Annotated in this window: 55 protein-coding genes (1 of these 55 running past the window's edge); 3 read left to right on the top strand and 52 right to left on the bottom strand. The window is 38.2% G+C overall.

Features of this window, described 5'->3' with window-relative positions; genetic code table 11:
• The 42 genes from KDU71_RS14065 to KDU71_RS14260 all read right to left on the bottom strand — a co-directional run.
• Positions 1–2024 (bottom strand): LPD1 domain-containing protein (locus tag KDU71_RS14065; protein WP_212191726.1); only part of this gene is annotated, 2024 nt, incomplete at its 3' end.
• Positions 2021–5968, bottom strand: coding sequence for a strawberry notch C-terminal domain-containing protein (locus KDU71_RS14070; protein WP_212191727.1), 3948 nt, complete (start codon positions 5966–5968; stop codon positions 2021–2023). The genes KDU71_RS14070 and KDU71_RS14065, both read right to left, overlap by 4 nt.
• Positions 5952–7076, bottom strand: coding sequence for a class I SAM-dependent methyltransferase (locus KDU71_RS14075; protein ID WP_212191728.1), 1125 nt, complete (start codon positions 7074–7076; stop codon positions 5952–5954). The genes KDU71_RS14070 and KDU71_RS14075 overlap by 17 nt, the downstream gene beginning before the upstream one ends.
• Positions 7077–7082: 6 nt before the next feature.
• Complete coding sequence (locus KDU71_RS14080; protein ID WP_212191729.1) at positions 7083–9584, bottom strand: hypothetical protein; 2502 nt, start codon at positions 9582–9584, stop codon at positions 7083–7085.
• A 21-nt stretch (positions 9585–9605) separates the two neighbouring features.
• A complete protein-coding gene (locus KDU71_RS14085; protein ID WP_212191730.1) occupies positions 9606–10217 on the bottom strand; it encodes a hypothetical protein in 612 nt (203 codons plus the stop codon).
• 15 nt (positions 10218–10232) lie between these two features.
• Positions 10233–10709, bottom strand: coding sequence for a hypothetical protein (locus tag KDU71_RS14090; protein WP_212191731.1), 477 nt, complete (start codon positions 10707–10709; stop codon positions 10233–10235).
• 12 nt (positions 10710–10721) lie between these two features.
• Entirely contained in the window at positions 10722–10898 is a 177-nt protein-coding gene (locus KDU71_RS14095) for a hypothetical protein (RefSeq protein WP_212191732.1), read from the bottom strand.
• Positions 10899–10917: 19 nt separating this feature from the next.
• Positions 10918–12006 carry a hypothetical protein gene (locus tag KDU71_RS14100; protein WP_212191733.1) on the bottom strand — a complete coding sequence of 363 codons (1089 nt, stop codon included), beginning with the start codon at positions 12004–12006 and terminating at the stop codon, positions 10918–10920.
• Positions 12007–12013: 7 nt separating this feature from the next.
• Positions 12014–12364 (bottom strand): hypothetical protein, encoded by a 351-nt coding sequence (locus KDU71_RS14105; protein ID WP_212191734.1) that lies wholly within the window; start codon positions 12362–12364, stop codon positions 12014–12016.
• Entirely contained in the window at positions 12351–13187 is an 837-nt protein-coding gene (locus tag KDU71_RS14110; RefSeq protein WP_212191735.1) for a hypothetical protein, read from the bottom strand. The genes KDU71_RS14105 and KDU71_RS14110 overlap by 14 nt, the downstream gene beginning before the upstream one ends.
• 18 nt (positions 13188–13205) lie before the next feature.
• Positions 13206–13592 carry a hypothetical protein gene (locus tag KDU71_RS14115; protein ID WP_212191736.1) on the bottom strand — a complete coding sequence of 129 codons (387 nt, stop codon included), beginning with the start codon at positions 13590–13592 and terminating at the stop codon, positions 13206–13208.
• Positions 13593–13672: 80 nt separating this feature from the next.
• Positions 13673–14518, bottom strand: a complete 846-nt coding sequence (locus KDU71_RS14120) for a hypothetical protein (RefSeq protein WP_212191737.1) — start codon at positions 14516–14518, stop codon at positions 13673–13675.
• 65 nt (positions 14519–14583) lie between these two features.
• The gene (locus KDU71_RS14125) at positions 14584–15180 is read right to left on the bottom strand and encodes a hypothetical protein (protein ID WP_212191738.1); all 597 of its coding nucleotides are present in this window, start codon (positions 15178–15180) and stop codon (positions 14584–14586) included.
• A 96-nt stretch (positions 15181–15276) separates the two neighbouring features.
• Entirely contained in the window at positions 15277–17832 is a 2556-nt protein-coding gene (locus tag KDU71_RS14130) for a hypothetical protein (RefSeq protein WP_212191739.1), read from the bottom strand.
• A 323-nt stretch (positions 17833–18155) separates the two neighbouring features.
• Complete coding sequence (locus KDU71_RS14135) at positions 18156–18623, bottom strand: DUF302 domain-containing protein (protein WP_212191740.1); 468 nt, start codon at positions 18621–18623, stop codon at positions 18156–18158.
• A 265-nt stretch (positions 18624–18888) separates the two neighbouring features.
• Positions 18889–19458 carry a hypothetical protein gene (locus tag KDU71_RS14140; RefSeq protein WP_212191741.1) on the bottom strand — a complete coding sequence of 190 codons (570 nt, stop codon included), beginning with the start codon at positions 19456–19458 and terminating at the stop codon, positions 18889–18891.
• A 146-nt stretch (positions 19459–19604) separates the two neighbouring features.
• Entirely contained in the window at positions 19605–22037 is a 2433-nt protein-coding gene (locus KDU71_RS14145) for a TonB-dependent receptor (protein WP_212191742.1), read from the bottom strand.
• 107 nt (positions 22038–22144) lie between these two features.
• Complete coding sequence (locus tag KDU71_RS14150; protein ID WP_212191743.1) at positions 22145–22978, bottom strand: FecR family protein; 834 nt, start codon at positions 22976–22978, stop codon at positions 22145–22147.
• A 46-nt stretch (positions 22979–23024) separates the two neighbouring features.
• Positions 23025–23567: an RNA polymerase sigma factor gene (locus KDU71_RS14155; protein WP_212191744.1), complete on the bottom strand. Its 543-nt coding sequence runs from the start codon at positions 23565–23567 to the stop codon at positions 23025–23027.
• 178 nt (positions 23568–23745) lie between these two features.
• Positions 23746–24768, bottom strand: coding sequence for a PP2C family protein-serine/threonine phosphatase (locus tag KDU71_RS14160; protein ID WP_212191745.1), 1023 nt, complete (start codon positions 24766–24768; stop codon positions 23746–23748).
• 10 nt (positions 24769–24778) lie between these two features.
• Entirely contained in the window at positions 24779–25150 is a 372-nt protein-coding gene (locus KDU71_RS14165; protein ID WP_212191746.1) for a heavy-metal-associated domain-containing protein, read from the bottom strand.
• A gap of 31 nt (positions 25151–25181) precedes the next feature.
• On the bottom strand, positions 25182–25604 hold the full coding sequence (locus tag KDU71_RS14170) for a heavy-metal-associated domain-containing protein (RefSeq protein ID WP_212191747.1): 423 nt from the start codon (positions 25602–25604) through the stop codon (positions 25182–25184).
• 2 nt (positions 25605–25606) lie between these two features.
• Positions 25607–26041: a heavy-metal-associated domain-containing protein gene (locus KDU71_RS14175; protein ID WP_212191748.1), complete on the bottom strand. Its 435-nt coding sequence runs from the start codon at positions 26039–26041 to the stop codon at positions 25607–25609.
• A gap of 2 nt (positions 26042–26043) precedes the next feature.
• On the bottom strand, positions 26044–26505 hold the full coding sequence (locus KDU71_RS14180) for a hypothetical protein (RefSeq protein WP_212191749.1): 462 nt from the start codon (positions 26503–26505) through the stop codon (positions 26044–26046).
• Between the two features lie 388 nt (positions 26506–26893).
• Positions 26894–27289: a DUF302 domain-containing protein gene (locus KDU71_RS14185; protein WP_212191750.1), complete on the bottom strand. Its 396-nt coding sequence runs from the start codon at positions 27287–27289 to the stop codon at positions 26894–26896.
• Between the two features lie 39 nt (positions 27290–27328).
• Positions 27329–27847, bottom strand: coding sequence for a hypothetical protein (locus KDU71_RS14190; RefSeq protein WP_212191751.1), 519 nt, complete (start codon positions 27845–27847; stop codon positions 27329–27331).
• 39 nt (positions 27848–27886) lie between these two features.
• Positions 27887–28411 carry a hypothetical protein gene (locus tag KDU71_RS14195; protein WP_212191752.1) on the bottom strand — a complete coding sequence of 175 codons (525 nt, stop codon included), beginning with the start codon at positions 28409–28411 and terminating at the stop codon, positions 27887–27889.
• Positions 28412–28422: 11 nt separating this feature from the next.
• Positions 28423–29226, bottom strand: a complete 804-nt coding sequence (locus KDU71_RS14200; RefSeq protein WP_212191753.1) for an AlbA family DNA-binding domain-containing protein — start codon at positions 29224–29226, stop codon at positions 28423–28425.
• A gap of 49 nt (positions 29227–29275) precedes the next feature.
• Positions 29276–31399, bottom strand: coding sequence for an efflux RND transporter periplasmic adaptor subunit (locus KDU71_RS14205; protein WP_212191754.1), 2124 nt, complete (start codon positions 31397–31399; stop codon positions 29276–29278).
• A gap of 41 nt (positions 31400–31440) precedes the next feature.
• On the bottom strand, positions 31441–32673 hold the full coding sequence (locus tag KDU71_RS14210) for a TolC family protein (RefSeq protein WP_212191755.1): 1233 nt from the start codon (positions 32671–32673) through the stop codon (positions 31441–31443).
• Between the two features lie 3 nt (positions 32674–32676).
• The gene (locus KDU71_RS14215; RefSeq protein WP_212191756.1) at positions 32677–36480 is read right to left on the bottom strand and encodes an efflux RND transporter permease subunit; all 3804 of its coding nucleotides are present in this window, start codon (positions 36478–36480) and stop codon (positions 32677–32679) included.
• A gap of 100 nt (positions 36481–36580) precedes the next feature.
• On the bottom strand, positions 36581–36961 hold the full coding sequence (locus tag KDU71_RS14220) for an HYC_CC_PP family protein (RefSeq protein WP_212191757.1): 381 nt from the start codon (positions 36959–36961) through the stop codon (positions 36581–36583).
• A 110-nt stretch (positions 36962–37071) separates the two neighbouring features.
• Positions 37072–37281 (bottom strand): GDCCVxC domain-containing (seleno)protein, encoded by a 210-nt coding sequence (locus tag KDU71_RS23300; protein ID WP_317195167.1) that lies wholly within the window; start codon positions 37279–37281, stop codon positions 37072–37074.
• 37 nt (positions 37282–37318) lie between these two features.
• The gene (locus tag KDU71_RS14225) at positions 37319–38578 is read right to left on the bottom strand and encodes a permease (RefSeq protein WP_212191758.1); all 1260 of its coding nucleotides are present in this window, start codon (positions 38576–38578) and stop codon (positions 37319–37321) included.
• Positions 38579–38666: 88 nt separating this feature from the next.
• Positions 38667–39239, bottom strand: coding sequence for a helix-turn-helix domain-containing protein (locus KDU71_RS14230; RefSeq protein WP_244828494.1), 573 nt, complete (start codon positions 39237–39239; stop codon positions 38667–38669).
• 15 nt (positions 39240–39254) lie between these two features.
• The gene (locus KDU71_RS23305; RefSeq protein WP_317195168.1) at positions 39255–39464 is read right to left on the bottom strand and encodes a GDCCVxC domain-containing (seleno)protein; all 210 of its coding nucleotides are present in this window, start codon (positions 39462–39464) and stop codon (positions 39255–39257) included.
• Positions 39465–40262, bottom strand: a complete 798-nt coding sequence (locus KDU71_RS14235; RefSeq protein ID WP_212191759.1) for a cation transporter — start codon at positions 40260–40262, stop codon at positions 39465–39467.
• Entirely contained in the window at positions 40259–40852 is a 594-nt protein-coding gene (locus KDU71_RS14240) for a methyltransferase family protein (RefSeq protein ID WP_212191760.1), read from the bottom strand. The genes KDU71_RS14235 and KDU71_RS14240 overlap by 4 nt, the downstream gene beginning before the upstream one ends.
• A gap of 2 nt (positions 40853–40854) precedes the next feature.
• Positions 40855–43026 (bottom strand): TonB-dependent receptor, encoded by a 2172-nt coding sequence (locus tag KDU71_RS14245; RefSeq protein WP_212191761.1) that lies wholly within the window; start codon positions 43024–43026, stop codon positions 40855–40857.
• A gap of 66 nt (positions 43027–43092) precedes the next feature.
• The gene (locus KDU71_RS14250; RefSeq protein WP_244828497.1) at positions 43093–43506 is read right to left on the bottom strand and encodes a Fur family transcriptional regulator; all 414 of its coding nucleotides are present in this window, start codon (positions 43504–43506) and stop codon (positions 43093–43095) included.
• A 269-nt stretch (positions 43507–43775) separates the two neighbouring features.
• Positions 43776–44123 (bottom strand): hypothetical protein, encoded by a 348-nt coding sequence (locus tag KDU71_RS14255; protein WP_212191762.1) that lies wholly within the window; start codon positions 44121–44123, stop codon positions 43776–43778.
• A complete protein-coding gene (locus tag KDU71_RS14260) occupies positions 44120–44581 on the bottom strand; it encodes a DUF4248 domain-containing protein (protein ID WP_212191763.1) in 462 nt (153 codons plus the stop codon). The genes KDU71_RS14255 and KDU71_RS14260 overlap by 4 nt, the downstream gene beginning before the upstream one ends.
• Positions 44582–44945: 364 nt before the next feature.
• On the opposite strand from KDU71_RS14260, the gene KDU71_RS14265 reads away from it, so the two are divergent.
• Positions 44946–45224, top strand: a complete 279-nt coding sequence (locus tag KDU71_RS14265) for a gamma-glutamylcyclotransferase family protein (RefSeq protein WP_212191764.1) — start codon at positions 44946–44948, stop codon at positions 45222–45224.
• A 60-nt stretch (positions 45225–45284) separates the two neighbouring features.
• Here the strand turns inward: KDU71_RS14265 and KDU71_RS14270 are convergent, their stop codons facing one another.
• The 7 genes from KDU71_RS14270 to KDU71_RS14300 all read right to left on the bottom strand — a co-directional run bounded on the left by KDU71_RS14270 (position 45285) and on the right by KDU71_RS14300 (position 52677).
• Positions 45285–46175 (bottom strand): Rpn family recombination-promoting nuclease/putative transposase, encoded by an 891-nt coding sequence (locus tag KDU71_RS14270; RefSeq protein ID WP_212191765.1) that lies wholly within the window; start codon positions 46173–46175, stop codon positions 45285–45287.
• 351 nt (positions 46176–46526) lie between these two features.
• Positions 46527–49748, bottom strand: coding sequence for a DNA primase (gene dnaG, locus KDU71_RS14275; protein ID WP_212191766.1), 3222 nt, complete (start codon positions 49746–49748; stop codon positions 46527–46529).
• Positions 49749–49751: 3 nt separating this feature from the next.
• Positions 49752–50042 (bottom strand): hypothetical protein, encoded by a 291-nt coding sequence (locus KDU71_RS14280; RefSeq protein WP_212191767.1) that lies wholly within the window; start codon positions 50040–50042, stop codon positions 49752–49754.
• A gap of 5 nt (positions 50043–50047) precedes the next feature.
• Positions 50048–50584 (bottom strand): phage antirepressor N-terminal domain-containing protein, encoded by a 537-nt coding sequence (locus tag KDU71_RS14285; protein WP_212191768.1) that lies wholly within the window; start codon positions 50582–50584, stop codon positions 50048–50050.
• Positions 50585–50647: 63 nt separating this feature from the next.
• The gene (locus KDU71_RS14290; protein ID WP_212191769.1) at positions 50648–50983 is read right to left on the bottom strand and encodes a DUF4406 domain-containing protein; all 336 of its coding nucleotides are present in this window, start codon (positions 50981–50983) and stop codon (positions 50648–50650) included.
• A gap of 189 nt (positions 50984–51172) precedes the next feature.
• Complete coding sequence (locus KDU71_RS14295) at positions 51173–51475, bottom strand: helix-turn-helix transcriptional regulator (protein ID WP_212191770.1); 303 nt, start codon at positions 51473–51475, stop codon at positions 51173–51175.
• Between the two features lie 218 nt (positions 51476–51693).
• The gene (locus KDU71_RS14300) at positions 51694–52677 is read right to left on the bottom strand and encodes a hypothetical protein (protein WP_212191771.1); all 984 of its coding nucleotides are present in this window, start codon (positions 52675–52677) and stop codon (positions 51694–51696) included.
• A gap of 777 nt (positions 52678–53454) precedes the next feature.
• On the opposite strand from KDU71_RS14300, the gene KDU71_RS14305 reads away from it, so the two are divergent.
• A complete protein-coding gene (locus KDU71_RS14305) occupies positions 53455–54510 on the top strand; it encodes a WD40/YVTN/BNR-like repeat-containing protein (RefSeq protein WP_212191772.1) in 1056 nt (351 codons plus the stop codon).
• Here the strand turns inward: KDU71_RS14305 and KDU71_RS14310 are convergent, their stop codons facing one another.
• From KDU71_RS14310 to KDU71_RS14320, 3 genes are read right to left on the bottom strand one after another with little or no spacing between them, the layout of a single operon-like run.
• Positions 54511–55986: a hypothetical protein gene (locus KDU71_RS14310; RefSeq protein ID WP_212191773.1), complete on the bottom strand. Its 1476-nt coding sequence runs from the start codon at positions 55984–55986 to the stop codon at positions 54511–54513. It abuts the gene before it with no gap.
• 1 nt (position 55987) lies between these two features.
• Positions 55988–56524 (bottom strand): RNA polymerase sigma factor, encoded by a 537-nt coding sequence (locus KDU71_RS14315; RefSeq protein ID WP_212191774.1) that lies wholly within the window; start codon positions 56522–56524, stop codon positions 55988–55990.
• Positions 56525–56536: 12 nt separating this feature from the next.
• Positions 56537–57274 carry a hypothetical protein gene (locus KDU71_RS14320; protein ID WP_212191775.1) on the bottom strand — a complete coding sequence of 246 codons (738 nt, stop codon included), beginning with the start codon at positions 57272–57274 and terminating at the stop codon, positions 56537–56539.
• A 250-nt stretch (positions 57275–57524) separates the two neighbouring features.
• On the opposite strand from KDU71_RS14320, the gene KDU71_RS14325 reads away from it, so the two are divergent.
• On the top strand, positions 57525–57671 hold the 5' portion of the coding sequence (locus KDU71_RS14325; RefSeq protein ID WP_212191776.1) for a hypothetical protein. Its footprint extends 24 nt past the window's final position; the window shows 147 of its 171 coding nt (coding positions 1–147); the start codon lies at positions 57525–57527; its stop codon lies beyond the right edge, outside the window.

Genomic DNA, 57671 nt, shown 5'->3' on the forward strand with positions numbered 1-57671 from the left:
TTATTTACCCGGTTCTTTTCCTTTAGCTTGTCGTACACATAGCATTCAAAGCTTCGGGCAAACATCTCTGCAATATCTTTCCAATAAGCACCTTGGAGTTTGGAGTAGTGATACAGGTAACTGTCGGTTCTACGTTTCTTTACCTTTTCATAGTCGTGGCTAATAGCTTTGTCATCCAAAGCGTAATAACCAAAGCGAAGCATTACTATTAACTGGGCAATACTTTGGTGCATTATCGTATCAGGTACAGCCTTTTTAATAGTTTCTTTCAAAATATCTTTAAACCAACCTTTTGATGGCGATGAGTTCCCACCGATAAAATACTTCTTGCGATACCCTAAACTTTCGATAATAGTATTCAGATAACTTTCTGAACGTAGCGGTTTGGTTGATAATTCTAAACCATTTAAAAAGTGGTCAAAGAAATGTCCCCACTCATGGGCTACCGAGCCGTCACCATTTCGCTTGGTCAGGTTGATAAGTTGTCGTGTTGGGTAATAAGTAGCCATTGCTTTACCACCACGACCGAATGCGCCAAAAGCAATAGCCAGGGCTTCGTTTATGGATAGATTGATGTCAAGCACCTCGCATAAATCAATGATGGCTGCAACAAAGTGGCGAATGTGTTCCCTGGCTTCATCATCCTTTACATAGTTTCCTAATGTGAGCGATTTAAAATGAAGCTTTTTGATAACCGTATTTTCATCCGCATCTTCAATCAACAAACCTCCTGTGCGTTTGATATATGATAGCGGTATGGCTTCTATTTTAGGCTTGCTACTACTTTTAGATTTGCTTGTTTTCTTTGTTTCCGCCCAGCTCCAATCGGGTTTAAATTCCTTGTATGGAAATTGCTCTTTTTTCTGGTCATATTCACGTTTGGCATCATTTATAAATCGGGTACAAACCTGAGTGACATACCTTACATAGTCTTCTACAGTTCTAACGCTGCTCAACATTCCACCCCTAAACGTGAGTTCAGTTTGCTTGTGACGTTTCATATCTACTGTTGAAATGATTTGGTGTGCCGAATCAATACAATCGTTCTGACGTTTAATTTTGCTATCCCGAATCATTTTCAGTTTTGTAGCATGTGGTTCTGCCTGCTCTTTTGTTACTCCTGAATATTGATGGGCTTTCATGTAAGTTTCCTTAACCGCATTGGTTGTGCGGTAGCCCTTAATGGTAAAGACGATATTGCGCAGAGCCTTGCCGAATATCAATCCAAAATCATACTTACCAACAATTTCACCATTATTGGCAATGGTTTCAAGTTGTTGTAAATCCGTAATTGTAATGGCATTATTCAGAATACTCACAAAAGTCTCCGCCATTTTCACATATTGCTCTCTGGCTTCTTTGGTAGCTTTATGTGGTTTGGGTGGGAATGCCTGACGAATCTTTACTTTCAGGAAGGCACACCCTGCATCTGTACCATTTTCTTTTTCTGCCTGTGGGTCAATTTTTGGAAATACCTTATCCTTTTTAACCAATTCAATAGCGGTAGCTTCATCCTGTTCGATGCTGTTTAAATCGCTACTGCTAATAAGCTTGTTGTACATGGCTTGTTCCTTTCTGGAACCATGAACACGCTTCCCTGCATCTTTAAACTTTCGTTTTTTTTGCTTCTCCTGTAAAGCCTTTTCAACCTCGGTATCAATATCCCCAAGGTCATCATTGGGTGTTGCTAAGTTGGCACAATAATTCTCATATAAAGACCAATCATCGCTGATAATGAAGAATCCATCATTAGAATCTGGTTTGTAGCCTTGCTTTGTTTTGTAGCCGTTTCGCCCTTCAATGAATCCTTGTTTGGGTAGAATCCAAACGAAGTCACCTTTTCTTGGTTTATATTGGGTAGCAATAATATCGGTTGCTTTCTCAAAACCTTTATAGATGGGCAAAGCATTTACATTAACGCCCTCTCTAAAACCATTAGCTAATATGGCAGCCTTTGATTTTCCTTTAGTGCGAATATCCTTGTGGATGGCTTTGTATTTTTTATAAAACTCCTTTTCTGTCATAGTATGGTCTTGATTTTAGGATGAGTACCAAGCCCGGCAACTGCCCGAAGCTGTTTCTGCTTAATTAGGATTGCCTTTGCACGGAGCTTCACAAGCTTCAATTGCTTGCCTGTGTCTATGCTTACCTTTTTACCTTTAGGTGCGGATTGCTTTTGTTTGGCCAGTCGTTTGGGAAATTCCTTTTTGTCTTGCTCAAACATCTTCATCGCCTCATTGGTAAGGCTATCGGTGGAGTTGCTTCGCTTTGTTCCCTTATCCAAAAACTCATCGTAGTAATGGCGAGGAATTTTAACCGATAAACTGAACCGTTCACCAAGTAGATTAAGAAGTTTAGGCATCTTGCTTTCTTCAACCGAAGCCCTCATATTACCCGAAACCATTTCAAAACCATCGCGATTATTAACCAGGAGCTTCACTACATTTCTATCGGTATAAATGGGAATATGAGTTTTGGTTTTCGGCATAATGACCTTAAAAGTGCCATCATAATGTCTGGCTATTGTAATCCTATTTTCGGTGGCAATGGTAGCTCCATTGCGAAGGCTCATAATGTGCTTTTGCAGTTTGGCAATTGGAGCTATAACATAATTATCTGCTTTATTATCGTTATTATCTGGCGACCATGCCTCGCTCATTAAAATACCTTTCTGAACACCCCTGCCTTTGGTGGTGAAGCTTACCAACTTGCCCGGAAAGTCCGCAGAGCCTTGTAGGATATTGCCTGTTACGATGTATCGGATTTGGCGGTCTGCTGTGAAGTCTTTAATGGCTTCATCCCAACGCTCAATCAAACTTTCTTTTTGACCTGTTGTAAGCTGCATACTACGGCTCATTACACGCTCAATTTCTTTGGCGGTATCACCCGATGCCGGGAGAATGATGTATTTACGACTGTCCGATATGGCAAAACGAAGCTTTACCGATGACGGAGCATAAGGATTCTTGCGTTTGGGGTTAATATCAAAACCAAGAAACACGCAGTATGAATTATCGCTGCTATCGGTTTCAAAGCTTACTGCTGGATAGAAATAGCCATGACCGACTTTAAAGAACTTGAAAAAGTTGTTCAGGTAACGTTTACGGTTTTCGCTTTGTGTTTGCGTTTTGGTAATATCAAGACCTTTAGCTGCTACAATTTCATCCTCACGCTCCGTGATATATTGGATTCGTTGCTGCTTTTCATATACAGGAATTTTTTGATAACCTTTTTCATCGGTAATGCCATCAAGCAAATCTTTGTATTTATCGTCCAACGCCTTTAAATCCTCAGATAACTTATTCTGGACGAATTTCTCGTGAGCCGAAACTATTTCTTCAGAAATGCTGTCAGGGTGTTTGTTGCTTAGTTGTTTTTGAATCAGCTTTTCAAGTTCAGCCTTGCCATACGGCTTTTTCAGAACGTTGCATTCGCACTTTTTCAAATAAGTATCGTTACCAAATACCGAACGTCCACCTTTCCCGGCAATTACCACACGCTTTTCAAGGGATTCTGCTTTTAGGTTAAGAATTTCAACCTCTAAGTCGTACTCATCAGCTTGCTTGAGGTATTCTATGTAATCGTTGTATCGCTCAATGACTTCCTGATAGAATTTCTCTTGTTCTTTAACTGATAGAACAGCCACACGCCCTGTTACTTTTGAAGCATCACCTTCGGATGGTGTCTCATCGCTGTCTTTTCCCTCAAATTTTAGTGGATTATCCAGGGCTTTGTTTAGTTCTTCATTTTCCAACATGTATTGGCGAACCACTTTGTCACCGTACTTATTCAGAAAGTCATCGGATTCCAATTGTGATTTGCTGCTTTTTTGGTTGGAAGTGGTATTGGCATCCAATGATTTCAGCTTCTTTTTGAGCATCATCATAAACCGCTTTTGTGCAGGGATGGATGAAATAATGTAATCGTAAATTGGTTTCATTATCTGCCCTGTACGGTTGATACGTCCACGCTTTTGAATTTCTGTATTGATGTTCAGTTCAGGTTGGAGTATCACCATCACACGCTGCTTCACCTTTTCTACTGGAACTTTATCGGTAACAATAGCATGTGCCGAAGCTCCTGTTGAACCACTTTGATTGATAAGCAAACAATCAATTTCATTGTCATTGAATTGACGAAACAAATCTGCCGTATTTTCCTTTTTTCGGCTCATCACCAAAGCGGTTGTATTCTTTGCTTTGGTGGAATTGTACTGTACACAAAGCTTTCGCCCTGTAACTTCACCAACTGAATAACCGGCTTCTTTTATCTTTTGGATAATAAGGTCCAGAGGACTGATAGTAATACCTGTTGAAGCCTGTTCGATTCGCCTGATAATATCATAGTAAGCCAATTGAGCATCTTCTGATAGGTCTGCAATATTGAATTGCTTACCCTGTGATTCTCCATCAATATCTTTCTCGGTATAGCGGAGAACAGAATCCAATCCCTTTTCTAAAACGGTTGAGAAGTCACCATTAATTACATCATCAGGTTTTGCCATTCCTTCTAAAAAGCTCCCCATAGTTGAAGCAAAGGCAATGATTGGTTTCTTACCTTCTTTTAGCCTGTTTATGGCATGGTCGGCAACATCAGAGGCATTCAAACTAAAGAGTAATTGATTGATTACGTTGAAGACTTTTGAGAAATACGGAATATTATCAACCCCGGCTTTCTCTGTTCCTTTGCGTGTTTCAACCTCTTTACTTTCGGCTGCTGCAATCTTATCAAGCTCATCAACCTGTTTGTTAATGTACTTCTCCTGAAACCCGATTATATCCCTAATGATTGAAGTTACTTTATCGGCTGTTTCAGCTTGCTCTTTGGCTTTTTCTTTCAGCTCGATGTAGTTTACTTCCACACCTTCAAAAGAACGTTCACGCCTAATCATTTGCCCCTCTGAAACCAATTGGGCTGCTAATACTTCCTGCAATGCAACACCGCCTTTGGTGATGGCTTCCACCAAATCCTCTTTGCTCATATTGGCATCGCTCATTGAAGTCTTTTGAGCATAAATCGGCATATTATCAGGTCGCTTGGCAAAGGTGGCAGACAGGAAGCAAACGCCTTTGGTTTGCCTTAACACACCTTGCATAAATTCACCTGTATTGGAACTGCCTGAAGCATTATGAGCTTCGTCCATGATGATGATATTACCGTTACTTGCAGCATTTAAAAACTCTTGTTTGGCTGGCTTTTTCGGCTGATTGAACTGCGAATAAGTGGCACAAACAAAGTTGTAATTGTTGGGTACTTTCTTTCCCTTTATGATGCGCTCTTGTGTAGGTTTTTCGGGAGCAGTATATATGACTTCACCGCTTTTGTCCTTTACATTGGTTTTGCTCTCTTTGGTATTCACAATGAAAGGAACCAGGGCGGAACTTCCAATATCCGATAAATCCCTATACAGGTCAGTAAATAGGTTGGGCTTTTCTGATAAAAACACAGGTTGCAAGCCACTTTTAACACCATAGCGGATTAAAGCTGCTGCGGTTCTTCCTTTACCGATTCCTGTTTGGTCGCCAACAATAATCCCCTGCCCACGCTTTTCGATATTGTAAATTGCCAATGATACCGCATCAATCTGTTCGCACGAAAGCGACTTGACAAGCTCGTCATTACTGTAATCGAGTTTCTCACAGGCATAATCAAACACAGGCATCCCGATACTTTTCTTTACTTTCCGGATAGCGATATGCATTTCGTGACCCATTGAATCGGGAACAGTTGTATCTAGGATAAAACCCTTTTCGGCTGTGGGAATATATGCCATGCCCAGCCCTTTATGACCGAACATTCCTTGTAAATACTCATGCTCGTTCTGAGCCAGTTTTTTAGTGCGGACAAAGCACTTGTTATCCTTTGAAGAAAAGCCCAGTTCGATTAACCGAGAAACAATATGTCCTTGTGGTTTTCGACTGAACTTTATGGTTAGGCTTTTTTTCTGGAATTTAATTTCGGACTTCATGCTGTTTTTGTTTTATGAGAATTGCCTTTGCTCTTAACCAAGCGATGTTCTGATTGATTTTTTTCAGGGTACCTGGTGACGGTTGAGGTTGTACTCTGTCCCAAAGTTCGTCATGGGTATTGACAACACTGCTGTGCAGTTTATTTTTAAGTGGAGCTGCTCCTTCGGGAACTGCTTTTGCTCCATCAATCAGAATCAATCGGGTATTGATTGAAGTTCCTTGTCTGGAGTAAAGCTTTTTGCCGTTAATAGGGATAATATCTTCAACGTTGTAAAAGTGGTAGAGGTAATTCAGGAAAATGCGGTTAGTTCCTGCCGTAACCCGACCATGTTCGTCCCAAGTGGTATGACCACCAATGATAATGGCTGCCTTACCATCTTCCTTCATGCAACGCAAAGCGTTCAATGCCATTGCATGTTCCAATCGCTTGATTTTAAATTTTCCAAAAAGTTCAGGTTGAGAAAGTGAACCGAAAGGCGGATTAGTAACTATACCATCAAAAGTTCTGTCATAAGCTGCCGGAGGTTTTAAGGCATCCCAAGAACTGACCTTTGCAAAAGGTTGTTCTTTCAGGTTGGCAAGCCTTACATCATCCAACTCGTTAACATGGGTATAGTGATAAGGCAAAGCAATGGTTAAAAGTCCGTTCCCTGCCGATGGTTCTAAATACTTTGGAAAATCGTTTTTATCATTGGTAAGATGAGCATTGCCGACTATTTTACCCTTTGTACTTCCTTTTACGATGTTCTTAAAAGCTTTGTAGCCTGATAAGCTACCCGGTTTTAAAATATAACTCGATGCCAGGAACGAAATGGGTGCCGGAGTCGAATATTGCTGCATCAATACACTCATGCTTGTTCGCATGGATAGGTTGACCTGTGATTGATACAGGGCTACAATATCAAGGTATTTTTCGTAAGTGGTTAGCGAACTGTCGTGTGCAATCTCTCTTGCGTTAAGAATTATTGCCAGTTCGGTAAATTCTTTCACCAAGTTTTTATTGGCGATACCGAAGCTTTTGGCAATGCTTTCAATAGTGGTTTTAGAGTGCTTACGTTCCGCCTTTAAATCCTCACGAATCCTTGATATGTAGCCCTTTTTATCCATTATATATTACTGAAGTACAATCGTTTTATCCGTTTCGTCTTTAAAAGTGAGTTTCAGGTTGTTCCCTGCGACATCAACAGCAAGACTATCCACATCTGCATCCACGAAGTTTTTCATGAAGTTGATTTGGAAGTTTAAGATGTCTGCCAGTTTTGTTTCCCAATCTTCTCCTGAGAAGATTCCTGAATCTGCATATACCTGTAGGAACTTTTTTAGAAAGTCAGGGATATTATGCAAGTTGGTGTCCCAATCTGCCCCGACAGTTGCGTTTTCTTCAATGCCTGAAAGTTTGTCTTCTTCAACTTGTGGATAGCTTCTTTTTTGAGTATTGGCTTCAATAGCAACTGCTTGTTCAGGGGAAATAGTTACAGGTTTATTCTGGACATTCGACTCCCAATCTGCTCCAACAGTTGCATTTTCTTCAATACCAGCCAGCTTATCTGCATCTACTTGTGGGTAACTTACCTTTTGGGTATTGGCTTCAATGGCTGCTGCTTGTTCAGGAGAAATAGTTACAGGTTTATTCTGTACATTCATTTCCCAATCAGCTCCTACTGTGGCATTTTCTTCAATCCCTGCTAACTTATCAGCATCCACCTGTGGATAGCTATTCTTTTGGCTATTGCTTTCAATGGCTGCTGCCTGTTCAGGAGAAATAGTAACAGGTTTGTTTTGTACATTTGATCCCCAGTCTGCTCCAACAGTTGCATTCTCTTCAATTCCTGCCAACTTATCAGCATCAGCTTGAGGATAGCTTACTTTTTGTGCATTAGCTTCAATAGCCTCTGCTTGTTCAGGAGAAATAGTTACTGGCTTGTTCTGAACATTTTGTTCCCAGTCAGCTCCAACAGTAGCGTTTTCTTCAATACCTGATAGCTTGTCTTCATCTTCTTGTGGGTAGCTACGCTTTTCAGTATTGCCTTCAATGGCTTCAGCTTGTTCAGGAGAAATGGTTACAGGTTTATTCTGCACATTTGATTCCCAATCTGCCCCAACAGTTGCATTTTCTTCAATGCCGGATAGTTTGTCTTCATCAGCTTGAGGATAGCTACGTTTTTCAGTATTAGCCTCTATTGCTTCTGCCTGTTCCGGCGAGATTGTTACGGGTTTGTTCTGTATATTTTGCTCCCAATCAGCTCCAACAGTAGCGTTTTCTTCAATTCCGGCAAGTTTATCAGCATCAGCTTGTGGATAGCTTCGTTTATTGTTGTTGGATTCAATATCGGCTGCTTGTTGTGGAGAAATGGTTACTGGTTTATTCTGCACATTTTGCTCCCAGTCAGCTCCAACAGTCGCATTGTCTTCGATACCCGATAGTTTGTCTTCATCGGTTTGAGGATAGCTTCGTTTTTGGTTATTCGCCTCAATTGCTTCTGCCTGTTCCTGGCTAATCGTTACAGGTTTATTTTCTACGTTGCTTTCCCAATCTGCCCCAACAGTAGCATTCTCTTCAATCCCTGCCAACTTCTCTGCATCCTCCTGCGGATAGCTACTTTTTTTGTTGTTGTTTTCAATGGCTGTAGCCTGTTCCGGAGAAATGGTATTGGGTTTGTTTTCCAATTCCTCAAAATTGGAGGTCAGGTTCATATCATTCTCCAATTGTGATAGCTTTGTTGGAATGGCGATATTTAGATTGCCATCCGGGTCAGTAACAAATCCACCGTGTACCTCGATACCGCCATTGGGCATATACACCGGACTTTTCTCTGAAATCAACAAGTCTTCAACGTTCCCTGCGATTATCAGACCTCCTGAAATCTGCTGAACAATGGTTTTTGGTCTAAAGTCCGGAGCTGATTTTGAACGAGCGATATTAATGAATGAGCCAACCGAAGCCCTATCCAGAATCGTATCCTGAACATCACGGTTCATCTTGAAATAGGTATCAGAAAATACAATCTTGTTATAACCTCGGTCAAAAACACAAGACTGGTTAACCTTAGCCTCAAAACAGCAATCGTCTATGTTGGTCGTGCTGTTCAGAAATGCCAATGCACCACTTCCTTCATCACTGTACTCAAATCGAATATCCCTAAAGTTGATGGCACTATTATAAATCTCAATAGCTTTGTCGCTCTGAAAAACAACAGGCTTCACGTAAGTACCGACTGTTCCATCTACCTTATTGCTTAATGAACAGATGTTGATTTGATAGGAAAAATCACGAAGGACCAGGAATGTCCCTAAATCGTTAATGAAAGTACCATCTTCGAACATGATGCTGATACTTGCATTCTCGTTGGTATGGTATTTCAATGCCTTGGGTAATGAATCAAATAAAAGCTGGAGCTTTGAAAACGGTGTTCCCGTTGGAATAATAATTGCTTTTTGGTCAAGGTCGTATTCAAATCCTGCAATCTGCTGGTCCTTACTCATATCAAACACGCCCTGAAATACCTTGTATTGTTCGTGTTCCATACCTAAATAGGCATACTGACCATCAGAAGCCCATTCGCCTTTTTTCAGTAACGGTGGGGTTGTTCCCCTAAACATCTTGATTGTTCCCATATTATGAAGTCTTTTAAATTTCTAAATCATTGAATAAGCCCTGTCGAACAGTTCATTACTGACGTAATTGCCACCATTCTCAACCCTGGCTATTGAAAGCACCAAAAGGCGAAGTGTATTCTTGGTAGGTAGAAGCTTAGCTGTTTTGCTAACTTTTAAATCCTTACAAACGGTTTTGATATAAGCTGCCGTATTGTTCTCAAACTTGGGCGCATATTCCTCGATAAGAGCCGGAACTGTATTCTTGCCTTTTTCAATGTCATGCTTGAGGTCTTTAATCATGGCACGAACTCCGTAAACAGGAGCTTTAAACATTTCAAAACGTCTGTCTTTGTTTTGCTCTTTAGGAAGTTTACCATTCCATTTGATGTTGGTGTAAATCAGGTTTCCCGGATTGTTGTTGCGGATGCCCCTGGGTGCATTGGATAGATAAGTATTGCCACCATTCCAATTTTGAAAATCCGAAGGCAACTCATTCCTATTCGTAGTTAAAATGTTTGAACCACGATGGGGCAATAGCCCTTGCTGTCTTTTCTTATTGCGTCTGCGAATAAGTAAAATGGTGGTCACTATCGCCCCTGTGGTTACTAACCCTCCCGAAATAAATAATATCTTCTTTTGTTTCTTGTCCATAGCTGTAATCGTGTTTTAGAGAGGGATTCCCCAACTGTCGAACTTGGGTTTTATTTTGGCAATCTCTTTATCGCTTAGTTCAAAGCGTAACCAACCAATCAAATTGTAGTCCTGACCAAGAAATGCAGCACGAGTTCCCAATAGGTACATCTTCATACCGAAAGCTTTTATCACCAGAAGCATATCATCTTTGGTCTTTAGCTTATCTATGGTGCTGTAAATCGTTTTTTCGTCTGTTCCGAAATCAAGCATTGCACCGTACAGCGTATTAGCATACAAGGCTGCATCAGATGGGGAAATGGTCAAATTTTCCTTTTGAAGAACCATATCGCTCAATGCAGGAGCAACCCTTGATGAAGTGCCATCAGGATTACGCTTGAACAATAGTTTTTTAACGGCATAAATACCTATGCCTACACCTAATATGGGTAAGCCGTATTTAATTCCATTAGCGACTAATGTTGCCTTATTTACTGGTGGTAACTTTTGCACGGTACTTGAATTTTAGATGTATCTCAATGCGGTCTTTACAATCTTTGGGTTCTTGGCTACTTTGGAGAGCAGCTTAATAATATCCTCCTGTTCAACCTTGTTTACCGCATTTTGTATCAGGTTTCCCATTTGCTGAACCGTCTCCGGTGCTTCAGCTTCAATCGTGATTCCTACTTTAAATTTTCGCATAATCGTTTGTTTTAAATGTTTATTCTTCGCCATCCGTTTGCTCTATTCCTTGTAAAGTTTGGTTCAAGAATGCGAGAGTTTTATTGATGAGTTCCGCTTTGTCAAGGCATAGTCCAACAATGTTGGCAATCTTGGCCACATCTTGCAGTTCCCATGTCATTAGGGCATCAGAAAGGTTCTTGATAATCTCTGCTTTCTTCTTGTCTTCTGGAGAACTTGCCGAACCCATATCGGTAATCTCAACATTGGTATCTGGAATTGGAGCCGATTCTTCAGGGCTGTCATCGACCATACCCAAAGCACCTTTTAGTTCCTCTGCTGTAAGTCCTAATAACTCTGCTGTTTTCGGACTGTTGGTAAGTATGCGTGAACCGATGCCTACCAATGCCCCTGTGGCTACTCTCTTCATTACCTCGTTGGGAGCATACCCGGCAAGACGGTTTTCTAGGTCAGTCTTCTCTGATTTTAATTCCCTATTCTCACTTTGGTAGCGGTCTTTCTCAGCTCGTAGTTCCGCATTTTCATTGCGTAATCGCTCAAACTTCTCTTCCAAAGTATTGTAGCGTGTCTCGAACTTAAAATCATCCAATTGCTTTTGGTAACTGATTCGTTCAACCTCCTTGTTGTTACCCGACAAGGCATTGAACACGCCAAACAAACCTTCCAATTTGTTTTTTGCCTGTTCGTTTTCACCTGAGAACAACCCCAATAGCGTATCCAATTCTCCTAAACCATTGGTATTATTCTGAATCTGCTGCTGTTTAACTTCTTGTTGAATAATGGTTTGAAGTTCTGCTCTCTCAATAGGTTCTTTTGGTGGATTGAGAAGTTTGCTCACATTGATGGTATAGCTGTTCAGGCTTCTTGCATTGGGGCTTTTACCGCCAAACACATCAACCCTGAGTGTACCATGTGATTGTTTTGCTTTTTCAATGGCACTTTCAATATCACGGTTGAACTTTTCAGTTCCGGCAGTTCTCGAAGTGAGTGCCGTTTCATCAACTCCTGTTACCAGGTATATTTCGTATGCGTAAGGGTACTTTTGTTCATCCTCTGAACGTTTTATAAACTCGTATATGCTTTGTATTTGCTCTCTGTAATCTAGCATGGCTGTATTAATTTCGGTGGGGAATAATCTTTACAAACTCCAATCGGTAAGGCTTGAAGCTTTCCGCCTGGGTTTTGATGTCTATGTAATCGGTGAATACCTGGTAGCGGTACTCATCCATAAAGTCATATTCTTCGGGTGTAGCAGTAAACACGTTATCGCTACTAATCATTTCCAATTCATCTATGGAACCGGGAAGACCTTTAGTGTTTAGAATCCACATGTCGTTTTTCAGGTCCAGGGACATATCAGAACTTGTAACTCGAATCACAGTCGGTTTCAACTGGTAACTGTCAATGGTTCGTAGTCCTGCAATGCGGTCTTTGGCAATGGTATGTAATAACTCACTCGTGTTCATTGGTCACTTCCTCCGGATTTGTGTTCGACAATTGCAGTTCTTTTTTGGATGGAGCTTCGTACTCAATGTAAATCCTGATGGTCAGGATATTTTCCTCGCTGTTCTTGTTGCTCTTGAATACCGTGTAGATGTTGCTGTTCACCTCCAAAGGCTCATGGAAAGGGATAATCTCTTTGCTGAGATACTTGATGTTTCTGTTTGCCGTAACCATGTAGTCACGAAGCAAGAAGCTGTTACCGTTTACCAATAAACTGATGTTGCCACACTCGTATGATTCAGGCTGCTTGTAAGCTTTAATGGTTCTTTTGAATAGTTCATCCTTGTGCTGATAGGTAAATACCAATGTTTGTTGGGCGATAAAATCAGAGAACTCAAGGTTGGTCATTCCCTGACCTCTAACAAACAGATTGGATTCGTTATAAACGAAATCAACGAACTGCTCATTGAATACATGAGCAATATGGTCGCTCAATTCCTGTTGCTCATCTTTATCCAGGCACGAATAAACAATACCATTGGTTAGTACCTTGATAATTTCAGGTAAAATGTCCCTTTCAAAGAATGCACGACTATCATGTTCATCTGCTCTTGTGCGTAAATAGGAGTAGAATAAGTCTGTAATCTGCTCATCGTTTAACAGGTCAGTAATCAATGCTTGTGGGAAAGCAAGGCTCTCCACTACATCAATCAACTCTGTTTGCTTTTTAACGGTGGCGATAACAGCAAGACCAGTTATCAACTTGCAGGAAGCAGGGAGCAAATCCTGTGCGTTGATATGGCTATTGTCCTCGGACTTATGCGTAATAACAAAATATCGTTTCATATCGGGAGTATTGGGGAATTATGAATTATCCACTTCGGCAAGCAGATACACACGCACATGGTAACTATCATTAACAGCCAGGTTCTCGCTATCATCCTTATAGATAATTCTGATAGGGCTGTTTTTGGCTTTTTCATTCACAGGGAAAGTCACGTCTTTGATACTCATATCATCATTGTGATGAAGAAGAGCTACCTCGGTATCATCGGGGATGATTTCAGTATCATCAATCCATGCTCGAAGTGTTGAACCCGGTAGGGCTTGTTGATTAGACAGGCGGAGGAACATACCCTTAATGCGGTCATGCTCTGTTTTGGTATTGCCGTTAAACTCGAAGGTTTCTCCTTTTTTAACCTCGAATTTTACAACCTGTAGTTTCTTTATTTTATTGTCTTGTACTTCCATTGGTATAAGTGATTAAGAAAAAAGGGACGGAAGCAAGTATTGCGACCGCCCCTTCTAACGATTATGGCATACCCAAAAAACTAGGCTTTCTCAGTGATTGTACCCAATAAGGTTATTTTAACAGCTGGGTTGAAAACCTTGTCGCTGTTGTTGATAGCCTTTGGCATGTTCAGCTTTGGCGTGATGTCCATTGATGGCTTTAACCACTTTGGATTAGCCAATTTGTACTGGAACTTACGCTTGGTTGTATCGGTATCATCGAATACCGCACATGAGATTTCAGGAAGAATCACCTTGGTTCCCAAAGTCATCTCAAATGTTCCGTTAAGGATTTGTGCAGGAAGCGCAAACTGACCGAATGCAAAATCTGCAGGGTCATTATCTTCTTCCGATGCACCGTGAGCGTACTCAAGAACAATGTCAGTTAGTAAGAAATATTTTCCTGAATCCAACTGTGCACGGTTCAGGTTAGTACGACCAGCCTTCTTATCATCCGATGCTTCCATCAAATCAATATCGGACTTGTCCTTAACTGACTTAATGGTATAGATTGCCGTATCAACGGTCTGCATACGTGCATCTTTCAATGCCTTTTGAATCTCTGCCGGAAGCTGCTGTCTACGTAATTCAAACTGACCTTTTGAAGTCAGTTGAGTTGTCAAACCTGTTTTTACAGCGGTACTTCTGCGACCTGCATTGTACGACCTGCGAACAGCACGTTTGCGGTAACTACGTCTGCGACCTCTACGGCTTCTGCGTCTTCTTCTACGTCTCGAACGTCCGAGTTCACCGATGCCTTCCGTGGCATCATCCTGGTCGTCTTCTTTGTCCAGGGAATCTTCTTCCTTATCGAGAATCGCTTCTTCTAAACCCTCTATATCCTCCATTGAGGGGTACAAATCATTTTGCTCATTAATCTCTGCCATGATAATTTGTTTTTGTGGCTCAATAGCCTGTTATAAATTGAATTGATTACTTAGTTGTGAATGAATCAGGATGCCATCATATCGCCCGAAAAGATGTCATAGTCCATGCTGTCGGGGTCGATGTCTTTAATCTTGCCGATTTGAGGTTCTTCATCCTCCGGATAGTCTGTTTTGCCGATAGGTTCATCGCTCATTGCATAATCGGCTGCTGCACTTCCCACAGGGTCGTCACTCATGGAGTAATCTGCTGCTGCACCTGAAACAGAAGCTTCTATTTCACGCTCGATGTCGATATCCGCTGCCGGAAGAGCTTGTGTGATTGGATTCAAGGCTTGTAAACCATCAACTTCATCGTAGTCTTCGTCTCCAATGATGCCCTCTAATCCTTGTAGGATGGTTTTACCTGTTGCTTTCTTGATAATGGATTCTACACCAGCTCCTGCTGCTCCAACAAGCCCAAGCTTGATGTATTCATTTTTGGTAAATTGAGTACCTACCAAACTGCCCATTGTAACCGCTGCCGGAACGATGTAGCTTTTCATGTCATTGCCTAGAAGACCACTTACAGCCTGACTTTTCTCTAACTTCTTTAAAGCGTACTTTCCAACTGCAAACCCTGCTACGGCAGCAATGGGCTTGCCTATGTTGTTGGTGGCTTTCATAAAGTCAATTTTTGTCCCGGCGGATGTTCTCCTGGGGCTTGACGTTGTTTTCTTAACTGCCATGTTCTTAATTTTTAATAATTGTTTATCTATTGATTATTGAAGCTCAATGCTTCCTAATGCCTTTTTTGAGAAGGATTTCTTTGACTGTGTGTTTTGCTTCGGTTTGTCATCATCTTTCTTGCGAAATGCGAAGTATGCACCTGTACCAATCAATGCCACTACGCCAATACCGATACCTATTTTTGCTCCCTTACTCATGCCTTTTTTTGTTGGAGCAACTGTTTGTGTAATCATTGGAGCCAGCGATGTAGTTTGAGGGCTGTAGTTGCCCGACTTCATTATTGGTTGGGGGGTATAACTGCTGGTCTGCGGAGCTACATAATGACTTGCTTCCTGAACCTGAGTATCTGAATTTGATGGCACATACTGTGATACCGTATTTTTGACTTTTTTAGCCTTAGAAAACTTGCTCTTGATTTTTGTGAAGATGTTTTTTACAGGTTTTAGCCAACTTTTAATTTTTGCCAATACACCTGTAGCTGCACCTACCGATGCTGCGGTAGCCACTGCACCCATTTGTCCTAATTCGCCAAGTTCTCCGATGGCTTCCAATCCTTGCAAATCAGCCAATAAACCATCTACGCCCTTCAATGAGAAGTCTCGGCTCTTTTGTTTTGCTCCTTTTAAGATTGCTTTTCTCAGGTTCTTTTCCCTGCCTTGCAATCCTTTAAATAGCTTACGTACACGTCTGTGGCGTTTCTTTAAGTCCTTTAGTTTTTTAGCATCGATGTTGTATTTGGATGCCAATTGGTCAGGTAGATAAGCGTATTGAAGTTTCTTGGCAATGCCGAACATATTCAATCGCAAAGCTGCCAATAAGCCATTACGGATAGCAATGGAAAGTGGATTAAAACGAACGATGGCTTTAGCTACTTTCTTGGCGACTTTGCCAACTTTTTTAGCAGCCTTCTTAATGCCCTTACCAATCTTTCTGCCGATTCGCTTTAGTGATTTAAAAAATCCACCTAAACCTCTGTCTCCGTTTAATCCATCTATGGATTCATCTAAATCATCTAATTCTGCTAATCCTTCAATGGCATCTATATCGTACTTTATCAGTCCTTTTTGTGCAAGTCTGGCTTCAATACTTTCCAGTTTCGCCAGTACTTTATCTCGCTGTGGTGTATTCCAAAATTTGATAGCCTGGTCCAACATGGAAATAAATTGGTCAGGGTTTTGGATATGCGCCATTTTATCCTTGTTCTCCTTATTCTTTAAAAGGAAATTTCGGGTGCGGACTAAATAGCGGTAAGTGGCATCGTCTGCATCACCCAATCCGTTAATGGCATCGTCAAAGTCAACGCCAGATACTATAGCGATAAGTTCTTCATGGTCGGCTTTTGCTTGATGACCTCCAGCCAAATCAATACCTGATAGAATTGAAATTGGTAAGCCTAAAGAACTTGAACCTGTTAAACCATCAATGCCTTTAAGTCCAGCCATCTGAACAGGTGACATATCAAAGTTGGATTGCTCAAAGCTGTATGGCTTCTGATAATCGAATTTTGATAGTACCGGGTCAATGACTATCTCATCTTCCGAATCACCCAAAGCAGGAACAATAACATAGATATGCTGAAAGTTCTTTTTACCGTCATACTTGGTAATGCGGAGCTTGAACGGAATACCAAGGTTCTTTAAAAGAGAACCTACAAAAATGCTGTAATCATCACAGTCAATCCCTGCTGATTTTATGCCTTTTTGTTTAAACCTCATTTGTCCGTCCAACCATGAACGTGCGGGAGTACGAAGCTGCTCTGTACCGTCTTCGTCTTTATGATATTGGAGATACTTGTATGAAAAATCAAAGATGTTCTTACAGGATGCTTTCATGTTATCACCTTGCAACATGGAGGCTAGTTCCTCTACTTCACGGAAGTGTTCGGCTATAATTTCAATACAACTTTCAACGGTTTCCAGGACATTGCCGTTCTTTACAAATACATCTGTTCCGGATGCTTTTTTTATCAGGTGGTTGAACTTACGACCGTCCTGTGTATTACGTGGGCCAGACACGATGCCTAATTCGCCCAATGCTAATCCGTTCATATTTTGCCTCATTGTGGTATTATTTTCAATGGTATTCAGCGAACCCAACCTAGCGGTATGGCTTTCGTCTGTTAAATTTTGCGTGGTAGTAATGGTTTCGCCATTAATGCTTAGCGAAAGGGTAAAGCTCATGTCTGCTTTAAGCTGTGCGGTGTTTTGAAGCAATGCTGTGGATAAACCTTTTCCTACAAGGTTCAGGTATGGCACTTGAAACAGGATTTCAGGCTCTTGTGTAGAACCTGCTCCAACAGTAAGACCTTTGATGTCGGGGGTAGAATAAGCAATTGCCGAACCTTTATAGTTTGCCACTACCTGGTTAACGGCTAATGTGATGGGTGCTTTTGTGGGATTGTAGCAGCGAAGCTTTACAGCAAATTGAACTTCCTGTAAGTTCATCTTGTGGATGCGGAATCCCAAAAGGGCAAAGTTCATTTTTGCCCCGGCTAGAAGCTTTTTGCCCTTTTTAATGAGGTAGAAACCTCCACCAACGGCTGCAACTGCTGCTAATGTGCCTAGTATTTTCTTTGTGCTTGCTTCCATAATGGAAACAAACATATAGTAGGCTTATGGTGGGGGTGTTGGAGATTAATTGTACCTGTAGGAGATTGTAAGTATTTAATGGAACTTGTCAGAAAATGAGCATAAAAAAACTCCCGGTTGAACTAAATCAGTCGGGAGTTTTTTATTTGTATCAAATCATTTTAATGATGGTGACCGCTATGGTCTTCTTTCTTTTTAGCGGCTCTATCATATTTGCAGCATCCGGGTAATGAGTTGTACGTTTCATCTTTTGCTTTATGCATTTCAGTATCATGCCCGGCCTATGCTATCGCCTTATGAACTTAATTAATATCAATTTTGAATCACAACACTTCCAAAACTGATTTAAATATATCAGTTACATCTTTGGCAGAGGTAGCCAATTGATCATTATTAAATTCCTCCATAAATGCATTGGGATTAATAAAAACCACCTCAATAGTATTGAAATCTATTTCCTTTATAAGCACTTTGCATGGGATAAAAACCCCAATATTCTCTTCCTCTAGGATGTTCTGATAAGCTATTGATGCATTACATGTTCCCAAAATTCTATAAGGTTTCATAACAACATCATCTTGGTTATTCATTATTCTCGTATGTAAATCAAGCTCTGTAACCACACTGAATCCACTCTCCTCAAGTAACCTAGTAACCTGCTTTGTAACCTCTTCAAAATTCCCTCTAGTTATTTTGTTAATAAAATAGTTCTTTTTCTTGTCATATCGTTCACAAGAAATAGTCAAAACAAATAATATAACAATTGCGCTTATTTTAATAAAATACTTCATTACATCAATCTTTTTAAAAATACAACTTTAATGAATCAACCAAAGGAAAATTAATCCTTCTTAAAAGCTCAAGTATTGAAGACTTGGAAATTTGTTGGCTACCATATTCAAGAAAAATGCTTTGTTCATCCAAACAGAGACTTATAATCCCAGAACTATTTTTATTGCTTTGCAGATTTCTTTTAATTTTTATTTGCTGATTGCATTTAAAGTCTTAGAGGTTTTAATAATGTATGACTCATTTTTTATGCTCATAACTATAGAATTACTTTCTAAAGCCATTAAAGCGATATGTAATATCCTCTTTCCTTATAATATATTCAAACGAATTAGTGTTCATATCAAAGCCGCCAAAATGCTCATCTCCTTCTGAGTGTTCATTATTCATATGATCTGTCCAGTTGGCATTACCATTCATCATTCCGCCACCAGAACCCATCATTCCGCCACCAGAACCAGAACCCATCATTTCACTTTCGTTTGTGCCACATCCCATTTCATGCCCATACATTTCTTCAAAAGCCTCACCATTCATACACACCATAACGCTGTCATGATTCTCATAGTAATTAAGCATAAATGTGGTATCCATTTCTTCTCCATAGCAATGAACCTGAATTTCACCATTGCCCATATCTTTGACTTCGGCTACAGCATCGTGACCCTCATTATTACTAAGCGTTGTGCCTTTTAAAGAATTTACATTTGTTAATGTACCTACATAGGTTCCTTCAATAGAAGCACCAGTTGTTTCAGGATTTATGTCTGACATTTCACATGACACAACAAAAGATACTAAAGTTATCAAGCTTATTGCAAATTTCACTTTTTTCATTTTTTCTTACTTTAAATTATCAATTACTCATTTATTTGTTTTGTATGTGTACCGTAAAAGGGCAATTTTACCCTACCTCAATTTTCTAAAAAAAATCAAAAACTTTATACTCAATTGAAATACAAAGAAATACTACAACAATAACATTAGATTGTTATATTAATAAAAACAAATGGAGAGAAGGGTACTGCATTATAGTAGACATTAACAGAACTCATGTTGTCAGTTGGTATTTGGGTAACATCAGTAATCCTTACATTACTGTAATTGAATATGTTTAGTATCGATATTCCGCATTGAACATGAAGTTTTCCAGGGGTGAACTTATATTTAGCCATAATATCAGCTCGCTTATAAGGAAATGGCTTGCTGTTTCGATTTTCATTTTGCATAAAACCAGAACCGTAAACATAATTTGCCGATAAAATAAAAGGGTGAAGATTCAGAATTCCTGAAAACTTTAGTTCATGCTCCTGATGGTGTGGAGCATCCTGAAACTCATTTGTGGAAAAGTATGGAAACCACTCCCTGACTTGTGACAGAGTATAAGCTACCCAGAAAGAATTGCCTTTGTATTCTTGCTTAATTTTAAAATCTAAGCCTTTTGCTTTTGCTTTTCCTGTATATACTGTTAGGCTCGTGTTCTTTCTCAAAATCCTTGTCAGGTTATCTGTTTCTTTGTTGAAAGCTTCAATATTAACACTAAAACCATCTTTAATATAACCTGCTCCAAGTGCAGCATGCTTTGACGATAACACCGGAATGCTATGGTTATTACTTATCATCCATATATTGCTGAAATTATTATTCTCATCAATAATTGAATTTCTATGAACAAATTGATTATATATCCCCCATGAAATATTTATTTTCCACTTATCGTTAGGATAAAAACCTGCATTTAATCTAGGTTGATTATAAGCTTTATGTTGATTTGAAAAATAGTTAATTCGAAAACCCGGCGTGATTTCAAGCTTTTTGCCAAAGGAGAATTTGTTTTGTGCAAATACGGTGAGAATATCGGCATATTTTTCGCCGCTCAAAGTGTTCTGTATTGAATTGCTGGTGCTTAGTAATGTAGAAGCCGAATTTCTTGAAATTCCACCACCAAATTCTAATTCATGTTTTCCAAGTAATAGTAATCTGTTTTTTAATGTGAGTTTGAACTCACCCACATAGTTATTCAATGTATTGTTTCTACTATGATTATTACCATGCATTAAAAAAGTTGAACTACTTTGCTTGTCGGTAAGTTTTGTGTCTAAAAAGGAGTACGCAATTCCAATTTTTGAACTTCCTTTTCCATGCCAATTTTTATTGTAAGAGCCACTAATTCCAGATTGGGAATAATATTCATCAACATTTTGAGATATTATACTATTCATGTGGTTTTGATCAACCGAGTAAGAAAATTTGTCTTGACCCAGATAGCTGCTTACAAAATAAGAATCACCATTTTCTGTAATACCGGATATTTTAAAATTCCCATCTCTAAATAGATAATTGGGATTAACCGGCACCCCATTATTCATCTGCATGCCCGTTGAAGGTTCTTTTAGCTTTAGATCACTATCTAAGTATAGGTTGTAATATGTTTGACGATAAGCAGCAATAACTGATATTTTTTGACTTAAGGGAACTTCTGCAACTAAATTTACTGTTGAATTATTCAGGTTTAATTTTGCTGAGAATTGAGATTTACTGCCATCGTATCCAGTAATATCAACAATGCCTCCGACTCGTTCACCTTGACTTGCGTCGAAAGCGCCTTTGTGAATCCTTATATCCTTGGCTAAATATGGGTTTACTGCACTAATGTTATCGCTATAGCTTTTAAGTCCAAAAAGAGTTATGCCATCAAATAAAACAGAACTTTGACCTGAATAACTTCCCCAAATAACCAGATTGTTCGACTGCTCCCCGGATGCTAATATACCAGGCTGTAAACGCAATACGGAGAAGACCGAGTTATCGCCGCTACCCGGAATGGAAAGTGCTGATTTATGATTGATTCGCAATAGTCCGGCCTTATTCCCTGATTCATCATAGAAAATCTTTGAATATGCTGATACCACCACCTCGTTAATCTCAATATCCTTTGGCATTAATCTAATCCGGTGGTTTAAACCGGCTTTCAGAACTGTATCTGCTATATGATACCCCACATATGATATTCTTATACTGAAGATGCTATCGGTGGATGATTTAAAGTTAAACTTACCATACTCACCGGTGAGTAAATTTATTGAGTTAATGTTGACATGACTGTATGGTAAGCTTTCATTGTTAGTGTTATCAATTATGGTACCAGATAGCAAGTATTCCTTTTTGAGCACAAATTCTTCATCCTTGGTTATGAATATGTAACCCTTAGTTGTTTTTTTCCACATTACCGGTGTGGAAGCTAATAAAGAATTAAAAGCTTCTTCTATAGAATTAAACTCTTCATCAATTGTAACACTATATTTAGAAAGCTCCGTATCGTTAAACGAAAGATTAAAATTATAATCATCTCGTATCTGGATTAATACAAGATTTAAAGGCTCATTTTGAGCTTGCACAATGATCTGCTGCGACATTACTGTACTATATGTCGCAACCAGTATAATTATTGCAAGAATATTTTTTTTCAGAATTTCAATTTTTACTTTGTTTTTCTAATGCCAGGAGTGGCCATTTTCTCTCATTAATCCTTTCTGATAATTGTATATGTATTGTTTTTAGATCTAATCCAATCAACGTCAAATGGTTGACAGATATATGTTAATATTTCTTCAATATCATCAGTTAATTTCATAGCACCTGTGTAATCCAGATCTGAGTGATTCCGAAAAATAATTTTTACATTAAATTGCCTTTCAATTTCATCAAAAACCTTAGACAAAGGCACTGATGTAAATATCAGTTTCCCTTCCATCCAGGCAGTACTATTTTTATTTTTTACCTGATTCAAAACATTAAGCTTTCCAGTACTTTTCAAAATTGCTTTTTGACTGGGTTGCAATAATATTTCATCATTTGTTTCATGAGCCTTTACTTTAACCTTGCCAGTTATACAGGTTACTTCGTAGCTGTTTTCTCGTGAATAAATATTAAAGCTTGTTCCTAATACTTCAGTTGACCCTAAATCTGAGAGTACTTTAAATTTTTCACCTTTCTGTACTTCAAAAAACGCCTCACCATTGAGTTTTACCTGTCTGTTTATCATCCACAAATAAGGCTTGTAAGTTGCATTACTCTGTGCATTAAGCGTCATTTTTGAACCATCGGGTAACTCAATGATTTTGTGTTGCATAGCTAAGGTTGAAACAGTCTTAGTATGTGTGCCAATTAGAATAGAAACAGAGAAAATAACAACAATACTTGCAGCAGCTACCCATTTTACATAAAAGTTAGGCATATTAAGCCTCACAATCTTTCTTTTTTGCAATTTTTTTTGGGTCTCAAGCCAAACCTCATCTTCTGATTTTTTCCAGGCTATATGCAACATGGAAATCAATTCTGATTCTTTATTTTCCATATTATTATCGCTTGTATTGAACGTATCCGAATCCATTGTTTCAACTTTAAATAACTGATAAAAATTTTAGACTATATACTAGAACTGATATCATTATAGAATATATTGTCTTTCCAAATTCTTTAATAATTACAAGAGCTCCAGACATTCTCTTTTCTACAGCCTTTATGCTAATGTTTAGCTTTTCAGCTATTTCTCTGTTTTTTAACCCATCCATACGGCTCATCAGAAAAACAACGCGTTGACTATCTGTCATATCAGCAAGTTTCTTTTCAAAATCAGCCTTTAACTCCTTAAATTGCAGCTCTTTTTCGGGATTTTGCCCATTAAAATCGAAACTGATGTTATTTATATAATTCATTTGGGCGTTATTTTCTCTGAACCTATCCACAAGCAAATCATTAGCAATCTTATAAGCAAAACCTACGGTTCTTTTACCTTCAAGCTTTACGTTTCTTTCCCAGATTCTTAACATTGACTCTTGGGCAATATCTGTTGATAACTCTTTATCATTTGAACGATAAAACAAGTATCTACGGATACTTTCAAAATTATCATGAAAAAATGTTTCAAATTCACTTTCAGTCAAAACACTAAACTTTAATAATGTGAATATAAACTTCCATGTTTGTTTCTGTTTATTCCTTATACCGTAATATGGCAGTTTTACCCTACCATGAATTTATTATTTTTTAAAATCAATAAATTATTTTGGTATACAGAACATATCAAACCTGGAATTAGATAATTAAACAATACTAAATACCTTATCCTACTTTAAACCCGATAACCAATACATCATCTGTTTGGGGTTCAGTACTCCTCCAGGATTCAAAGGTACGATCGAGTTCCAGCTTTTGTCTTATATAAGGTAACTCATGAATTTTTAATAAAAGCTTCCGGAATCTATGTGATTTGAATTTTCCCTTATCGTCATATCCAAATTGATCTTGAAAACCATCCGTAAAAATATAAAACATGGATGGTTCATTAACGGTGAGAATGTGCTTAGTAAAACCAGGGCTATTGAACCCATTATAACCTCCAATGGAAATCCTGTCACCTTTAATAATTTGAATCTGTTTGTTTTGTATATAAATCAAAGGATTCTTTGCCCCTGCGTATTCAATTCTTCTTGCTTTTTTATCAAAACAACACAAAGCAATATCCAGTCCATCCATGTTACCATTTTTATCCTGATGAAGTGTTTGTCTGAATAATAAATGAAGTTTGTTTAATACTAAATCGGGTGAATAAATTTTGAATTCCGTCACAATTTCATTTAGCAAATCATTGGCAATCATACTTAAAACTGCTCCCGGAACACCATGTCCGGTACAATCAATTGCTGCAAAAAAGTACTTTCCCTTAATTTTTCTAAACCAATATAAATCTCCGCCTATAATATCTTTAGGTTTGTGAAGTATAAAGCATTCCGGTAGGTATTGTTTTATTTCTTGTTCCTTAGTAAACATCGAATCTTGTATATGCCTGGCATATGTAATACTCGCTTCAAAACTCTGATTTTGTTCATTGATAATTTTCTGCTGCTCCTTCAATCGCACATTCTGATTTTGAAGCTTAATCCTGAAGACGCCACTAAGTATACCCAAAAAACACCCTAACAGTGTAAAATATAAGGACATCGAACTAAAAAAGTAATGCCCTATAGGGTGTTGAAGCACGTTTACTCCATGCTGTATCAGCATAGAAACAGGATGAAGAATGGAAAAACCAATCATACCACCTGCAGACAAATCGATAAGTATGTTTTTACCTAGCTTTTCCATTCTAATTCAGTTAATGATTGTGACCACTATGGTCTACTTTTTTAACAGGAGCTCTGTCATATTGACAACAACCCGGTAATTTGTTATAGGTTTCATCTTTAGCTCTAATCATTTCTGTATCATGCCCAGCTTTTGCAATAGCCTTATGTACTTGTTTAATATCAGCTGTATGAGGATTATAAACAACTTTTATTTGCTTTGTTTTTTTATCCCAATCTGCCGATACAACACCATCAATTGATTGTGCCGCTTTTTCTATTCGCTTTTCGCACATACCGCAGTTTCCGTAAACTTTAAAGCTCTTTGTCTCATTATGAGCCAATGCATTAAGTGTACCAAGCGTCGATATCAACGCGACTAATAAAAATACCTTTGCTTTCATAATTTCATCTTTTTTACTTATACTTTAATCTTTATTTTTCACAACAGCCTCCGCTCTTTTTAGTACTCTGTGGCCTAGTGCAACCTGAGTGTCCTTCACCATGGTTATGACCTCCTGTTTTTTCGCTCTTCGCTCGCTCATACTGACAGCAACCATGCAATTTGGCGTAAACATCATCATCAGCTTTATGCATATCAGTATCATGTCCGGCTTTAGCAATAGCCATATGGATTTTATGGATATCTGTTTGTGCATCATCAAAAGACACGGTCATCATTTTGTCTTTTTGATTCCAATCTGCAGACTTAATACCTTTCACTTCTTTGGCTGCATTTTCAATGCGGTCTTCACACATACCACAATTACCATAAACTTTAAATGTTTCATTTTTTTCTGCTGCCATTGTCAGACCAACGCTAAGCAGCATAGTAAATACTAAAATTTTTGTTTTCATAACTAATTGTTTATTTGTTGTTTTAAAAAATTATTATAAGATTCATCTGTTTCGAAATTCAAAACAACCCGCCTATCATCTGGATAAGTTTGAATTCTTGGTCCTGATTTTCTAGGTCGTTCATATTGACAACATGCGTTTAGCTTAGCATAGCTATTATCTCTAGCCTTATATATATCAGTATCATGGCCTGCTTTGGCTATAGCCTTATGAATTTTATAAATATCCGTCTGCTCGTTATCGAATGAAAATGTCAATACTTTATTTTTTTGATTCCATTCGGCATTTTTCACTCCTTTTAATTCTTTTATAGTATTTTCAATGCGGTCTTCACACATACCACAGTTACCATAAACATTAGATGTATAAAACATTTCCGATGCCATTGTTAAACCAGTATTAATTAGCATGGCAAATACAAGGATTTTTATTTTCATAACTAGTTATTTATATGTACTAAAAAATTATCATAGGATTCTTCTGATTCGAAATACAATACAGTTCGCTTATCAGAGGGATTAATGTGAATAATAGCTTCTGATTTCTTCAGCCTTTTTCCAGAATATGGATCAGTAGCAAACTGCACATTTCCAATGTTATAATTCAATCGGTTAAGGCATTTGTCACAACAACCCCAGTAAACATCATTCTGTACAGTTATTGAGCTCATTGCAATCGGTTTCACAAGGTTACTAATCATACAAACAACACTATCAGGAACTTCCATACCTTCATATGCTTTGTAAGCATTCTCATATTTAATAGAACGCTTAATACTTGAGTAATAGCCTAGAGAAATGATAAGCAAGCATGTTATCCCGGAAATAAATAAAAGTCGTTTCTCCTTTTTTGACCAGAGCACATGTCTTTGTTTTTTAATGTGTGATTTATTTCTTCTCATATGTCCATACTTAAAATATGCAATTAGAGAAATACATAATGGTACCCGATAGCAGTAGTAGCACACCTATTATTACCTCTTTTGAAGACATCTTACTATTCCTGAATAAGAACAGTAATGAAAGTCCTAGAAATAAAACAGTTAATAGCACATCTGCTTTTCCATTCATCAATTCTAACTCTAGTTCTGACCAATGAACACAGTAAAGGTTACTGATAAATGAAGCCAAGAGAAGTAATGTACCCAAGTAAAGGTTCCATTTAAACACCTCTTTTATCTTACCTCCAATGGTTCTTATAGTGAACGCCAAAATGGCAAATAGCATAGAGCTTGCAAGAACGATAGCAGCTGAGAGTTTTATTAAAGAATGAACAGAATACATACTCCACTATTTTAGTTTGACGGCTAGTAAACTCATCATTAATTTCTTATTTAATTCTCCTGCTATCAATAAAAGATCTTTATTTTTGATCCCAGACATAGATACAACTGGCTCTATGACTGAAACTTCAACGAAATCCTTCTCTTTCTCTTGAACCACCACATTACAAGGTAGCATAAGACCGATTTTATCTTCAACATTTACAGCTTTGTGAGCATATGAAGGATTACAAGCTCCTAATATCAAATATTTTCGAAAATCAACATCTAGTTTCTCTTTGAACTTTTCCTGCATGTTTATCTCCGATAATATACCGAAACCTTCGTTTTTCAATGCCTCTTTTACATCATTAACAGTTTCATCAAAGCTTTTTTCTACTGTGATATAATTATAGTACTTCATCTTATTTCAATTTAATTTTAAAAACCAGGTGAACTTTATTTAGTGCTTTTGTCCTTTAAACTTTATTTTCCCTTCCGGCATAAGGAAGGTGTATTCAAATGATTGAGATTCTGGATGGAATCCTCCGAAATGTTCATCTCCGTTCTGGTGTTCATCATCCATATGATGCATCCATTCAGTTTCATCATCGTGCATATCACCCATCATACCGCCACTCATGTGTCCTTCACCTTTCATATGACCATACATATTAGTGAAATCATCACCTGTCAAACAAACCATAACGCTATCATTGTTATGATAGTAGTCAAGTACAATTGTTGTATCAAAATCAGTACTGTAACAATGAACCTGGATTTGTCCATCACCCATATGCTTAACATCAGCAGTAGCATCATCACTACCATGCCCCTCATCCAAAGCAGATTTTAAGTTTGGGTTAGTTAAGCTACCTATGTAGGTACCAGTAAGGTTATCAATTTCCAATTCGTCACTCTTGTCACATGCGAAAAACGCGAATGTAATAAGAGCCATTACTAATAATTTAGATTGTTTCATTTTTCCTTGATTTTTATTTGTTAATATCTCACCTGGTTATTAAAATGAGTAAACGAGTGTTTCATCCCCATGACCGATTCGTTCAGAAGAATGTCGATATATCAATAACTTTTTGTTATTTTCTGTATTTATAAATCTGATATCATTGCTGTTAGGTACTTTTAGCAATACAGCACCTTGCTCATTGATGACATTAATGGTGAAGTCAATCTTTCTAAACTCATCCTCGGGTGTGTCAATATCATCATGTGATGTTAGAACAGTGCATGAGTAAATGATTTCCAATAAATCATCTTTATTTAGAGTGTGCATGGAGATATGCTTAATCTCATCCAGAAAATGGTGACGAGGTAATGGAAGGTTTATTGATTTCCATAGCGTTTTATCTACATTGTGAAGATTAACTGTTTGCTCCCTTTTATTATAGATTACATACTTCACATTTCCATCTTCCAATGTCACTGTTTTGTAATCAGAGTCAATCGTTCCTTCATATTTCAATTGACCGTATGATTCAATCATTAGCATTTGAATCAGTACTAAAACAATTATTGATAGTTTCATAACTCTATATTTTAAAGTCTTGAATTTAAATACTCCACCGTCTCGCTTGTGGAGAGGGTTGATGTCAAGTTCCCTGTTCTTAAAAAGAATACGGTTGTATTATTCTCTAAAAGATAAACAGGCTGTTTAGAGGGTTCTATTAGAACAGTACAAATCTCTTTATCTCCAATTGAATGAAAAGCAACATGAATGTTAGTACAAATGTTTTTTCCAAACGTATTTGCTATTAAAGTCATCAACTTTTTGTGATATCCATCCTTGTCTTTCTTCTTCAAGGTCCAGTAATCATTGGCTAAACCTAAAACCTGACCATCTTTACTTACTCCTAATATTATTGTTCCTCCTTTCGCATTAAGAGAGCCAGCAATCGATTTTAACACCTCAAATTCTATATTTTTAATCGTTTTAACTTGTCGATAGTCATATCGTAGCGATGGAATAAATTCAACAAATTCATTTTCACCATTTGATATCATTGTTGGAATGCTTTGGTTTAGCAGCATTCGTTTGCTATATATCTTTACTTCTTTTTTTCTAATTGAACTGTAATATTCTCCTGATACATAACCAACTATTAATCCAAGCACTGCAAAAGCAAAAGCCATTGGCATCATATGACCACTGAATGAGTGTGCAAAACTTGTCACGATGACCGTCCCAAGCTTAATCCATGTAAATGGCTCCTGGTTCATCTCATACCAATAAATTGTCATACTAATTGGATGTAGAACAAAATATCCAATTAGCAGTCCTATAGCAGAATGGATTAACAATGTGGAATGCCTGCTACTCTTCAATAAACTAGCAATTTGCATAACACTATGTATTAAACCATCCGGACTAATGCCCGGATGGGGTTTTTAATTACTTTAATCGCTCATACTGACAGCAGCTGTGTAAAGCATTATAATCTTCATCATCAGCCTTGTATTTATCGGTATCGTGACCGGCTTTAGCTATTGCCTTTTGAATAGCGTCATCTGTAGCAGGAGCTGAAAAGTCAATATGTATCATTTTAGTTTCTTTATCCCAATGAGCTTTTGCCACACCATCAACCAGCATTGCTGTCGCCTCAATACGGTCTTTGCACATGCCACAATTTCCACCAACTGTAAACATGGTGTGCTGCCTCTGTTCGCTGTTTGTTACCTTCTCCAGGCGGGTATATTGGCAACAACCTGGTAATTCATTATAAACAGCATCATCGGCCTTGTACTTTTCCGTATCATGACCAACCTTAGCAATAGCCTTTTGTATTTTGTCAGTGCTCATTTTATCTAACTGATGATTAAAGTGCAATTGTTGTTTATCGGCATCCCAATTAGCACTAGTTACACCTGACACTGATAAAGCGGCTGTTTCAATTCGCTCTTTACACATATCACAATTACCGGCTACTTGAATCATACCATGAGCAATAGTAGCATCGGAAGATGTTTTTGGCATCTCACCTAATCGCTCATACAAGCAACATCCGGGCAATTCATTATAGACATTATCATCAGCTTTATGCATTTCTGTATCATGGCCGGCATTGGCAATGGCTTTATGCACATCGTGTAGCTTTACTTTTTCAGGGTCGAACTGGACACTTAACATTTTTGAATCCACATCCCAGCTGGCTGAACTGACACCATAGACCGACTTGGCGGCTTTCTCAATACGCGATTGACACATTTCGCAATTTCCTGCAACAATAAATGTTTCCTTTTTAAGGTTCTTTGAATCAGGTGCATTCATCATGCTTGGCAATCCAACTAACTGGGCAGCTGCATCAATCTTAAAGACGCCATTGGTGGCTATTTCCTCTCCCGGCTCCAATCCTTCCTTCACCACATAGAAAGCACCTGCTTCCGGGCCCAGAATAATCTCACGGTATAAGAATGTTGGCGATTCACGCTCCTGAACTTTGGTGTAGACCACGGCTCTTTTACCGGTCCATAGTACCGCTGACTTAGGAATAATAACAGCCTTTTGCCCATTGGCTATTTTAGATGTCAGTACACCGTTTGTAAACATTTCAGGTTTTAAGCGAAGTTCCTTATTGTTGATTTCAGCCCGTACTTTAGCCACTCTTGTTTTGGCATCAATTATTGGATCAACATAGGTCACCTTGGTTTTGAATTCCTCACCGGGTAAAGCCTGTAAGGTAAAATTCATCTTGTCACCAATTTTTATCCAGGGCAAATCTGTTTCATAAGCATCAAATAAAGCCCACAACTTGGTTAAATCAGCCACTTTAAATAAGGTAGTTCCTTCTTTCACATAGTCGCCTAACGCTACGTGTCGCATAGTAACGGTTCCTGTTATTGGCGACAGAACGTTAAAGTTGACTTCCGGTTCTCCGGAGGCTTCAATTTTATTTATTTGTCTTTCGGATAAGTCCCATGCTTTTAGCTTAGCTCTTGCTGCCTGATATAAGGAAGGATTATCCTCTTTAAATTCTGAAGCTTCAATTAACTCGCGTTGGGCACTAACTAAATTAGGCGAGTAAATAGTTGCTAATTTTTGCCCTTTACGAACTTCCTGTCCGGTAAAATTGACAAACAGCTCTTCGATGCGTCCTCCAAAACGCGCGGTCAGTTCGGCAATCCGTCGTTCATCCACATGCAATTTTCCCTGCATATAGATTGACTTCTCGGGCTCTCCAAGAGCAACTACAGATGTTTGGATCTCTGCCAGTTTGGCTGCTGATTCACTCATTACTATTTCATTGGGGTCGGCATTTTCACCTCCCCCCATCGATGACAATGGAATTAAATCCATGGCACAAATTGGGCATAAACCGGGCTTATCCTGCTTTATTTGAGGGTGCATTGAACATGTCCAGGTGGTGGCTTCTTCTTCGTGATTATGGCCTGCATGTTCATCTCCGGCACCATTTGTATTACCGGATGGCGCAATTATCCATCCAATAGCCAGTCCAACGATCAATACGCCAAGGACTAATTTGTAATTGCTTTTTATATTTTGAAATATTTTTTTCATTTCTCTGTAATTAAATCGTTATCATTTGATGACTATTTTCGCTATTTACCCATTAGATAATGGATAAAAGCAATGGCGGCCTGCTTATCTGTTCGAGCCTTTTCCAATTCCAGATTGTATTTTAACAAGCGCCTTTCCATCCGCAAAATTTCCTCAAAATTTTTATTGACATAAGCATATTCTGTTTCCAATAATTTTAAGGATTTTCGTGCAAGGGTCAGCTGCTTATCAAATAATTCAATTCGACGATGGGCATCCCGATAATCTTTCCAGGAATTCTCAAATACAGTTTCCAGCACATTTACTTTATCCGCACGCTCATAATCTTTGGCGGTTTCCAGATAAATAACTTCCTGAACCATGCTCTTGTATTTATTTCGATACAGGGGAATTGTTAATCCAACCTTTGGGAATGCGATGGCATCCTTACCAGATAAATTATTGTCACCTTTTCCGATTGAGATATAGTCAATACCAAGACTAAAGGTTGGAGCACCTTGTTTTTTAGCCGCTTGTTTTTTAAAGACCAGCGCACTCTTTTGCAGATCGATGCTCAGGAGTTGGTGATTCTTTAATTGAATAGAATCCAATACTGCCTCCTTTGTAAAAAGAATATCTGAGGACCACAACTCTTCCGGAAAAGTGATAAGCCTCTTTTCATCTGAATTTAGAAGGTTATTGAATGAGACCTCCAACACCTCTTGCTTGTCCTTTAAGAGTGCCAGTTGATTTTCCAAATCATAAATCTCCATTTCAATCCGGTATTGGTCTACAGCCGAAACCAAACCTGCTTCAACCTTAACTATTGCAAGCTTTTTAAAAGTATTCAGTATCTCTATGTTTTCCAAGGTGATAATAGTGGCCTTGTTGTTGAAATACAGATTATACCAATTTGCCTTAACCTCATTAAACAGTTTTGACTTATTTTCTTCAAATACTTCATACAATGCTTTGGCTTCTTCTATACTGGCATTTTCCTTAGCCTTTAATGTTCCAAACCATGGAAACATTTGTGTGGCTGATAGCCTAAATTCCTGAGGGCCATTTCTGGTTTCAACAGGTTGTATAAAATAGGCAAAGGCCAATTGCGGATCGGGTAAAGTGCCGACTTGTGGTGCTTTTTCAAGGGCAGCCAAATATTTGTTGAACGAGGCTTTCAAAGCTGGATTATTCTCTGCGGCCTCCACCAAATAGTGATTGAGTTCATCCTGTGCCTGAATCACACCTGACAAACCTAATAGCACAAATAATATATAAATCTTAATGCTTTTCATGTCTTATGCTTTTTCAGGGTTACTCTTCTTTACTTTCGCTTCCTGCCACATGCTATATAACACCGGAACCACAAACATGGTTAAGACCTCAATGGTCATACCCCCAAATAAAGGAATGGCCATTGGAACCATTATATCAGACCCTTTACCTGTGGAAGTTAATACGGGTAATAGTGCAATAATTGTTGTAGCAGTGGTCATTATGGCAGGGCGTACTCGTTTTGAGCCTGCTTCCAATACTAAAGCTCTTACTTCTTTTACAGTTCTTGGCTTTCGTTTGTCCTGTAGTTGTTTGATGTAAGTACTGATTAATACACCATCATCAGTAGCTACACCAAACAGGGCAATAAACCCAACCCAAACCGCAACACTCAGGTTGATGGTGCTTACCTGAAATAGATTGCGCAAACTCATTCCTGCTATAGAACCATCCATAAACCAAGGCTGACCGTACAACCAAAGCATGATGAACCCACCGGATAATGCCACAATAATGCCTGAAAAAATCAAACTTGTTGAAATAACTGACCTGAACTGGAAGTACAGTATCAGAAAGATGATAATTAAAGATATTGGAATAACTATCATCAGGCGCTTGGTCGCACGTATCTGATTTTCATAGTTCCCAGTAAATTTATAACTCACCCCGGCAGGTAAAGTAAATTCACCACTTTTCATTTTTTCCTTTAAGTATTCCTGGGCATTTTCAACCACATCCACCTCGGCATAGCCTTCTTTTTTATCGAAAATAACATAGCCCACCAGGAAGGTATCCTCACTTTTAATCATCTGAGGGCCTCTCACATAATGTAGAGTCACCAATTCACCGAGAGGTATTTGAGCTCCTGAAGGTGTAGGGATTAAAATACGTTGCAAGTCCTCAGGATTGTCTCTGAATTCACGTGCATAACGCAGTCGTACCGGGAATCGCTCACGTCCTTCAACAGTAGTAGTCAATGGCATACCACCTATGGCACTTCCAATAACGGCTTGTAGGTTCTGAACTGTCAATCCATAGCGGGCGATAGCGTCTCTTTCTATTTCCATCTCCAGATAGGGCTTACCTACAACCCGGTCAGCAAAAACAGACATGCCTTGCACTCCTTCAACCTGCTTTAATTGCTTTTCAAGTTCAAAGCCAACTTTTTCGATACTTTCCAGGTCAGGACCATACACTTTTATACCCATCGGGGCACGCATACCTGTTTGTAACATCACTAAACGTGTGGAAATAGGCTGCAACTTTGGCGCAGATGTTAGACCTGGTATGGTACTTTTATCGATAATTGCCTGCCAGATATCATCGGGCGATTTTATTTCATCACGCCATTGCCTGAAATACTCCCCGTTTTTATCTACCGTCAAATCCTCCTTATCAATCAAACGGAATGCTTCTTCCTTCGGATGGTAGGTTGAACCATCTTTCAGCAGGAAGGCTCCTTCTTTATTGGTTTTAAAGCGCATGCGATGCCCTTTTTCATTCAGTATGTATTCTGGTTTATAGTTGATGACATTCTCATACATAGATGTAGGCGCCGGGTCTAGGGCTGAATTTACACGTCCCCATTTACCAACCACCGATTCCACTTCAGGTATAGAGTTCAGCTGTTTATCCAATATGCGGATGACCTCCAGGTTTTCTTCAATACCGGAGTGTGGCATCGTTGTTGGCATTAATAAGAACGACCCTTCATCCAATGATGGCATAAACTCTTTGCCAATACCCGGTAGTTTTTTGTCGAGGTAAGCATAAGAATCGGTATCTTTAATAAACTGGGGCATGAACCCAAACAGCTTGTTAAATCCTTGCCAGCTGGTCATTCCAAACAATACTATAAAAATGGGGACAACCAAGAATGCCCATTTATTATCCAAACACCAGTTTAATATGCGCTTGTAGAATACCACCACCATTGATAAACTACCTAAAACAGTTGTTACGATGGCTATCACAAACAAGAAGTTAGCAAACAGGCTGTTCTGTGCCCCAAGAGGCATCCATGCCTTTGTAAGAAAGAAGACCACCACTACAATGGTTATAGCAATATTAATCAGGTTTATCCATTTCTTCTGATGCTCTTTCCAGCGGTAAGATAATAAACCATTGATACCGTATGCAGAAATAGCCAGGGCAATATAATTACCTGAAACGATTGACAGAATAACCCCGGCTGCAATTATAATGAAGTTACCCAATCGCTGATAGCGCTTTTTATCAATCTTAATGGAAAAAATTAAGTGCGATAAGGTTGGTATGATAATAAGTCCGATTAGTAAAGCGGAAATCATGGTGAAGGTTTTTGTAAAAGCCAATGGCTTAAACAGTTTTCCTTCGGCTGCTTCCATAGCAAACACTGGCAGGAAACTAATAATGGTGGTTGATAATGCAGTGATAACAGCACCGGCCACTTCGATGGTCGCCTGGTATACCACATTTAACAGTTCCTTTCCGCGCTTTCCTTTGTTTTCAGGCATTTCAATGTGCCGGATGATGTTTTCGACAAAAACCACTCCCACATCAACCATCACACCAATGGCAATGGCAATACCTGAAAGGGCTACAATATTGGCATCAACCCCAAACTGCCGCATGGTGATAAAGGTGATAAGAACACCAATTGGTAAGAGGCTGGAAATAAGAAATGAAGCCCGTAAATTAAAGACTAGTACTATTACTACAAGAATGCTAATTAGTAATTCCAGAGAAATAGCTTCCTCCAATGTTCCAAGAGTTTCTTTAATTAATCCGGTTCGGTCGTAAAAAGGTACAATTGTTACTTTAGAAACAGTGCCGTCAGCCAATGTTTTTGAAGGCAAGCCAGGCTCAATCTCAGCAATCTTGGCCTTCATATTTTCAATGGTCTTAAGTGGGTTGGCTCCATAACGAGCTACCACAACACCACCTACCGCTTCGGCACCACCTTTATCTAATCCACCTCGTCTTGTTGCAGGTCCAAAGTTTATTTTTGCAACATCCTTCAATCGGATTGGCACATTGTTACGCACCGTAACAACACTTTTCTCCAGGTCTTCAAGATTCTTAATATAACCCAATGCTCGCACCAAATATTCGGCACGATTAAACTCAATGGTTCTTGCGCCTATATCAAGGTTACTGCTTTTGACAGCAGACATGATTTGGGCAATGGTCACATTATGCGCCTTCATGGCGTTAGGGTCAATATCAACCTGGTACTCCTTTACAAAACCACCAATTGAAGCTACCTCAGCGACACCTTCTGCCGATGTTAAGGAATAACGTACGTAGAAATCCTGAATTGTTCGCAATTCATGTGGGTCCCAGCCTCCGGCAGGATTCCCTTCAGCATCACGTCCTTCGAGTGTGTACCAATAGATTTGCCCAAGGGCTGTTGCGTCTGGCCCGAGAGCCGGAGATACATCCGATGGCAATGTGCCTGCAGGCAATGAATTTAATTTTTCAAGGATACGTGTTCTACTCCAGTAAAACTCTACATCCTCATCAAAAATGATGTAAATACTGGATAACCCGAAGATGGAATTACTACGAATGGTTTTCACTCCCGGTATACCCAATAAGGAGGTGGTTAAAGGATAAGATATTTGGTCCTCGATATCCTGAGGTGAACGGCCAGGCCATTCGGTGTATACGATTTGTTGATTCTCACCGATATCCGGTATGGCATCAACTGGCACCGGGTCAGTTGGCAAAATACCAGTATCCCAGCCAAAAGGAGAATTGATGATTCCCCAGCTAATGAAAACAAGCAATACTAAAAATGTAACCAGCTTATTTTCAAGAAAAAATCGAATGATAGAATTAAGCATATCAATTCATTTATGATTAAAATTCGAAATAAGTTATTGATTTGACACAACTAACGCAATTAAGTCGCATTGAGTCAACTAATAATCACATCGAATAAAATCACAAACGATACACTTGTATGTCAGAAAGAAAGGCAAGAACCTCTTTGGGAGGTGGTGGATTAATATTTACGGTTTCAAAATCCTGCGGTTCAATTTCATTAAAAACAAAACTTTGAATAAATGGTAATAAAAGATCTAAAGTTGTTTCTTGAAATTGTATATCATTGGCAACAACTAAAAAATCTTCGTCCAGCTCAAAGTGAGCTGATTCATTATGACAACATTTAGAAGTACCAATGTCATCACAGCAAGTTTTTGCTTCGCCAAAGATATTTACATTCACTAAACTACCTTGACAATAATGCTTAGATACAGTCATACCTGTTGTTGAAACTAACAACACGATTACCATTATTATATGACTGATTTTTTTAAGCATAACTTAATTTAGTGCTTTTGACAAAGTAAACGATAAATATTCAACTTTGTTTTATAAAATTATGATTTTTATTTATATTTCTTTTGGATTAGAAATTATTTAACAGGTAATTAACAACAATTACCTCCATGTTGTATTGGCGGGCATCTTGCCGAACCATACGAGCAATAAACACAGCAATCACCTTTCTTTGGTTTTAATACTGTTTTACATTTCTCACATTCATAAAAGAACTGACAAGAATCCTCTGGCATAGTTTTTTCTTTCTGAAAACCACACTCAGGACAGGTTATTGTTGATTTTGGAATTAAGACTTTCATGATATCTTGTGTGAAAAGTTAATGACTTTAAATAATCCTACGATGCTTTATAACCAAGAGAATCAATTGCTTCTTTGATTTTATCCAATTCAATATTATCACCTTCAAGTGTAACTGTTTTTTCTCTAAGGTTTACCTGTGCATTTTCGATAAAAGCTAACTTCTTAAGATTGCTTTCTACATTTGCTTTGCAGTGATTGCAAGTCATTCCTTCTACTTTAATTGTTTTAATTTCCATCGTATTATTTTTTAATTGAGTTACTGAATTCTTTTTTGTGTTTAGGTATTTCTGGATATATCCATTAATGATTAGTGCCATTAATATAACTCCAGATGCAATTTGCCACCAACTTAATCCTTCGTGATGATTATGCCCAAGATGTTGATGGGTAATTTCGGTAAACCATTGTGTTGGTAAGGCATAATCTATTAATAATCCAAAGCCTAAAGCTCCTACGATAATGGTTGCTAAATAAGTGAATAAACTCTTTCGGCCAAGTACTTTTCCTATCATGGTTATTGTTGCTGCATTAGTTGCCGGACCAGCCATTAATAATACAAAGGCAGCTCCCGGACTAATGCCTTTTAAAATTAGTATTGCAGCCAATGGTATTGAGCCTGTAGCACATATATAAAGCGGAATGGAAACTACAAGAATTAAAAGCATTTGAACTATGGGTGGCATATTTAAAAGCTCGAAAAACTCATTAGGGATTAATGCTGAAATAATAGCTGCCAATACTAATCCTATTACCAACCATTTTGATATATCTTGAATAAAATCAACAAACCCATAACGAAAAACATCACCCACTTTTTGCGAGAACGATTTGCGCTCTTCGGTTTGTTCCTGGAAAGATCTTATGTCTGTTTCGTTTTTAGTTGCCACACTTGTAATTAATCCACCTGTTATTCCTGTCACTAAAGCTGCCAGAGGTCGGATAATCGCAAATGGCAATCCCATTAATGAAAAGGTTGCTAATATTGAATCAACCCCGGTTTGCGGAGTGGATATTAAAAATGAAACTGTTCCTCCTTTGGAAGCTCCATTTTTATAAAAAGCCGTTCCTGTTGGAATAACACCACATGAACATAGAGGTAAAGGAATCCCAAATATAGAAGCTAAAACAGATGACTTAAACGGTTTTCCATTAAAATAGCGTTCGATTTTATTTTGGGGAATGAAGGCATACAATAAGCCTGCAAAGAAGAAACCAAGCAAAAGATAAGGGGACATTTCACTCAATATCTTTACAAAGTCATTTAGAAAAGTGATGATATATTGTTGTACTTCCATAGCTCTGATTTTTTGATATTACAAAGTAAGGAAGTAACGATGTGTTTACTATTACACGATTTTGGAAAAGAGTTATATCATTTTTGGATTACACCTCGTCTAGTGGTTTTCGCTTGTTTTCTTTCAGCTTTTTGAAGTGAGAAGGAGTTAATCCTGTAATTTTTTTAAACTGGTTTGATAAGTGCTGAACACTACTGTACCCTAGTTGGTATGATATTTCGTTTAAGGATAATTCATCATAAACCAAAAGCTCTTTTACTTTTTCAATTTTCTGATTGATGATATATTTTTCAATGGTTATTCCTTCAACTGAAGAAAACAGATTGCTCAGGTATGAATAGTCATGCCCTAATTCTTTGGAAATATATTCAGAGGTATTTAAAGATTCAAAACCTGATTCTGAATAATGGGTTCTTTCTATGATAATCGTTTTTATTCGGTCAATCAACTTACTTTTCTTATCGTCAATTAACTCAAATCCATTTTCATCTAATATCTTCCTTACCTCTTCAACTTTATCGTTTGAGAGTTGTGATGAAACATTGACTTTGCCTAGCTCTATTTCTTCGATATTCAAATTCAACTTTGCAAATTCATCCTGAACCACCTTTATGCAGCGGTTGCAGACCATGTTTTTGATATGTAGTGTTGTTAAATTCATTTTACAAAGGTACAATTAACAACAGTTCTTTCCTTGTTGTATTGGTGGACACTTTACAGTTCCATAGGAACAAAAAACGCAACAATCACCTTTCTTAGGTTTTAATACCGTCTTGCACTGTTCACATTCATAGAAAAACTGGCAAGAATCTTCCGGCATGGTTTCTTCCTTTTGAAATCCACATTCAGGACAAGTTATTGTTGATTTAAACAATATTGGTTTCATTTACTTACCAAGTTTTAAAATTCTAAAAGCACCTTTTACTACAATTAAAAATACAATTGAGCCAATAATTAAATCAGGATATTTTGATTGTGTGAGCAATACCAATACTCCAGCAAGAATTACTCCTGCATTAATAATTACATCGTTAGAGGTAAATATCATACTTGCCTTCATGTGAGCTTCTTTACTTTTTGATTTTTGGAGTAGATACAAGCATATACCATTGGCTATAAGAGCCAATATTGAAACACCAATCATTATTCGATAATCAGGCATAGCTTCTGAGCCAATAAAACGTCTTATGACTTCTATTATACCCAAAAGGGCTAATGTTAGTTGAAAATACCCACTCCAACGAGCTACTTTCTTTTTTCTCAGCACAGTTGAACCAACAGCCCACAAACTCAATCCGTAAACAAAGGAATCGGCTAACATATCCAAAGAATCTGCAACCAAACCCATTGATTTTGATATCAAACCTGTTGTCATTTCAATTATGAAGAATACAAAATTGATTATTAATACTGACCAAAGTAATTTTGACTGAACATCAGAACTTTCAATTTCAATAACGTCTTCATCTATAGAACCTGTTTCTGTTAGTTTTGCGCCAAAGTTTAATGACTCTAAACGAGATAATATCTCTTTATCTTCCTCTGAATGAAATACAGTAAGGTTTCGGTTTTCAATATCAAAATCAAGTTTCTTTATGACTGGTAATCCATCCAGTTTCATGCGAATCATGTTTTCTTCGGATGGACAATCCATTTTTGATATGTGATATTCTGATTTAATCATAACAACCAGCGATTTACTTTTGTCATATATTCTATATACTCATCGCCTAAAGAAGTTAATAAAAATTCTTCTTCAAGTCTAACCTGTACCTGAATAACAATAAAACCTGAAATCAATATTACCAATGTAACAGCATTCGGAATAATCAGGAACATTCCTACAAAAACAATTAATACACCTAAAAAGATTGGATTTCTTGATATTCCAAAAAGTCCTTTCGTAATTAGGTTTACTTCATTTTCATTATCAATACCAATACGCCATTCATTTGCCATATTCCGCTGTGCGATAAATATTATAATGAATGAAAGGTGTAAAAGACCTAAGCCAATCCAAACAATTATATCTGATTTTAAGTATTCTATTGATACCAAAAATTGCATTGCTGAAGGTAGGAAAGAATTTAGGGCAATAGTAACAAATGCTATTGCTGATATAATTTTATACGCTTTTCCTACATAGTTTATTGCCGATTCTTCCTTGCTAAACTTAAAAGGGTTAATACCTGTTCGCTTGTATGTAATGTAGCTTGGTATTATAAATAGTGCGACCAGAAATATGCAATAGAATATAAATAGATATGTAGCCATAATTAAAGTAATCTAAGTTTTATACCTCCATTAAATACAAATCCATCGGTTGGCGCCCAAATGTCTGGGAAAGTAGGATTATTTGTTGGTGGTAAAACCAAAGGTTCATAATCGGACTGCAATACATTGGTGAAGTTCTCGAAGTTCACAAAAACAGACAGGCGTTCCCAATGGCGCATTAACATAACTCCCATAGTCCAATAATCTGTTTTTTGATTGTAGAGATTATCGAACTGTTTTCCTGTATAATATACTTCATAACCAGCAGACCACTTTTCTTCAATTTCATAGAACAGAACAAAACCTGCATTATGCTTTGGTGTTAAGGGTTTTTGGTCATTGATATTGTCGTATTGTAATTCTGTATTAACAAATGCGTAGTTTAAATAGAGTTTAAAGTCATCGTATGTTAGCTTAATATTGGTTTCAAAACCAGAACTTAACATATTGCCATCAGCACTTTCAAAATAAGCCATATCAGTTGTTTCGTCTTCCCTCAAAACTAATGCGTTTTTTAATTGAGTAAGAAAGAACAACTGGTTAATTGAGAATGTCATTTCATCTCCCAAAGCAGCTTTATAGTTAATGTCGAAATTACCTCCAATTGATGTTTCAGCATCTACTTGGTCGGTTGATAAAGGCTGTATGCCTCGGTAATATAGTTTCTCAGCATCTTCGGTAAATATGGTTGGTAGTTTGTAGCCCATTGCACCACCAATACGAGAACTCAATTTATTATTGGCTTTAAAAAGTAATGAGAAGCGAGGTAAAACAAACGTTCCATAATCGGTATTGTAATCTGTTCTTAGCCCTGCTTCCAATATCCACTTTTCATTTATATCTGTTGTATTTTGAATGAATCCACCAATTGTATTGTGCGTGTAATCTCTAACAGGAAGGGAGTCTGTATTGTCCTCTGTAAATTGTTCCAGGTAATGATTCAGACCCAATTGCCATTCTGATTTTTCATTTCTATGTAAATTGTACGATACTTCTGAGAAACTGGAAACCTGATTTCCGTTAAACTGATAGTCAGGTATAGTCAACTTCCTATCGAAATAGGATATGCTGTTTTTAAAGTCAATGGTTCTGTTCTCTTTTGTATTTCTAAAATTCAATTGCGTAGCATAACGCTCCGATTTGTTTTCCTCAGTGAATACATGTTCTGCGCTTGTGTTTCCCTTAATTACTTCCATATCACCACCTGTTCTGTCATCAATGGTGGTATTTAAACCTAAACTAAGTTCAGTATTAGGATTAATGTAATAGTAAAATTTTGGATTAAGGCTAAAAGTTTGAGCATCGGGCATATTCGAGAAACCATCATCATCTGGGTCGTAAGCTATTTGATTTGTAGCCGAACCATAAATAGAAAGACCTACTTTACCATATTTCTGAGCATAGAAAATATTACCAGTAGTTCCTAAAGCACTTGTTTGGTTTAGCATAATGTCGAGTTTAGGCTCATCATTCGGTTTAATGGTAACAAGGTTTACTAAACCTGCAATAGCTCCACCGCCATATAATGTTGAATTGCTTCCTTTAATCAGTTCTACCTGTTTTAAATCGAGCGGTGGTATTTGCATAATGGAGAGTCCACCTGCAAAGCCTCCATAAAGAGGCATACCATCTTTTAATATTTGAGTGTAACGACCATTTAAGCCTTGAATGCGGATACTCATATTTCCTGAACTAAGTGAGGTTTGTTGCATTTGCACCCCTGTAGTTTCTCTTAATAGCATTCCGATATTAGAAGAATTCATGGCTGCTTTTTCGCCTAATTCTTCGCCTGTAATGGCTTCGATTCGTGTTGGAATATCTTGTATGGTTCGTGAAGACCTTGTTGATGTAATTACCACTTCTTCCAGTTCTTCACCTTCTTCCAATTCAATTTCAATGGTTTTATTGTTGTCTTCAGGAAATGATAATTCAATTTCCATTTCTTCATAGCCAACAAAAGAAATAACAAATTCTATTTCACCATTAGGTAGATTTTCAAATTTGGCAATACCTTCTGTATTGGTAATTGTTCCATTGGTTGTTCCTTCAACTACAACACTTGCACCAATCAGAGATTCGCCCGATTCTTCTTTTACTTCAAAACTTACTGTGTTTTGTCCTAATATAATTCCTGAAGTAAATAGGAAAAGTAAACTTGATATTAAATATTTCATAGTATATAGATTTGCAAATTTATACTACAAAATTACGGCAGAATTACGTGCAACAGTATTGCAAAGTTATCCTTGACAATTAGGGCAAGTTCCTTTTATTACAAAATTGGCATTTTCAAAATTGAATCCTTCGGGTAAATCCACCGCAGGTATAGGTATATTTTTTAAGCAATGAGTTTGACCACATTTAGTGCAAAGAAAATGGTAGTGTAAATCATCCAATGAGCAAGTACAATCATCATCACAAAGAGCATATTTTACTGCACCAGAACCATCATCAACACTATGGATTAGTAAATTGTCCTGAAATGTTTTTAAGGTGCGGAATATAGTTGAGCGGTCTACATTGTCAAATTGTTGCTCTATCTCGTAGAGGCTTAAAGCCTTCCTGTTTTTATCTAATACTCCATAAACCAACTCACGCATGGCTGTTGGTTTTATATTTTTTTGTTGTAATTTTTTGTCTATATCACCTTTCATAATTCACAAATATACTTCCAATAGCTCATTATGAAGAAACAATGACTAGTTTATTTCGGGAGAAGTGTTTTCTAGTCTTCAAACTCAATCGAACCAATCCGTTTTAACCATCCTTCCAGGAACAAATGGTTTTTACCTTTCTTGGAAATTTCACTGAATTCTTTTTTGTGTTTAGGTATCTATTAATACATCCATTGATGATAAGAACCAATAATATACCTCCTGATACAATTAACAAAAGTTTTTACTTTTCTGAGTTAGCGGCCACTTTATAGATTATCCAAAATCCTTACAATACCATTTAGCAACCCTTTATTTAAATGAGATTCTGTACGTTGAATCTTCTGCTTTAAATAGTTTTGAGGTACTTGCTTTTTTATCAGTACCTTGGCTAGCTTCCCTAACTCACTTAATAATTCATTTTCGGGAGGTGGCTGATTCAAGTTCGTAACAGCATTGTGTTTTTGCTGTAGGTTTAAAAGAAACGCCTTATATTCATCTTGCATTTCCTGAAATTCAATCGCAGTTCCACCCTTATCTGGGTGCAGGTGCTTTGCTAAGATTCGGTAGTGTTGTTTGGCTTGTTCAATATCAGTAATGCCATTGAAATACTTCATAATTGTTCAAATTCTTCTAGTGTTATACAAAAATGTTCCAGGATTAAAAGGAGTTGTTGTTTGTTGTAATAATGACGTTTAGTGTGTCCAAAATTTGCTATCTGTTCTTTCAATTGAGGGCATAAATCAATATCACGTCTTAATTGTTGCATGGCTGCATCAACCGATATGCTATCAGGATAAAGTTTTTTTACCAAATCCTGTTTCAATATGGTTCTGCGCACTATCATAGCGTTGGATTTGGGTTGAAAAATGAGTGACAATACACTTGAAACATTGAGAAAAGTAGGCTTGTCGAGTATATTTCGCCTGCTTTTGAAGGCTTTTGAGAACTTTTTAGCTTTTTCAGGCTGGTTTTGAGGACTTTGAGAGTATATCTTAAATACTTTTTTGAATGTTGGAAGAAATAAAGAGGTCTTGTTAATTGATTTATCAAGCTTTCTAATAATTCCAGCCAACTTCCAGAAGTATGGGAAACTTCGGTGGCTGTATTTGAATATTTTGATGAAATAAAAGACTGTTTGTGAAAAACGAAGGTAATACCATAAGAATACCACCATATTACCTGAGTATTGCAACGAATAAAACAAAGAATAAGGTAATATATAGCAAAACAATAGAGGGCTATAAATACGAAAAGCCCCGATAGGAGGCTCACTTTTAATGTATTGAGAAATATTTCAGGCATAATATAAAGCATTACACCCCTGACAATTAGCATGTTAAATTTAGAAAAAATATTTCACACATAAAAAGCACCAATTATCACAAAAAAGGAACAAACAGGGTATATTTGGCTCTTTGTATAAAACGATTTTAAAAATGAAAACCATATTAAAAGTAGAAATTGATTATCCCGGATTAAAAGGGTTTACAATCGAAAATCCGGGACACCTTCCTATAAACGGTGAGATATTTACCTGTCAATGGGAGGATTTTATTGTAGATAGTGCAATGGTAAAACTAATTGATGAAATTGAAGAAGATGAGTACTTCAGGGTTGAAAGAAATTTCAGCAAATACAGCAAGGATGAATCAATGTGCTTTATTGTGCTGCACACGTCTAAAGATTATAAAAAGCATTTTCCTCATAACAAGTAAATAGCATAAAAAACCCGATACCTTAACTGATATCGGGTGAATTTATTCTATTCTTCGTTTTTAATGCGAGTTTTCTGTACGTAGTTGCTCAACCTGCTTTGAGCTTAATCCGGTCATTTTACAGATATATTCATCTGTAGCACCTTCATTAATCATATTAACTGCAATCCGCTTTACAGCCGATGATTCCAATTCACGCCTTGCCTCGGCAAAAGCATCTTTTGTTTGTACTGAAACTGTTTCCATAATCTCATCAATTTTATCTGATTCCATATCAGAAACCTTGTACAAATATAACGCTATTTTCTGAAAGATTGTTTCGTCAATTTCCTTTAACTGTCTAAACATCTGCCGAGCCAAATCAGGATTATTTTGGATAAAACCAATCAAATTATCACTACGTTTCATAAACCATACAGCTACCTTAACACTTGGTCGTTTAAAGTGTCGTATGATAGCATGGTCTTCAATATCTTTTGTATCAAACAAGGCATAATCAAATAAAGGCACAAAGCGTTTAAGCACCTCCGGAACCTGAACAAAACCCGAATCAGTCCATTTTCGTTTGCCATGATAAAACACCATAGTTAATACAGGTGTGAGCTTTTGTTTATTGGCTACCTGGTTCTCCCAAACATTCAAAATGTATCGCAACAACTGTAGGTGTATGTTTTTATCGGGATAGCTTTTGTGTTCGTACAGCAATGAAACCTTAATATCGGTATGGCCAAATAGCATATTGCAGGAAATATCTTTGAAATATGGTGCAAGCTCCTGGTCAACATATTCGGTTGGGTCATACTCCAGACTTTCAATTTTAAGTCCTTGCAAAACATCTTTAGGTAATGAGCCGTAAAGCAAGTCGGCAAGATTCTCTTTTACTGAAAAGAGGCTTTTAAAGAAATTGTCGTGAATGTTATTGTTTTTCTGTACGTTATCATTCTTTTTCATTCGATGCTAATATTTTTAATTAATGCTATTTTAATTTTTCTAAATGCTTTCTGTGGGCTATGGTAATTTTATAAAACCGTCCTCATCCCTCACTTTTTAGTTATATACCTTATTATCAATAAAATAAAATGAGGACAATGAGGACAAGTGAGGGACGAGAGCCGTTTTTCCCTCACTCGTCCCTCATTTATCCCTCGTTCATCCCTCAGCCGTCCTCACTTATTTTTAGAGTAAAAAAATATATAACATTAAATATCAATCTATTAATATCTATCCTCATAGAGATTGAGGAAATGAGGACGGTTTTTGCTTTAATACCAAAGCTAAAGTAAAACTGCATAGTTTTGTATTTTATAATGTTATCCTTTCCAATTCAATGCCCTGGTCTTTGAGCATGTCATAATTCAGTATGTAGGCGCTTGTCCGGCTTTTGCCAAACAGTACATTTTTCCTGCGATGTTCTATAAATGAACGGTGTTTCTTCAGGTACTCACCAACAACCGCCTGGTCAAGTGTAGTCAATCCTTCTTTTCGTGCCTGTTCCCTGTACAATCCGTGTATTGAGCCAACTCTCAAATAAAGTTGTTTGCTGTTGTTTTCACCAACCACAATCTTGTAATGTACGTCCTCGTTAAGTTTGTACAGGTTAACCAAAGATTGCAGCACATGAAAGTATTGCTCCACTTCATCGCTTTGATGTTGTACCGATATGGTAAGTTTTGCGGAGCGGATTAAAGCCTGTTTTGCTGCTTGATAATCAAACGGAAATTTCAAATCAGAATGCTCCATTAGAATCTTCATTGGCGCAAGCACCGATGAGATATTGAGTACCGTTCTTCGGTCAACGTTGCCGTATTCCCTGGTCAGTTCATCCATGACCTCTGAACTTACTCCCGGTTCCTCTTTTGAATAATGCTCTTCAACCAAATGGCGAGAATCAAATACGGAGCATGTAATATTGGTAAACTGTAAACTTTCCTCGGCTGCTTTAAATGATTTTAAATCGGAATAGTTGCCTCGGTTGCTATCGTCAAATTCACCTAACAAGCTACGGCTGCATAAAGCAGGGTCTTGTGTTGGTAAATCCTGACCGCTAATAATTCCTGAACCTCTTGGTCTTGCAACTTTAGTTTCGTTGCCTCCCGATTTAACACCCGTAAGCTTTCCACTACGGTCGGCAATACCTTTTAAGGCTTCAATGGTATTTTTATGGATGCTGTTCTTGTACTCATTTCCCCAAAACGGATGGTTCGTAGATGAATCCATACTTCGCTGCATACCTGTACTTGTACTTCCTGATGCAAGGTTGATACCGTCTTCCATCGGTGGCTTGCCAAACATATACATGATACTGCGAGCTGCGGTACTCTTACCTGATTGGCGTTTTCCAAACAGAAACAGTAAAGGGAAATACCCGAAATTGGCTTTGTAGATAAGGTCACTAAAAACAGTTGCAATGTAATAAGCAATCAATAATTCGGAATTACCCGGATAAACACTACTCATTGATGTTGCCCATTTCCCAAAGTTCCAACTGCTGCCTTTTATCGGCTTCACATACTTTGAGTTTTCTTTGAATGGATTACCACCATCGGAACTACCAATTTTAAGAGCCTTACCATAGGGCAGATAGAAGAAATGCAACAAATGAACCTGACTCTGTTTAATATTATCTTTTAGCTTATCTTTTCCATACTTACCTATAAATTCTGCGGTGGTATTGAGTACATGAAAAGTATCGTTAATTCGTATCTGACTTTCTGGAGGAACGTTTTCAAATTCATCCATGTTGTTTATTTGTGTGGCGTGGGTAGTGATACCATATTCATCAATTGGATGAAAGTTTCTACTGTAGTACAAGCCATTTGCAAACACCCAAAAGCGATTATCCTCATTGTAACCTACGCGCTCCAACTCTTTAGCTTCGGGTATTCCAAGCAGTTTCACGTTTTTAATGTTGTCAAGCTGGCTATCGTTACCGTACCAAAAGAATCCATGTCGCCTGTGTACCTGTTTCTTGAAAGATGCAGGGGTACAAAAATCATCGGATGAAATAATAGCCAGGCGTTTTCTTCCATATTGGCTCATCAGGCGTAAAACATATTTCAGGTCAGTTCTGCCTTGTGGGTCTTTATGAAACACACAGAATAAGGCTTCAAAAGTAAAGTTTGATATTTGCTTTGGGTTCTTGCCTTCAACCGTCCAATAAGCTCCATCTTCTTCATAAAACTGATTGGTAAGAAGGTTCTCCTGTTGTTCCTTTTTCAGCTTGATTATATCGCTGATGTTTTCCTTTTTCTTAACCTTCTTCTCTGTAGGCTGACTATAATCCTTTAAGGCATCCTGCCAAGCTTTCTTGGGCTTTATGAGTTCCGACACAAAATCGAGATACACTTCCTGGTCCGTTCTGTCGTAACATGCAATAAAGGAAGCAATGCGCTTAATAGCCTCTGATTTTTTAACAGGGTCATTGGCAAATTTCTCTCCATACGATTCAGTTTTGAATACCAGGTAATCCGTCTGGTTCTCGATGTACTGAAGAAATAATTCTTTGGTGGTAAAAGTTGAATCGGGGTCTTGCTTTTCAGGAAGTAAAACCACCGACACATGAAATTTATTCTTGATGAGTATTTCTGCATTTCGGTCGGTTGCTCTTAGCCCTGCTGAATCTCCGTCGAAAATCAAAGTCACCTTATTGGTATATTTTTTCAGGAGCTTTGCTTGTGCATTAGTAAGTGCAGTTCCGCACGTTGCAACTGTATTTATTACATCTATATCGTGCATCCGAAGCACATCGGAATAACCTTCAACTATATATGCTCTGTCTTCGTTTTTAATGGCAAAGCGAGCCACATTTAAAGCATACAGTTCATTGCCTTTGATATAGATGCTGCTTTCAGGAGTGTTCAGGTATTTTACCTTTGGATTTTCATTCAGGTCACGCCCGGCGAATGCAATAGTCTGACCTCGTGAATTGGAAACAGGGAATATCAATCGGTTTCTAAAAAAGTCATAAACGCCTTTGTCATTGCTTTTGAGTACGCCAATTTCTTCAAGTATCTCCGTTTTTAATCCTTTATCTCTTGCATGGGCCAGTAGAGCATTGTCAGTTGGAGCATAACCAATATTGAAGCTGCCGTTTTCAGGAATAGCAAGATTACGTTCCTTGATGTACTGTTGGGCATCTTTGTGATTAAACTGTTTCAAAAAGAACTTCTCAATAATGCTACAAGCTATTTTCAGGCTTTCTTCATGTTTGAATTTAGCTTCATCCCAATTGGTGCTTTTCTTCCATTCAAAATTGAGGTTCAAAAGCTTTGCACCAATTTCAACGGCTTCTTTAAATTCAACATTTTCATGCTCCTTAATAAACTCAATGGCATTACCACCTTTATCACAACCAAAGCATTTAAAAATACCTTTTGCCGGGTTTACGCTGAATGAAGCTGTTTTCTCATTATGGAATGGACAACAAGCTTTGTAATTAATCCCTGCCTTTTTTAGTGTGACAAAATTGGAGACAACCTCGTAAACTTCATCGTTGATTTGCTCTATGACACTTTTTGCATCCATCGGCTACCAGTCTTTTCCTGTCAATAACTCACGGTTGTTGCTATCAAGGCACATAAAGAACTCGTACACATTCCCCCTGAAATCGTAAAACTTATCTAAAAGGTGGAAGCCCATGTCTGAACCCCAAATTTTATAAAAGAGTTCATTCAACTCTAACTGTGAATCCTCAATCATTTTTAGAATTTTATTGCCATCAAACGGAATATTGGAGTAGCCGTTTTTTTCATAGAAACTCTTTATGCGGTTATCGAAATAGAATAACTTCGAAATCGTATTAGGTGCTAATGCTGTCATGTGATTTAGTTTGGAAAGTCTAGTGCTAATTGTCGTTTATCCATTTGCCATTCTTCAAAAGTCATTTCCTTAATATCATTAAGTGTCTTTCTCGCCTCATTGAGCAGTTTCTTTTGGTCGCTATAATCAACACGAAGCCGTTCTACTTCTTCTAATTGTTTTTCCAAAGCCTTTTGCTTTTGCTCTAAAAATTCTCCCTGGTCGGTGAAATAATTAAAAAGGGCATTGTAGCATTCCAGTCTATACTTAATGATTTGTTCTTTGGCCTCAGCCTTGACATTTTTGGGGTTAATTGTAAATAGCCAGCCGAATACAAGCTTGAAGGGAATACAAGCCATCTCTCGCTCCTTACCATCGGCAGCAACTATGCCCCTGAGCGGTACAGTTGACCCTAATATTTCATCACTCTTTATTTTTTCTAACTGGCTTGAGTAATTAACTTCTAAAGCTTGACATATTGGTTTAATGGGTACTAACTTTTCTGCATCATCAATAAGCATGATGCTGACATCTTTGATTCTTGCTACTGTTTTTGTTTTCATAATCGTCGTTAGATATATATATAAATGGCAGGGCTACCCTTGAACAACCCTGCCAGAACCGTGCTAATTGTCAAGGGCGGTTATTATTTGCTTTATCTCTTTATGGCTCATCGGATGAAAAATGGTTTCCAATTTTAAATCCATTGCAACAGTCAACTCAATACGTGACATGATGCTTTCTTTCCAATTGGGTAAAACATAAACCGCCTGGCTCTTCTTTAGAAGCTCAATTCGGTTTTGTAGCGAATCAGACCAACTGAACATTGAAAATGCCATTTCGGATGGAGTTACAACTGAACACCTCATGGATTTCAATCTGGCTTTTACCTTTTCAGCATCTACCAAACCATTGCTTTCTTTCAGAGATTTTTCGTCTCCGCAGATGTATATCGTTGCCATATAAAATGTTTAGTGAATTTTAAGTCTATTGCTTAACTGACTCTCAGGTATAATTTGTTTTTTACCTTTCATTTGTAGCAAACGCTTCACAAATGGGAGTTTTATTACCTGTTTATTCTTACTCTTTGCAATTTTTTTCATTTTCTTTTTCATTCAAACTAAATGGGATTGCGATTGTAAAATCATCAATTAAATTCTTTGTCTGATTTCCTCGATTGATGAGTGACGACCTGATTTTACCCACTCTTGTATCTCATCTAATTTGAACAATAGGAGTTTACCACCTGGTTTGTAAAAAGGGATTTGCCTGTTATGTACCCGTGTGTAAATTGTTTTTTTACTTTCTCCTAATAATTCTGCCAGCTCGTTGGCATTAATATAGTCATAGCCTGTAACGGCTTTGCGTTGCATATTTATCAGTTCATTTATTTTCTGATTTAGCTGTTTAAGGCTCTTTAAAGTTTCCGCATTGAAGTCTATTTGTTCATCCATAATCGTTGTTTTTAATTTTTCGATTTGTGGCAGCAAGTATAGACCGTCAAGGCACGGTTTTCCAACGTTGGACTGTCCAATATTTTATAAATATTTTTCAATCAACTGGATGATAAGACAATACAAAAGTGACTATTGCTGATTAAGTGGTTTTTCTCAAAAATCGTTGGATACTCTGAATAGCACTAAATCAAACAAAAAGGTAATTGACTGAATTTTCAATCAATTAACAGCTTTGTTATTACTTCATCTATGTCATCTGTAGGCAAGTTTGCTTCTTTAAAAAGCATCCTCGTTTTTTCCAGTTCAACAATTAAAGTTTTGCCTTCTTTCACAAACGGAGCTTTATTAGACAGCTTGTAATAGTATGTGTTCCTATAGTCGTCAGTTTCTGTTCGATTCAATATAAGTAGGAACCGGGCTAACATGGAAGCTTCAAAATTCAATCGTAATTTTAACCCAAGTAACCTGAAAAGGAAGTAAGCCCACAAAACTTGTTGCGAACTTGAAAGGTTGAGTATTCTATCAATCCTTGATGACATAAAAAACTGACCACCTGCTTTCTCCGGAATATCCTTGGCTTTAGTTTTGAAGTAGTTTAGAAATTGCGTCTTTCCGTAGTAATCACAGAAAAACCGATAATAATCGGATGGGGTTGTTGAAGATAGGTCAACAATAGGGGAGTAAAAATAGATTTCAAGTTCTTGTCGCTGGGTAATTTTTTGCTTGAATGATATTAAATCCTGAAAACATATTGTTTTATCCCGAAGGATATAACGCTTCATTATTTGCTTGAGATTTAATCTAAGAACTCCGGTTTGTCTATAACAAAGTTCTCCATCATGGTTAAAAACCTCAAGCTTCTTGATATAGGTATTGGGCTGTAAAAATGGTAATGAAAAATACTTTTGATTGACTGTTACAAATCTTTCAGCATGTTTCATTTGCTCTCTCCATTCAAGAGCTTCTCCAATAATCTTTTCTATTGGTTTAGATAAAACCAGATAGTGGTAATCAAAAAGCTCCATCAACTTGCGAGAAAATGGGTCGGTCGGCAAATGTGTTAATTTGTCAACCAGAGCATTCATGTCTGATTCCCACGTACTCGTTTGATTGGCTCTTTTGTAGCCTTGCAGCAGCTTCTCAAAAACGGCAAGGCAATCTTTTTCAAAATCTTCTGAACTAAAATCTCTCTCGATCATAAGCTTATTTAATTTTTAATAATTAATTGCCTATGATTATCTCAATGCAATTGAAATTAAAATTACATCCCCTGAAATCTCCTGCTATATAATTTATGTTGATTTATTGGTTACCATTTCATATTTCCTATTCTTAAAGAGTTTAATCATAAGCAAAAATTCATATTTGTAAATTCCCTGCAAAATTAGCTTTTCGAGAAAATAAGATTCGCCTTAATTGATTAAATGAAGTTGAGCATTTTTTTAAATGAGAAACAAAAAAATGCCGTTTTGCATCCATTTGAAATGAATTTAGAACGGCATTTTTGGTTAAAATTGACGTATTTTTGATGTCAGATTAAAAAAAAACAATTTTTTTTTCGTTCTATTTGTTATTCGATAATGTCTTTAAAAGTATGCGATTTTGTATGATAGGCAATATTTGCAAAACGCCTTAAAAATGCTTTAATAAATTGATTATAAATAAAATATAGAGATGTTATTTTGAACGAAAAAATAACCTGAGTTCGATTTAAATTTCAGAATTCAGATTGTCATAAAGAATTGATATACAAGGCAAATTTTGCAGGGCTAGCGAGCTAGCTCGAAAAATTTAACGCAGTAGATTAGTTTTTTATGACAATGCATAGATGTTTCACTTATAAACAGCAATTTTCTTCCCGAAATTTATTCAAAATAGCCCGCTATTCTTTCATAATTTTCGATTGAAACTCACTATTTATAAGCGATCTGAATCAGAAATTTTACGTCGAACTCAGGTTAATAACTTTTTATCCCATGAACAAGCACCTCTACCTCATTCACTGTCTGGTGGCAAGCCTCATGTTGCTGATAGCAGCCTGCACCTCTACGCCCCAACCTTCGTTTACTTTTACCGAGCTGGATACGCCAACTCAGGCTTCTATCCGTGGGCTTAGCGTTATTAACAATCAGTGCCTTTGGCTATCGGGTTCAGGAGGCACCATCCTTAGAAGCAATGATGGCGGAGGTACCTGGCACGATTGCTCCATCAGTCACGAAGCAGGCAACGACTTCAGATCCATACATGCCCTTGACTCCCTGCAAGCCTTTGTTATTGGGGTGAATAACCCGGCAATTATCTACCAAACTACCAACGGCGGGCGCGAATGGCATGCAGTAGATACCCTTTCGGGTGATGGGCTGTTTTTCAATTCATTGAAGTTTGCCACGAGACGCAAAGCACTGGCTGTTTCGGATCCGGTTGACGGACGTTTTATGATTCTGCGCAGCACCAATGGCGGGCGAAGCTGGGAACGCAGCCAGCAAGTACCAATGGCCCTGCCGGGCGAAAGCAATTTTGCCGCTTCCAATACCTGCATCGAATACCTGGACAATGGCTATGCCTGGATGGCCTCTGGAGGCCCGGCCGCCCGTATCTACCTCACACAGGATGACGGCACCAGTTGGCGTGTTGTCAGCACCCCAATGAAAGCCCAATCGGCATCCGATGGTATCTACTCCGTGGCTTTTAGCAATGCACAAAAAGGCATAGCTGTGGGCGGTAACTACATGCACCCCGAACTTAATGACAGCATTGCGGCCTATACGAGCGATGGTGGCTTAAGCTGGCGGCTGGCCCAATCAATGCCGACAGGCTTTCGCTCTTGCGTGCAATATGTAACTGTAGAGCACACTCAGCTGGCTGTTGCCATGGGCAAAACAGGTTATGACTATTCTATGGATGATGGTAAAAACTGGCTGCACGGAGGTGAAGAAGGCTATTACACCCTGCGCCCGGTACCAGGTGAAGCATCGGCCTATGTAGCTGGTGCTAATGGTCGCGTGGCTCGCCTTACCATCCAGTTTAAATAACTACTCCCTTCGTTTCTTTGGGTTAAAGCCCAGGTAATGGTCAATGCCGGCCTTTGCTTTCCAGCGGTAGGCAATACCCACCCGGAATTCGATGGACGCGTTATGTGTTTTATTGAACTGCCCCGGCACCTGTGCATCTCCCACATATACGTTGGGCAGGCCATACTTAATGGTAATACCCGTAGACACCTTCACAGGTCTGCTTGAACGCAACTCAAGTTCCTGCCCCAACATCAGACCATAATCAAACGAAGCATATTTGGAGGATACATCCATTACTTCACTGCCCACCTGCTCCGAAGCCGACTGCATGTGCGCCACATAAACCCCTGCCACATTGCGCCGTATCAACTTATCTTTAAAATAACTGCGCCTGGCATTTTGTTTTAGCAACAGCTCGGTAGCCAGGTATTGCAGTTGCATATCCTTTGACACATACTCGCCATAGCTGTAAAAATTATAGCTCTGCTTTGTATTGGATGAAACAAATACATTCGACTCCAATACATAGCGTCGGTTGATAGCATACTGCAGGTTTAGACCCACATCGGGCATAAAAGCCAGACTGGCGTTGTTCATACCGGCAGGCGAAAAACCATCCAGTGTTTCCTGATTAAGCAGATACGTGTTTTTAACGGCTGTTACCACACCTGTTGTCCAGCGGCTATCCCTACGGTCGTGCAATAACTCATCCTCATCATCCAATGCTTGAACAGGAGCAAAATCAGCCATCCAGTAGGTATTGGGGTGACGATACTGCCTCAGGCTGGCTGCGCGATTGATATTCACACCATCGGGCAATTGTATATAGGCAGCTTTTCCCTCCAATGGGGTATTTAATTGCGGGAGTGAAAAAGAGCCTGATGCAGGTATCGGGAAACAAGCAATTGTACTGCTTTCTTCGTTTGGGTGAATCGTATTACTTGTTTTTACACCAGGCTCATCACGTAGTAATGTTGCTATGTACGTTTCATTAGTATTCTCTTGGGGCGACAGTTCATCTTGGGACCTGTCAGTAACACTGACATCGACCTCATCTGACAACAATTCAGCGGATACCAAATCTGAATTCTGCACCTCATCAGCAGGCTGATGTCCTTGCTTATTATATTGATGCATTTTTGCTATGCGGGGTTGCGTAGGTTCAGGTGTAAATATTTGCAAAATGCCGCCAACACCAATGAGCAGGGCGATAACTGCTGCGGCCAGCCAGCGCGAATACCTTATATATACTGGTCGTTTTGCCTCCTCGTCAAGCTGCCCTGAAATAGTATCCCACACCTCATCGACATCCAGCTCATTGGCTATGCCTCCCCACACCTTGTCAATCAGTGCCTGCTCCTCATCATTGGGCTCAACAGGTAACGCATCAGTATCCAGTGCCTCCGAAATATTCATCCATACATCATCAGGTGCCTGCAGTACGTCCTGCTCCAGCAACTCCCGATACTTTTTATGGAATTCGTTATTTTGCATATTATACCTCAATGCCAGTTAACTGTTCATTCAATAGCTTGCGCGCCCTGTTGAGCTGGGATTTAGAAGTGCCTTCACTGATGCCCAGACGTTCAGCAATTTCTTTATGGCCGTAGCCTTCAATGGCGTATAGGTTAAATACAATACGTGCTCCATCGGGCAGCTTTTCCACTTCTTTTAGTAAATCCTGACACACCAAAGGATCGGTAAACTCTTGCGACGGTTCAGCATATTCGCCCAAATCATCAATTCTCAGGGTTGCAATTTGCTGTTTCTTCCGATAAGCATCAATGGCCGTATTGGTAATAATTCGCCTTATCCAGGCTTTCAGCGCACCTTCTCCACTATAGGCTTCTATATTTCTAAACACCTTCAAAAAAGCATTCTGAAGGATATCTTTTGCATCATCTCTATCGGGCTCATACGCCAGGCAAATACGCAGCATCTCACCAGCATATTTACGGTACAACTGCTCCTGTGCTTTTCGCTCCCGCCTGCGACATCCATCGAGCAGCTGCTCATCACTTATATCTATCACCACAGCCGGCATTTATTGAATAATCACCTTCATTGAACTTTCGAGGCGAAACAAAATGGTTTCATACAGATCCTCATTGGCATCTGACGACACCTCTATATACAACTCGTCGTCATCGTTCTCCACCTCGGCATTTTCCCATGATGCCGATGAGATGGAGCGCACCGCATAATAGGGATCAATAAGCAACAGCATCGCATAGCTATTGGCGGCTGTCAGTGTTATAGTCTGGGCGTCATCCGTTGCAAACGTGTTCACTCTAAATTGTTCATCTTCATCAATAACAATGCGCAGTGGCAATATCCTTCCATCGGCTTTAAGGCAATGTCCGCTAATTAGGATACCACCGTCAATATCCAGTTCATCCCCTTCGTCATCACCATCTGTAGCATCGTCAAGCTCATCCATATCACCCACTACAAACAGCCATTGCATATGCGAATACACGCCTTGTGGTATATCAAAGTGTTTGATGAATCCTTCACTCTCATTTGAGAAAGTAACCGGCCCCATTGGTTTGTCGGCTTTTGTTGAAAAATGCACATCGCCTCCCTGCTGCCTATGCCCGTCAAATTGAATTTGCTGAAAAAACACTGTCCCTGTCTCAAAACTAATAGTGGGGGAACTGCCATCTGCCAGTTTTACCAGCAACTGAGTAGCTACAGGCTGCGTAAATTCTTCCTTCTGGCAGGCACCCATGAACAATAGCGTTAAGCTAACGATGCTAAATTGTGTAAAATATTTTCCCATTTGAGTTATCCTGTTCATACCAGTGACGAAACAGTTGTGTGAAAGGTTGGAATGGGCAGACACTTTTTTTACCATGGGTTGACAGTTAAATATTAACGCCACAAACATAGGCTGAAGGTGTCAGTCGACCAATGATCTAACTCATCATATAGCAACAGCAACCTGCTTATAATGTGCTCAATATTTAATTTAACCTTTGCCCGCAGACGAATTGTTTGTATATTTAGAATGTACCTTTAAACAAATCACCATGAATGCATTTTTAAAAAATTTTGGAATCATCCTAATCGTTTTGGGAGTGGTAGTACTGGCCTTTTATGCCATTAACACTCCACCTAGTAACACGCCTTTGGTATTTGCGGCTTTGCTGCTTATTGGCGGAGCAGCTTTGTATGTT

The organism is Carboxylicivirga sediminis (genome assembly GCF_018156225.1).
In the GTDB taxonomy this organism is placed as follows: domain Bacteria; phylum Bacteroidota; class Bacteroidia; order Bacteroidales; family Marinilabiliaceae; genus Carboxylicivirga; species Carboxylicivirga sediminis.

Coding starts and splice junctions, on each gene's coding strand:
- KDU71_RS14095 (WP_212191732.1), bottom strand. CDS start 10,898: ATGCGAAAATTTAAAGTAGGAATCACGATTGAAGCTGAAGCACCGGAG.
- KDU71_RS14205 (WP_212191754.1), bottom strand. CDS start 31,399: ATGAAAAAAATATTTCAAAATATAAAAAGCAATTACAAATTAGTCCTT.
- KDU71_RS14220 (WP_212191757.1), bottom strand. CDS start 36,961: ATGCTTAAAAAAATCAGTCATATAATAATGGTAATCGTGTTGTTAGTT.
- KDU71_RS14115 (WP_212191736.1), bottom strand. CDS start 13,592: ATGGAAGTACAAGACAATAAAATAAAGAAACTACAGGTTGTAAAATTC.
- KDU71_RS14235 (WP_212191759.1), bottom strand. CDS start 40,262: ATGATTAAATCAGAATATCACATATCAAAAATGGATTGTCCATCCGAA.
- KDU71_RS14150 (WP_212191743.1), bottom strand. CDS start 22,978: ATGGAAAATAAAGAATCAGAATTGATTTCCATGTTGCATATAGCCTGG.
- KDU71_RS14165 (WP_212191746.1), bottom strand. CDS start 25,150: ATGAAAGCAAAGGTATTTTTATTAGTCGCGTTGATATCGACGCTTGGT.
- KDU71_RS23305 (WP_317195168.1), bottom strand. CDS start 39,464: ATGAAACCAATATTGTTTAAATCAACAATAACTTGTCCTGAATGTGGA.
- KDU71_RS14295 (WP_212191770.1), bottom strand. CDS start 51,475: ATGGATGAACAAATAGACTTCAATGCGGAAACTTTAAAGAGCCTTAAA.
- KDU71_RS14105 (WP_212191734.1), bottom strand. CDS start 12,364: ATGAACACGAGTGAGTTATTACATACCATTGCCAAAGACCGCATTGCA.
- KDU71_RS14300 (WP_212191771.1), bottom strand. CDS start 52,677: ATGATCGAGAGAGATTTTAGTTCAGAAGATTTTGAAAAAGATTGCCTT.
- KDU71_RS14310 (WP_212191773.1), bottom strand. CDS start 55,986: ATGCAAAATAACGAATTCCATAAAAAGTATCGGGAGTTGCTGGAGCAG.
- KDU71_RS14180 (WP_212191749.1), bottom strand. CDS start 26,505: ATGAGAAGAAATAAATCACACATTAAAAAACAAAGACATGTGCTCTGG.
- KDU71_RS14230 (WP_244828494.1), bottom strand. CDS start 39,239: ATGAATTTAACAACACTACATATCAAAAACATGGTCTGCAACCGCTGC.
- KDU71_RS14135 (WP_212191740.1), bottom strand. CDS start 18,623: ATGAAGTATTTTATTAAAATAAGCGCAATTGTTATATTATTTGTTTTG.
- KDU71_RS14120 (WP_212191737.1), bottom strand. CDS start 14,518: ATGGCAGAGATTAATGAGCAAAATGATTTGTACCCCTCAATGGAGGAT.
- KDU71_RS23300 (WP_317195167.1), bottom strand. CDS start 37,281: ATGAAAGTCTTAATTCCAAAATCAACAATAACCTGTCCTGAGTGTGGT.
- KDU71_RS14290 (WP_212191769.1), bottom strand. CDS start 50,983: ATGGCAACGATATACATCTGCGGAGACGAAAAATCTCTGAAAGAAAGC.
- KDU71_RS14190 (WP_212191751.1), bottom strand. CDS start 27,847: ATGAAACAATCTAAATTATTAGTAATGGCTCTTATTACATTCGCGTTT.
- KDU71_RS14225 (WP_212191758.1), bottom strand. CDS start 38,578: ATGGAAGTACAACAATATATCATCACTTTTCTAAATGACTTTGTAAAG.
- KDU71_RS14280 (WP_212191767.1), bottom strand. CDS start 50,042: ATGACAGCATTAGCACCTAATACGATTTCGAAGTTATTCTATTTCGAT.
- KDU71_RS14070 (WP_212191727.1), bottom strand. CDS start 5,968: ATGAAGTCCGAAATTAAATTCCAGAAAAAAAGCCTAACCATAAAGTTC.
- KDU71_RS14075 (WP_212191728.1), bottom strand. CDS start 7,076: ATGGATAAAAAGGGCTACATATCAAGGATTCGTGAGGATTTAAAGGCG.
- KDU71_RS14140 (WP_212191741.1), bottom strand. CDS start 19,458: ATGAAAAAAGTGAAATTTGCAATAAGCTTGATAACTTTAGTATCTTTT.
- KDU71_RS14080 (WP_212191729.1), bottom strand. CDS start 9,584: ATGGGAACAATCAAGATGTTTAGGGGAACAACCCCACCGTTACTGAAA.
- KDU71_RS14100 (WP_212191733.1), bottom strand. CDS start 12,006: ATGCTAGATTACAGAGAGCAAATACAAAGCATATACGAGTTTATAAAA.
- KDU71_RS14125 (WP_212191738.1), bottom strand. CDS start 15,180: ATGAAAGCCACCAACAACATAGGCAAGCCCATTGCTGCCGTAGCAGGG.
- KDU71_RS14210 (WP_212191755.1), bottom strand. CDS start 32,673: ATGAAAAGCATTAAGATTTATATATTATTTGTGCTATTAGGTTTGTCA.
- KDU71_RS14160 (WP_212191745.1), bottom strand. CDS start 24,768: ATGGAAAAGCTAGGTAAAAACATACTTATCGATTTGTCTGCAGGTGGT.
- KDU71_RS14250 (WP_244828497.1), bottom strand. CDS start 43,506: ATGAAAGGTGATATAGACAAAAAATTACAACAAAAAAATATAAAACCA.
- KDU71_RS14200 (WP_212191753.1), bottom strand. CDS start 29,226: ATGCAAATTGCTAGTTTATTGAAGAGTAGCAGGCATTCCACATTGTTA.
- KDU71_RS14085 (WP_212191730.1), bottom strand. CDS start 10,217: ATGGACAAGAAACAAAAGAAGATATTATTTATTTCGGGAGGGTTAGTA.
- KDU71_RS14270 (WP_212191765.1), bottom strand. CDS start 46,175: ATGAAAAAGAATGATAACGTACAGAAAAACAATAACATTCACGACAAT.
- KDU71_RS14170 (WP_212191747.1), bottom strand. CDS start 25,604: ATGAAAACAAAAATTTTAGTATTTACTATGCTGCTTAGCGTTGGTCTG.
- KDU71_RS14185 (WP_212191750.1), bottom strand. CDS start 27,289: ATGAAGTACTATAATTATATCACAGTAGAAAAAAGCTTTGATGAAACT.
- KDU71_RS14285 (WP_212191768.1), bottom strand. CDS start 50,584: ATGAAAACAAAAACAGTAGCAAGAATCAAAGATGTCAGCATCATGCTT.
- KDU71_RS14255 (WP_212191762.1), bottom strand. CDS start 44,123: ATGAAGTATTTCAATGGCATTACTGATATTGAACAAGCCAAACAACAC.
- KDU71_RS14240 (WP_212191760.1), bottom strand. CDS start 40,852: ATGGCTACATATCTATTTATATTCTATTGCATATTTCTGGTCGCACTA.
- KDU71_RS14145 (WP_212191742.1), bottom strand. CDS start 22,037: ATGTCGCAGCAGATCATTGTGCAAGCTCAAAATGAGCCTTTAAATCTT.
- KDU71_RS14175 (WP_212191748.1), bottom strand. CDS start 26,041: ATGAAAATAAAAATCCTTGTATTTGCCATGCTAATTAATACTGGTTTA.
- KDU71_RS14305 (WP_212191772.1), top strand. CDS start 53,455: ATGAACAAGCACCTCTACCTCATTCACTGTCTGGTGGCAAGCCTCATG.
- dnaG (WP_212191766.1), bottom strand. CDS start 49,748: ATGGATGCAAAAAGTGTCATAGAGCAAATCAACGATGAAGTTTACGAG.
- KDU71_RS14110 (WP_212191735.1), bottom strand. CDS start 13,187: ATGAAACGATATTTTGTTATTACGCATAAGTCCGAGGACAATAGCCAT.
- KDU71_RS14245 (WP_212191761.1), bottom strand. CDS start 43,026: ATGAAATATTTAATATCAAGTTTACTTTTCCTATTTACTTCAGGAATT.
- KDU71_RS14265 (WP_212191764.1), top strand. CDS start 44,946: ATGAAAACCATATTAAAAGTAGAAATTGATTATCCCGGATTAAAAGGG.
- KDU71_RS14215 (WP_212191756.1), bottom strand. CDS start 36,480: ATGCTTAATTCTATCATTCGATTTTTTCTTGAAAATAAGCTGGTTACA.
- KDU71_RS14195 (WP_212191752.1), bottom strand. CDS start 28,411: ATGAAACTATCAATAATTGTTTTAGTACTGATTCAAATGCTAATGATT.
- KDU71_RS14320 (WP_212191775.1), bottom strand. CDS start 57,274: ATGGGAAAATATTTTACACAATTTAGCATCGTTAGCTTAACGCTATTG.
- KDU71_RS14130 (WP_212191739.1), bottom strand. CDS start 17,832: ATGGAAGCAAGCACAAAGAAAATACTAGGCACATTAGCAGCAGTTGCA.